The organism is Acaryochloris sp. CCMEE 5410 (assembly GCF_000238775.2).
Classification (GTDB): Bacteria; Cyanobacteriota; Cyanobacteriia; order Thermosynechococcales; family Thermosynechococcaceae; genus Acaryochloris.
On sequence record NZ_AFEJ02000001.1, the window covers coordinates 288,356 to 346,026 of the forward strand.

The following is a 57,671-nucleotide window of genomic DNA, read 5'->3' on the forward strand; positions in this document are numbered from 1 at the left end:
CAATTGAGAATAATGGCGGTCCAGCTAAGACTTATTGTTGCTAGGGCTAGGCAAATACCGCTAATCCAGGCCGTTAACCAATATCTCATAAACTGTCGCCCCAAAAACATAACAACAATTTGGACTAAAGCCAGAACTATGAGGCCATTCCCAGCAATGTTGTGCAGGCTGAGAATCAGATTGCCGTTGGTAATTTGATATGCGATCGCATACAACGATGCATGAGCACCAATCGCTGTCGGTTGATAATAGAACGCCAGCATGACACCCGTAAGCGCTGCTAGACCACATAGGGTTAATTCCGCCACGGCTAAAAGCGTCGCTATCCTTTGCAGAATAAAATAGGTGCTATTAATTTGTAGAGATTGGGTTGCGTTCTCGGTCTGGCCCAAGTCAAGAGCCTTATCCCTATCACCTTGCCGAGTCGATAGCTGGTTTCGGCTTTGAACCAAAGTCTTACATCCAGCCATAGCTACAATGTAGATGGCAAAATACAGCAATCGCCATCTGAATATCAGACTGGCAAGTCCCTTGGAATAGCGTTGTTGCAGTTGCTCCCGAGAAGAGACAATGGCTCTCAACCAGTCCTGATACTCTTGCCATACTTGAGGAAACTGACGAGCAAACCGTCCTGTTTTGCCTGCAAGCTCTAAGTCCTTCTCATTCATATCATGCCCCTTCTGTTTCAGGTATCCAGGCTGCTACCCCAGCTAATAGTTCTTGTTTAAGATCTAATGCTCTAATGCCTACATCAGTAATCCGGTAATACTTCCGTCTTGCCCTACTATGCTCTTCTGGAGACTCATCTCCCCATTCCGACTGGACGAGTCCTTTATGCTCTAATTTCTTCAAATTGGGATAGAGGGAATTAAAACCAATCTGCTTTCCCCCACTATTTTCAATAGCAGCTAGAATCTCAAGACCATAACGTCTATGTAATCGTAAGGCCGCTAAGATGACCTCCTGATTAGGTGTCAAACGTAAGTTGAGTTCTGACATATTGGACCTAAGTAGTCTGGGTTACTATATTCAAAAATAGCACTATATTCATAAAATAGATATAGTGCTATTCCATATCGGAAGCATGGCGATGATGGTTTCTATCTAAAGGATCCATCCATAATCCAGCTAACCCCAGGCCACAAAAACCCAGCCCTCCTAAGCCTGCTGCGATCCACACTATCTGCAGTAGGGAATAGCCTCGTTCCACCACAACGTCTGATGGGTTGTTGGGATTGTAATAGACCTGCACAGAATCTCCCTTTTTTAATTGGTTTACAATCCCAGCCATATCTCCATCTCCTGCTTTATAAGAGTTGCGATGGGACGTATAAGACTTTCCATTGACCCAATATCGATATTTAAATTTGTAGTTGAGATGAGTTTTAGAATCTCCACTCGGTGTCCGAATTGTTTCCGATTGTTCAACGAGAGCTGTTGTGAATGTCCAGCTTTCTGACTGATGTCCTTTCTGAAGGTACATTCAGAGGGCTTATTCAGTAGAGTCTTGAGGGGGTTCAGTAGAGTCTTGGAGGAGCGGGGAAAGGAGAGGATGAGTCACCGCTAAAATTTCGTCATAACGAAACTCATGCACTAGATGCCTAAGGGCTTCTTGTAAGGGTTGATTGGTCTCATCAAGCTCATCCAGGAGAAGTTCAACCATGTGTTGGTCGAGGTTGTTGGTCGCTTGATGTAATTGAACTAGCCAAGAGCGAGGCATTTGAGCGAGCTGCTCCACATTGAGGGTGGGAATCGTTGATTTGAGCAGTTCCTTCTCTTGATACTGATACTGCACTTCTAAATGAAGGGCCATTTTCTCGAAAATACTGGCTTCTCGATAGGGTTTATGGACAAAGTCATCACACCCTGCTTGTAGTGCCAAGTCACGATCTTCATCAAAGGCATTAGCGGTTAAGGCAATGACCACTGGGGGTGTCTCCAGCTGCTTGATCAAACGAGTCGCGCTCAGACCATCTAAAACAGGTAACCGCAAATCCATCCAAACTAAATGGGGTTGCCATGATTGGCACAGTGCAATGGCTACTTCACCATTCTCGGCAGCCTTCACGGTAAAACCTACGGTTTCCAGTAAGGTTACCAACAGCTCACGACTATCGACATTGTCTTCTACCACTAAAATTCGATAGTGAGGTTGTCCCGGTAAGAGTTGCATGACCTGACGATGGGAACCAAGTTGCTTTTGCTGCAGGACAGTTTCAACCACGATATTAAACGTGAACGTTGTTCCCTGATTATGGATACTGTGGGCAGTAAGATTACCTCCCATGATCTGTACAAACTGCCGACTAATGGCTAAGCCTAAACCCGTCCCTTCTTGGGATTGACGCCCGGTTTCTGTCTGAGCAAACGGTTCAAATAACAACTTAAGTTCTTCTGGGGCAATGCCTGACCCGGTATCTGAAACCGTAAACCGGATGTCTAATAATGGAGGAACTCCAGAACCCTCTGGGGTATCTAAGGTATTAGACTCTAGGCATAACTGGACATGACCACTGGTCGTAAATTTAATGGCATTACTCAATAAGTTCATTAATACCTGACGGAGTTTGCCTGGATCAGTCCGAATGTAGTGAGGGGAGTTAGGTCCACGATCAAATATCAGTTTTAGACCTTTTTTCTCTGCTTTAAGGCCAAGCATATTTTCCACGGTATCTAGAAGCAACGGTAGATCTACAATTTGGGAACGTAGAGAAGACCGTCCTGCCTCAATTTTGGACATGGTGAGAACATCGTTGATTAAGGCCAGCAGATGTTCACCACTGCGATTAATAATTTCGAGCTGCTCTTGCTGATAGTTTGGGGTGCTGGGGTCGCGACTAATCAACTGGCTAAAACCAAGGATGGCATTTAAGGGTGTCCTCAGTTCATGGCTCATATTTGCCAGAAAAATACTTTTGGCTCGATTAGCCTGTTCTGCTTTCTTTTGAGCTGTTTCGGCTTCCTGTTTAGCCTTTGCTAATTGCTGATTATTGAAGGTCAATTCTTGACTTCGAACGGATAAAACATGACGTTGGTGTTGCTCTTTCAGCAAGAGTTCCGCTTGATAGAGGGCAATACCAAGCTGATTCGCAATCTTTTGCACAAATTCTATTTCATCAGGCTGCCAAGACCGTGGCCCTGAACATTGATGGATACAGAGTAATCCCCACAAATTATCTCCCTGAAGGAGAGGCAAAACCAAGTTGGCACGAATATGGAACAGGTCCAAAATCTCAATATGGCACTCACTGAGGCCAGCATCATAGATATCGGCAACAGCTTGAAAGCGACCGTTCTGATACTGAGTTGCATATTCATCACCAAAGCATTGGTCTCGAACTTGTGCTGTGAGGGCAGACGGAAACTCTGGGAGTACTTCTTCCGCAACCATCATGCCTTGAGAGTAGCCAGCATCCTCAATAAACCGATAGATGCAGACGCGATCTACAGCCAGTAATTTCCTTACCTGGGTCACAGCAGTGCGAAAAATTAACTGGGGTTCTAGACTTTGTCGAATTTGCCGAACAATTTGCTCTAATAGTTCAGCTTTTTCGAGTTGCTTGGCTAAAGCCCTTTCCGCCTGATTTCGATTAACGATCTCTTCTTGAAGACGATGATTCTGAAGATTCAAACTCTGACGCTGCTTCTGTTCATCCGCTAATAAATCAGCATGGGCAACGGCAATCCCTAGCTGAGCCGCAACTGCTCCCAATAGAGAGATTTCATCTTTGGTCCAATTCCGTCGGCGCTCGCATTGGTCGAGGAAAATAATGCCATTCGGATGATGTTTAAAAGCCGTTCTAACGCTGAGATAAGCCCCAATTCTAAGGGAAGTTGATAACAGTTCTTTCTCTGATGTTGAAAGGCTAGGCTCTTGCCAAATATCAGACACAGCATGTACTCGATCATTCGCAAGTAACTTTATGAGACGAGGATGATCTGAGGTGGGAAGAGGATCAGAAAGAGCGGCTTCCCATTCGGGGTGTGCATAGGCTTGGGCGGAGAGAATGAGTTGTGAATTAGGCTGGTCCGAGTAGGTAAAAAATGAACATCGGCTCACTTGGAATAGATCACGAAGCTGATTTACGGCTGACTTTAAAAGGACATCAAGATCGAGACTTCGACGAATTTGGTTGGTAATCTCCGATAAGACCTGTTCTCGTTGGAGCTGCTGTTGCAGCTCGGTTTCGACCTGAATTCGCTCTGTGATGTCTTCCGAGGTTCCCAAAAGACCCACGACTTGCCCTTTAAGGTTATGAAGGGGGACTTTATTGGTATCCAACCAAGTTTTGGTCCCGTCGGCCCGTAGGTGAGTTTCAAGCACATGGAATTGAGGTTGCTTGGAGTTCATGACCTCTAGATCAGAGAGCCGATGCCATTCAGCTTCTTCCGATGACCAAGGCATTTCTTGATCCGTTTTGCCAATAATATCTTCTGCAGTGTTAAAACCTGCTTCTTGGGCAAAAGCTTGATTACACCCTAAATAGCGAGAGGCCTTGTCCTTCCAAAAGATTGCCTGGGGAATAGAATCCATCACGAGTTTGAGAAGGGTCTGTGTTTGTTGCTTCTCTTCGATTTCAGTTTGCAGCTGTTGGTTCTTTTGGGAGAGTTGTGCTCGCTGTTGGAGTTCTTGGGCCAGTAAGTTGGCATGAGCTAGAGCAATGCCAACTTCTGTGGCGACTGCAGCAAGTAAGTCTACTTCCTCAGGAGTCCAATCCCGGCTGCGATCGCATTGGCTAATCGTAATCGCTCCATTCACATCACCTTGATAAGACGTACGAATACTAACCATGGATTGAATGGACAGTGCGTTAACCATTGGTAAGCAGTTGGCCAATAATGGATCAGATTGAACCTGGGGGCTGACAATGGCTTCTGATTGGCTTACCAGTCGTCGTGCATACTCATGGTCGGCCAAGCGGACAATCTCTGGACCACGGTCAGGATAATCCGCTTCATAGTCATGAAATATCAAAGAAAAATGAGGTTCATCCGTAGCACTATAGATATAAATGTTGCATCGACTCGCTTTGAGAGCACGACGAATTTCTACCACTGCCGTTTCAAAAACATGCAGGCTATCCAAACTTTCGTGAACCTTCTGAGCGATTTTTCCCAACAGTTGTGATCGCTGTAACTCTTGAGCTAAAGCCCGATCGCTTTGTTGACGTTCTACTAACTCTTGCTGCAACTGTATGGCTAAATCAGCTTGTTGAACTGCAACCGCAAATTGATTGGCCACTTGCTGCAGAAATAATGCTTCATCTGGCTGCCACACCCGATGGTATTCACAGGCATGAACAACCAACAGCCCCCACAATCGGCTGTGGCCATGATCTTGGGACTGTACAATAGGGGACACAATTTTAGATTTGACTTGAGCTGGCAGCCAGAATTGCTTTAGGCATTGACTCCAGTCATCTTGGTCCATATCCAAAACGATTCGAGGTTGTCTGTGGAGATAAAATTCATAATATTCAGGTGGGAAATCTTGATCTTCCCCGTCTAACTCTTCCATTGCAGGATAGTTCGGGAGAACAGATTCCTCGAGAATGATGCCGCCACCCCCTGGCATCAAGCGAAATAGCAAGGCTCGATCAGCACCAACAGCCTGACGGACTTGATGGACAACAATAGACTGTAGTTCCTTGAGATCTGTGGTGCGATGGATCTCTTGGGTGATGAGTCGGAGGAGTCGTTCCTTCTTAATTTGTTGGCTTAATTCTGCTTCCGCTTGCTCCTTATGCTTAAGTTCCTGTTGAAGTCGCTGATTCTGCTGTTTTAAGAGTTGAACTTGATCGTTGGCATGGTTAATATCTTCTAGCGACTGTTGGGTCTTTGTGCCATAACTTTGGCCCTGCAATAGGTCAACTTTTTCTAGCCTTAACTGCTTAACCTGCCCTTGCAGAGCTTCTGATAAAGCGTTCGTCGCCAATGGATCGAATAAATGGAGCAGATCATCTTGATTGACAATCCCCAAAATTTGATTTGAATCAACCACCACCATCCGGCGAATGTGGTGGTGACGCATTTGTTGATACACCGACCACAGACTATCTCTAGGATCGACAGAAAATAGTGGGCTACTCATCACTTGCTCAACGAAGGTGGTAGTCGTTGGAATCCCTAAGATTTGTAGTTGCAAGATATCTCGTTCAGTGATGATGCCAATGGGTTGTGTCATTTGCTGTTTCTGACAAGTAACCACTGCACAACTCGTATGGTGAGCATGCATTTGACAGGCAACTTCTAATACCAAATCCGACTCATTAACCCCCGAAATATCTTATCTGTCAAGCTGGCCACCAATGGTAGTGAGTGAGAGCTTGAATGTCTGATTGCATTGTCATTAAAGTTCGACAGCGCTGCTCGAGCACATCTTCCAACTCATCCAGGGTCTCAAAGCATCGATTGGCCAGTGGTTCATCCGCTAGCCGCCACAACCGTTCAGCGGGCTGTAGCTCTGGAGAATAGGGGGGTAAAACCTTCAGATGAATGCCTTTAGGTACCACCAGATTTTTACAGGTATGCCATCCGGCTCCATCGAGAACGAGAAGAATCTGTTTGTGCTTTCCCGCTCCAACTTGCTGAGCAAAGCTTTGTAGGGCTTGATTAAACCATTCTCCATTGACCCGAGGCAGAATGAACCATTCGGTATTGCCAGTTGCGGGATGAACGAATCCATACAGATAGGTCCATTCATAGCGATGGTCCACCTCAGCAATTGGACGCTGACCCACAGGCGCCCAAATCTTTCGAATAATGGGTTTAAGGCCTAAACGATGTTCATCCAAGGACCAAACTTCGACCTGAGCATTAGGGTAGCGTCGCTCCAATTCTGCTTTGTACTTAGGCAGTTTTTTTAAAAGCGGCTTGGGCCTCTGGTTCACCTTTACGGTGGTGAGGACGTGGGCATTGCAGGGACTGCTCCAATCGCTTGAGATAGTCCCAACCGCGTTGGGGCCAAACCTTATCGACTCCTGTCATCTGAGCGATGACCTGGGCTACTTTGGGGCCGTTCCATAGACCACCGTCGGCGGGTGGGGTTTGTAGACGAGTCAACAATTGTGCACATTGGTCTTGAGTCAGAAGACTGCGAGATTGATGAGGTCGCTTATCTTTGCGTCGGTTGCGTAACCCATGGGCGCCATTGTGGTTATACTCCCTGACGATTTCTCGAGCGTAATCGTAGTTGAGACCGACCACTTGGGCTGCTTGAGTTAGCGTTGTTTGCTCACTGACGAGCCACAGCAGATGCCAGCGGCGCGATTCTACTGGGTCTTGGCTGGCTCGATAATGAGACTTCAGCTCGTCAGGCGAAAAATGAGGTTCTAGATACAGTTTTCTTGGCATTCTTTAATTATGCATTATATCGGAGTTATATAAATCGGATTTGGTATAAGATTGACATGGAGGGGGCTGCACAAACCACCTCAGTAGACATCACTGCCTGCACAGACCATAGTTGCAAAAAGTTGGTTGCTTCAATTGCCTGACAAAGGCTGTCCAAAGTAACGATTCCCAACACTTTTTGCTGGGAAGTCACCACAGGTAAATGCTGTACCTTCGCCCTCCTCATTAAAAATAATGGGGCAGAAATATCTTGGCACTGTTCTGGAGAAATTGTGACTGGCAAGTCACGAAGGACATCCCCAATGTAGGCATGGGCAAGATCTTGTCCCTCCACCATCAATTGAACTAGATCTCGTTCAGTAAAAACCCCTGCCAGCCGTCCTGATGAATGGGTAACGATGGCACAGCTCGCTTGAAGCAAGGATTCCTTTGGGTCTATGGGAAATGCACAGGCTGCCCCATAAAGCTGGCTCATCTGCTTCAAGACCGACATCACAGGAGTATCGACAGTCACGGTTAGTGGCTGGGGGTTAATGATGCTGGTGGATACGGGTTGCCAAGTTACAGGCCAGCGCGATCCCATAGTCAGCTTCTTCCTGAAGGGGGCGTCAAGGTTGATCGTAAGAGTCCATCACCCATGGTAGTGATGCACTGTCCCTAGCATTCCCCAGACTGAATAAAAACATCAGAAAAAAGAACTTGATTTTAGACAAGAAGAAAATGTATTCGACCAAATGAGAAAGGAACAGAAGCACCATGGAGAACAGGGCTGTTTTAAGTTAGCAGCGAAAAAATAATATCGACCCGATTAGCAAGCTTAGTCATCGCGGTTTTGAGGGATTGATAGTCGTTTAGCCGCAGGATATTAATCCCAATAGTTCTAAGCACTGACCAATTGAGCAGTGCTTGTTCATCTTCGAGTCGATAATCATCTTCGCCAAAAACAACATCCTTCGGCCAATGCAACCGATTTTCAATGCCCCAATGTTCTCGGACCAGAGATTGCCAATGCTGGGGTGAGGTGGCAGCTGAACTGATGTAATAGGCCGTATTGTGATACTCCTTTCCTTTGCGAGTACCCCATCGTTGGACACAAAGTACAGAGCGAATTGCTGTCCATTCTTGTAGGGCTATGCCGACAGGCTCATAAACCTGTATACACCGATGTTCATCTCGTCCTCTACTTTGGGCGGAGTGGATGTGCTCAGCCATGGGTTTAAGACACTCAAAGTAAGTCTGGAGGTGGTCGTAAAGTCTTCCCTGGTTGGATTTGACCGCCACGAGATAGTCATTACCCGAGGCCACAATCTTCTCAAGTGTTTTTTGGGCGTGTAAGGCATCCATGGTAATCAGTAAGCCATCGAGTTGAAGGGTTTCCAACAGTGCCTGCACGACTTTGATTTCGCTATTATCCTCCTGAGTGAGGGCTTCGAGCTTGAGGGTGATGCCTGCTTCCACCGCAAATAAACTCACCAAGCCCACAAAACGCTGCTTCCCCTTGGCATCTGTCAGCCCCTGACGAATCCGTTTGCCATCAATGGAGGCTGCATAATTATCGGGAGAGTGAGTCTGGGCTTTCGAGAGCATCCATGCTTCAAATTGGTGGCTCAACGCGTGGAAGTCAAGCCCCTTCATCACTCGACGAAAGGTACAGTGAGACGGAACTTCGAGGCTCTCAAGCCCCAATAGCTCACTTAAAGGCTGGCGATAATCGCTCACAAAGGTTTCTAACGGACGGTACCCTTGATATCCAGCAAGCATGCCCATCACCATCAATAGCAACAGCAGCCATAACGGATGAATACGGCCATGGGCACTGCGGAAATCCGGGACTTGCTTCAAAGTATCGATTAGATGGCTCATCGGTCTCTCTACTGTTGGTCAGTAGAACCATCCTATTTTTTCTAGGAGTAACGTAAAACAACCCTGCCATGGAGAAATAGAAAATTAATTCACTGTTGAAGCTCAGCCACCAACATTGCTCTGAGCAGACAAGAAGGCTGCTGAACGAGATATACTGCCAACGGCTGAGGGCTTAACATTTCAGATTGAGCTATAACTCTCTCTACCAAGGAATTTGAAGCTCATCTAAAAAGTAAACTTTCAACTCGTTCGGAGTATAAGAGGATGTTGACTTATAATTTATTTAACTATACTCACTATCAACTCATTTTGAGTTTTTAACCAGCTAACCTAAAATATTGACTTTTAAATCTAATATGAACAACTGAGAAAGTAGAAACTAGCAATTGAATCGCTTTACTTTGAGAATTCTCCCTATTATTCCATTTTATAGGCATGAAAAAATCGGTCACTGTATTAGAGACCTCTGGAATGATTAGATTTCAAATCGATCCTAACCTTGGCAAAAATGCCGAAGATTGATCATCGTATATGCCAAGCTTTTCAAGGCATAGTGCAGTTTGCTGATCCGTTTGAATCACAGCAACAAGCGCTTGAATTTATCCTCCCAGGCAAAGACTCGCTCAATGGTATTGAATCTTTCTTGGAAGATGGATGAATCGAACAGCCTTTTTGGACCTGGCTTTGGCGTCTTTCTCCCACGTAGATTTTTATTGATATTCGGCACCATACCCCGATTAAAAATGGCCTTGCGATTCTCACGACTATCGTACACGCCATCCAAGCTGACGACAGTCCCAATCAAGTCTATGCCTACTGTTCGGGCCGTACTCATCACTTGCGTCAGTGCCGTTTTGAATAGAGGTGACTCGTTCCGGTTACCTGGGGCACTCACAAATGGAGAGATGATATTGCAGTTGCGATGACCGAAGGTCGGTCTTCGACCATCACAGAAAGCAACCACTTTGTCACCCTTCATGTGCTTGTGTCCACTAAATCCCAGATTGTCGCCCCCTTTTTTGGCTGCAGTGGTCGTCCCATCCCCATGAATAACGCTGGCATCCAACTTCCCTTTTCATTAAGCATTGAGACTGACGCTTTGAAAATGTCTTCAAAACACCCATGGGTTTCATAGCGTCGAAAGGCTCGATAAACACTGGAGTGGTGAATTTCCGGTCGCCCATTTTTGTCCTTTTCAATGGGTAACTCACTCCACTGACATCCCAAGTGCAGCAACTTCAAAATGTAGTTGAAGATGGCATGCAAAGAGAGCTTTGGTTGAGGTCCCCGAGTGCCGATGTGCAAATGGGGTAAGACAAATGTCTCAAACTGCTCAAGGGTTAAGAATGTTGGAATCCATTTATGGGACTTAGTTTGAGGCATCTGCACTCCTCACGAACGGTAAACTAAATGACTGGCGTCATTTTAGTCTGTAACGATGAAAGGCTATGCAGGGAATGGGGGTTAGCTGATCTGAACCATGGAATAAAACCCGAAATGAGTTGTAAATATTGGTAAGCCCCCGGCAGAGCCGGGGGCTTACCAATATTTAGTTAGTATGAATAAAATATTTTACCATCTAAACCAAATAATTCCGCTGTTGAAACCTCTACATAACTATCACTTACTCTAAAGTTGCTATCGAGTAAGTGAACCGTTTGAGTATGCTGTTGTTTGCAAGTTTTAAAAGAACAAATGTTCGATGATTTTTGTGCCATTTCAACTAAACCAAGTTGATTGTTTAATGATCTAATTCTAATGATATTTTATTCATTCTTTTTGTATTTTAATGTTAGATATAATGGCTAAATATTTATATTTAAAAGTCTAGTCTTTTCTTAGGTCATTGAGCTGTAAGAGTTCTTGTAAGGTTTTCCCATCATGATAGATGTTGAATCTTCGCTAGAAAGAAGTAGTTGATAATTGAGCTAAAGACGATGGTTGTGAACTCTTTCAGGAGTGATATCTATAAGATAACTCAAAATATCATCATTATTTATATAGGTGAAAATCATCACTCTGCCAAATGACAATCTTTCGATTATTAAAAAAGCCTATATGTTGCAGGTTGACCATTAACCCTTACTCCATTTCAACTTCGATCACCATCACAGGTTCCATCAATTATACTCCGAACGAGTTGAAAGTTTACTTTTTAGATGAGCTTCAAATTCCTTGGTAGAGAGAGTTATAGCTCAATCTGAAATGTTAATCCCTCAGCCGTTGGCAGTATAGTTTGTATTTCTTATTATCACTATTCTGAACCTGGACTAGCTGGGTGTGGTCCTTAGATATTGTATATGAAAGTAGATAAATATCGATGTCAGGTTTCCTGTTAATAGAGTAAAACGCTGTATAAAGAAGGACTATACGGTACTTTTATGTCTCAGCGCTAAGAAATGCTTAGCATGTTCCATTAATATGTAAAACTCATTAGTGATGAATAATATTTTTCTCATATCTAATAGTAAATCTAAAAACTATCAATACAATCAGTGATATTACTTATTTTGCAACTTAATGTGATGTGCAACAAAACAAAATATTTCCGAATTATGGAATAATATATCCTTGTTGATAATTGCAATTATATCAATATTTTATGAAATTTAATTTCTATTTTATAGAATTAATAAGTGAAGTTGAAAATGTGACTTCTCAATAAATTTAATTGCTGAATGAGCCTGTGACGCTTTTTATTTATAATATTCAGCGATCTTTAGTATTTTGAATATTAGTATATTTTTGTTGTACTTATCAGTAGTTTTTCTATGTAAAAATCACTCTATATAGAAATAAATAGCTTATACATAAAATAAGTTTTTGGAGGCGATCCGTGTTTATACTGACAGCTGAGATGATTGACACGGGTAAGTTAGTAATACTACTAAGATTTTTCAAAAATTATATTCATATATAACCTTTAATTCTAGATGAATTGCATCTCAAGAATTGAGAAAGTGCATGTATTTTGAAATTCCCGATTTTTAAAAGCCTACAAAAAAGTAGATATAAATAATAATTTTACCTCTGAGTGCTTGACATGATGAATCAACAATTTCTACGCTATTTACTCAATTATAAGAATCGCAATAGTAATCGAGGTTTTACGCTTTTAGAATTATTGGTAACAATAGTGATAATGGCAGTGCTTTCTGGCATAGCCTTACCATCTGTTCTAAATCAAACCCTTAAAGCAAAACAAGCAGCTGCTCATAACCATATTGGTTCAGTCAATCGAGCACAGCAAGTATATCGTCTTGAGCGCGCAACATTTGCTAACTCAATTACTCAGTTGAGTATTGATCTACCTATGACGACAAATGAATACACTTATTCATTTGGTGCAGCAAACGCCACTGTTGCTGAGTTTAGAGCTACTCCTCAAGATAATTCCCTGAGTGCTTTGACGGGATGTACACGTGCCAATATTGTAATAGGGACTTTAGCCACAACAGATTTTTCGATTGTTGAGCAGTCAGCTCCCGGTGGAGGTATTCCTGCTACTCCTCCCAGTTGCTAGCATGATTTAATAATAAGCAGTCACAAATGCGATGAGTGAGTTGGTGAAGTTTGAGATATTGACCCTCCTCCAACATGACTTTCAGGTAAACCTTCGTTTGGTTGAGTTCGCTTAAGCCTAACATCATCTCTATCTCTTCCCGACTCAGTAGACCTTATCGGAAATAGCTGAAAGCCTTACTGGGAAAGCGTTTTATTTTTGGAGAAAAATCGGCCTCAAAGACTTACGACATAGACGTTTGAAGTTATTCTCACCCATTTAATTTCCGATAAGGTCTAGTAGTGGAAATGTATAGACCACAACCGTTTCACTTAACTTCATTATCGCCACAAGTCTCTGATTGATCTGTACTTGAGGCTGGAACCTTGATAGCAAAGCTTGAGCTTGGGTGACGGTATCTTCTGAATCGGCCACAATCAACTGCATTAGACCCATGCCAAGAGAGGCAACGGGTTCATTCAAATCATCAAGGTAGATTCAGTGAACTTGATTGCTGTTTAAATTGGCTCGGAAGACTGGATATAATCAGGCTCAATGCTACATTTAGGGTAAATAACAACGGCTTGCCAGACCACGGTATCAGGTACAGATTGAGATACAGATAAATCTCAGAGAAGAACCGTTGATAAGACACCGGATCACGTTGAAACTATACTTCCACGAACCAAACCGTTTGATCTGAAGTCTCTGGGGTGGATAAGAAAACGGCATTGATACGGAAGGCAACCTGCTTGATTTCAACGGATATAAATTCATAGCCTTGAGCGACTTCTAAGGACTGTTCTCGTATCTCAAATAGGATGCCGGGGACAGTCTTGACATGACGTTTCTCCACTAAAAACTATCTTGAAAATTTTGCTTTTGGGTTTAGGATTGAAGGCATATAATTCGGTTTCAGATGGGGGACTGTTGATGAAGCGTACTCATGCTTATAAGCCAGATAAATCTAAGTCACGACCGATACCTCAATCAATATCACCAGACCAAGCTCAACCAACAACACCAGTTCCTCCCCCCCTTCAAGCTAAAACAAATGAAGAAGGTTTGGCTGAATGGAAAGCTCAACAGGAGAAATGGGAAAGGTTTGGAACCTGACTGCCTGACAGATCTTTGTATTCCATAGCTCATAAAGCTTTGCACTGTAGAGAGCGGATACGAGAGAACCAGATTTTGTTGTAGTGTTTCTTTTGAGCTTTTTTAGAGGCAAAACACGGTTGCGGATCCTTGGTGAATAAGGGGACTGGCATCAACAACTCCCGTCCTTTATGGACCACCCCCTTGAGCCACCGCAATCCAATCTTGAGATAGCTAATGCCTCTGTGCCAATGGGGATCAACCTGTTGGCGTAGCCCTTTAATATGAACAGCCATCCCCTGAGCCGTGCTGTATAGCAGTGCCACAGCAGCAATCAGGTACAGCCTCTCCAGAGCATCAGCACAGCGAATTTTCGACTCTTCAAGCTCAAACACACCAGATTTACTATCGAGGAATAATTCTTCCACCCGAAACCTCAAGGCGTATTGCCACAAGGTTTGTAACGAGGGTGATTCATCTGTAATCACTGCCCATGGTTCTTTTACGCCTCGGATATTCGCCAGTACCAAATTGCACCGATAGAGGCCATCATCCCAAAGCCCGACATTACGGTAGAGGAGAGCTTCTCCTTTGGATGGCCATAACCTACGGACTTCTCTTGGACATTGACGGGGGCCATGGAGAAGGACATCACATGGGATACGCAGACAGTAATGCCAACGGCTCTGCTGTAACCAGCTCATCAGTTGATGGTTCGCGAACCCACGATCTGCTAACAACATGACATCTGGATGCTGCCGTAATAACCAACGGGCCTGACGCAATAGCGGTTGATATTCCTCAAAAGCAACCGCCGCACTCTTGTGCTCTAATACTTTCCATAACAACGGTACTGCTCTGCCACAGCAGACAACGGATACATGAATCATGCAGTATTCATTCCATAAAACCGTGGTATCCATCGCTAGGTAAAGGCGATGGGTTCGCCAGTTCTTAAGCGCTAGAAGGACCAAAGGGACATACAGTTTGTGGACATCAATGAGCGGATTGCACAGAAAGCGTTGCCAGCGACGCTCGACACTTTGGGCTTTTTTTGCTCGGCAGGGGACATAGGATTCCCAAGCAGATAAGCATAATCGTTCACTGCAGATTAAGGCGCTCACCATCCATCCCAGGGTCATGAGATGACGCAAATCTCGATAATGGCTGTGTTGACGTAAAAAGGAGAACAGTTGACGATAAATTTGGGTGGAGCCTGACATTTGAGTAACGCTGATTTGTGCTTAAATCTAGCTTCACATGTCGCTCCACTCTTTTCTCAAAGACTATGAAAATAAAGGCTTTGAGATACTTCTGTCAGGCAGTCAGGTTTGGAACACCTTGGCAAGATAAGGTTCCTAATCCTTCAGGGGAATTGGCACAACCTTGGATTCAGCGGAAACTAACCCTTGGACAACCAGGAGATAAGTATGAACAGGAAGCGGATCGGGTTGCTTCTCAGGTAGTACAGCAAATTCATGCCCCTACTTTATCTCAATTCAATCAAGGGCAATCCGTAAAACGAGAGAAAGAATTGGAAGAGGAAGTCTTAGCGCAAAGTATTCGTCCTGCCATTCAGCGTCAGCAAGAAAAGACAGATGAAAAAATATCATCAGAGTTAGAGTCTTCTATTAATACTGCTAGAGGTAGCGGACAGCCATTGGATACAGGATTGCAACAGTCAATGGGTCAAGTTATGGGGGCAGATTTTAGTGGTGTGAGGGTGCATACGGATGCCCAATCAGACCAATTGAATCAATCAATTCAGGCGAGGGCATTTACAACCGGGCAGGATGTATTTTTCCGAGAGGGAGCATATCAGCCGGGGAACCGTAGAGGGCAAGAGTTGATTGCCCATGAGTTAACTCATGTAGTGCAACAGAATAGTGCAATTCAGGCTAAGAGAAGTAGTGTGACCTTCGATCGACTGCCTTCAAGGGATCGGGCTGAGAAAAGTGCAATTGCTTTTGGTCAGCCACGCCAGATAGTCAACCAATCTCCAGCAGGTCGAATACATCGCTGTTGTGGTACAAGTGGTCCGACTGAGCTTAAGGATGAGTTGGTTGGGACAGGCAGTAAGCCAGGAGTGATCGTTGAAGCAATCCTCAATAAATCTGAAGAGTTTGCTAGTCTTAAAGCTAAGGCAGGAGTGACATACAAAACGGCTAAGAAGGGAACATCAGGCTCGTATGATCCTGAAAGTCATGAGGTCCGCCTGGCAAAAGGACAGAACACAACAACAGCCTTGAACGCAATTTTTGAGACTGCAAATGCCATACAGCATTCGCGATTTGCAAAAGTTAAAAATGCTTATGACAAAGGTGAATTTGAAAATGGAGCAAAACTGTCTGATTGGGAAGTAGACTCTCTAGACCCACTAAATCCAAGTACTCCCGAAGAGTGGCGTGCTGCAATTCAAGAGTACTATGAGTGGGATAGCTTTCAGCTTGCGAGAAAAACCTTCGAAGAAGTAGAACCTTTCTTCAAAGAAGCGGGTAAGAGCGATGAGTTTGAAGCATTTGGAAAGTTTTTCCCTTGTGAAAATTTTTCAGACTATATCGGAGTCGCTAAAACGAACCACTACCGAGATCAGGTCACTCGCCTAAACGCAGCAAAAGACCCAAAGCGCATTGAGTTAAACTTCTAATCATATATTTATGATCCCCGGAGATATTCTTAAGGCTATTCGCCTCAGCGTTATTACCCTTGCGAGTGATGCAGATATTGCTTTGGGGGAACTAATGTCTACTACTCTTCCAGACCCACTCCCACCTGTAGCGATCTTGCCTGTGGCCACAGGTTTAGCGTGCGGTGGTTCAATAGAGCAACTTATCCCTGTCACCTCAGCAATAGTTGTGGTTGCCTTTGCACTTCGTACTCTCGATGATATAGCTGATCAAGATAACTCTAATGCGCTGCATCAAAAAATAGGTATTGGACGTGCAGCAAATTTCTCTGCTGCGCTCATTGCCTTAGCTTCGCGTGAGATAGGAGTTCTCTCTAAAGCATCACCAGATAGCATCCTCATGACAGGAGACTACTTTGATGCTCTGCTACGGATATTTGTTGGACAGGATAAAGACATTCAAAGAGAAGTTCGTTCATTGGCAGCATACGAAGAAGTCGTTGAATTGAAGACTGTTGCTGCTTATGAGCTAGCAGCAGTTGTGGGTGCCAATGCTGTTACTGCCGATGGAAATTTCACAAAGAAGTGTCGAGTCTGTGGTCGTCATATTGGTTGGGCGCAGCAAATACTTGATGATATTGAGGCGTTCTGGTTTCTGGACAATGCAGAAGAATCTGGTCATGAACTGTATACGTACCCTGTACTTCTAGGGATAGAGAATGGTGGTAGTACAGGTGAAGCAGTGTCAAGGCTTTGTAATCAGAAAGACCGAAAGGATGATGCTATTCGTGACCTACTGGATAGTCTTGATGTCCGAGGTCAATTAATGATACGAGCATTAGATCATCGTGACCAGGCCCTGTTAGTTTTTGGTCCACCACTTCGGCCAGAGGGACATCAGCTAATCAAATTGTGGTTTGATTGGCTCTTTCGTGACGGAGAGCGCTTGTTGAAATTGCCATCATCAAGAAGTTTAACAAGTGAGTCATCCTTGAGCTGATCAAGATGGTTAATCAGGATGGAGAACGGCAATATGCGATTCGCTATGCGGGTATACAAATCTTCTCAGAAGAAGTGGAATCGGAGATTGAAATAAAAAGCTGCAAGGGCGACATGGCGACTATAACCCAGCACAGACAAGCTCCATCGCTCTCATCCCCCGTTGATATTCAGGTAGCTTATTGGGAGAGAGTTTCATCAGCTCATCCACCAATCGAGCCAGAACTCCATCCCCTGTTATCGCCCACAGATGAGCAGAGAGTCCGACTCGGAATGCACTATGACGCTTGTTCGGTGAGGTGGGAGATTCGGGTCTAGTAATGTAGCGCTGGAGTCCTTTTTGCTTAAGACTTTGCCCTTGCAGGGCTGCACTGGTATAGGCAATGGCAATCAGAATGACAATCGCAACCAAACGCTCTTCCATCGCTTGAGAGCCTTCGAGGCAATAGCCTCCCTGTTTGAAGTCGCGGAACATTTCTTCGATACAGAAGCGTTTTTGATAGCTGACGATAGCGCTGTTGAGGTCACAGAAGTTCGTGAGGATAAACCAGGCTTCATCAGGCGCAAAGCCGTGATAGCGTCGTTTCCATTTGGCGGCCACATTGAAGTGTCCAAAGCCTTTAGCCTGAGTGACGCGTACATCATTGAGAAACAGCTTTTGACCAGGGGCAAGGCCAAACTGTTGAAGTTGTTGAGTAAACTGCTGGTCCATAGACTCTCAGATGTCAATTACGTAGGCCAAAATTTTTTAGTTTTACCTGCTACTTTTGATTATGGTTTGCGGGTCGATTTGAGTCTTGGCAATACCATCTTGAGATCTAGAAATGGTGATCTTTTCCGCAGGTGATCGCGCCAGTGAGCAAATGACAATTATCAATAAAGCCACCCTAAATAGAGCTTCTTACAAGTAAGAAGCTCTATTTAGGGTGGGGTACAGGGGTTTTATTCTAGCTAGGGATCAGCTGGCAGCCTTTTGAGACTTGGCTGTGTGTTTGGCAGCTTCTTGCTTACGGAAACTTTCTGCTTGCATCTCGAAAATGGTGGCGTGGTGAATTAAGCGATCAATGGCAGCCACGGTCATCATTGAGTTAGGAAAGATTTTGTCCCATTGACTGAAAGGTTGATTGGCCGTGATGAGTAGGCTCTTTCGCTCATACCGGTGAGCAATCAACTCAAACAGGACCGAGGTTTCAACATCGGACTTTTGGACATAACCGAGATCATCAATGATAAGTAGATCATAGCGGTCAAGTTTGGACAAGAGACTCTGCAATTCCAATTGAAGTTTGGCCAGCTGTAGTTGTTGCACCAGGGTTGTGGCTGTGACAAATTTTACTCGCTTACCCAACTCAATAATAGAAGCTCCTAATGCAGAGCTGACGTGTGTTTTCCCTGTTCCGCTCGGCCCAAAATTAGAATGTTGCTGCCGGACTCTAGCCAGTGAGTCGTTTGGGCAAACTCCATGAGAGCAGCTGGATTAAGGGTGGGAACATGGGCAAACTCAAATTGGTCCAGGACTTTCCGTAGGGCAGCTGCGCTTCGGTTAGAGCGCGTGAAATCCGATTCTGCTCCCGACGGCTGGCTTCGCCTTGAGCTAAAGCCAACAGAAACTGGGCGTAGGACCAGTTCTCCTGAGTCGCTTGATGCTCGATGCTCTGCCACTCGTCGAGGAAATGCCTCAACCGCAACTGTTTTAGGGTTGTCATCAGCAACTGGTATGGGTTGTCCGGGTCTGCTGTGGAGGAGTTGATCATAGTCAGATAAATCGTGCTGTTGTGAGGTGACGTCAGGATATTGCTCAGTCGAGAGCTTGAATTCAAAGGCTTGTTTTAATCTGCTCAAGGTCAGGGTGGACTGGTCCAGTTGAGTTTGTAGGTAGTCGGCCACCTGGGATTCTTGATCTTGGGTCGCGGCGATGTAGAGGGCTTCGGTGATTAATCGTGCCGCCTGGTCCCGCTCAAATTAGCTTTGAGTGATTCCCACAGCTGATGCCACTGAAGATTGGGCAGTAGCTCTGATTGCCATTGGCAGTAGAGAAATGCGTTTGGCTTTCTCCTGAGACTTTCTGCCACATGCTTGTAATCGATGCTGCGAGCGCGTCTCTTCTTCCCAGAGCCATGGACATGGACCCGCGCCAATTCCATTACGGGAGTGGTTCCTAAGAAGCCAACGATGCGGTCATGGTATAGATGCAGTTTTAAGCGGTGGCCAATCAAACGAGAGGGAACAGTGTATAGGACACAGCGGACGGCAATCGTGCTATTGCAGCTGACTTTGGCACTGCGCACTTCATAATCAGGAGTGCGATATCTGGGCAAAGGTTGTAATGTCGGCAGCTCCAGTGCAAACTTTTTTGGCACTTGGCATTGAGCTTGGCGATGACTTGCTCGATGAACTGCTGATAGGCTGCTACGGATGCAAAGTCAAAGCTGCCTCGACGATACAGGGCTTGGCATAATCGTCGCTTGAAATAGCCATGGGAACCCTCTATGCCCCCATTTTCATGAGAGACGCCCAGGTTGTTGCGGGTAGGCTCCATCCGGTAATGGTCACACAGGGTCGAATACAACTGAGTCAGCTGGGGTTACGACCGCCGGTATTGCGATAGGCCGCACTCAGACTATCGGTACGGTGGGTCTTAGGCACACCACCACAGGCAGATAAGGCATTTTGTAGTCCTTGAGATAAGCCGATAAAACTCTCTCCCCCTTGAATCACCTGCACGTACTGCCAGCCGCTATAACTCAGTCGATAGTGATACAAGATATGGTGAAAGGCTTCACCCTGAACCGTCACACTGAAACCTTTGAGCTGAGTGAAGTCTGACTGTCCCATCTCCCCAGGATGATGTTGAATTTTGAACATCACTTCTTTGGGCTTGCCATGAGCTGCCTTCCATTTAGCGGTTCGGCGTTGCACGGTTCTGATCTTGTCATCATATTGCCCAGGATGGTTCTCTTGTAAGGTCTCAAATAGAGTAGTCGCTTCTAATCGAGGCTCACGCTCTAACATCGGCTCAAGTTCTAATTCCCATAATCCATCCAGCGGATCTTCACGGGTTTTCCAGTCATGAGGGCGGCCGCGCTGGGGGCGATGAGTACCACTATCAATGCGGTGGGCTGTGCGGGTAGAAATGCCGGCTTTAGCAGCTGCTGTTTCTTGAGAAGAGCCGGATTGTTTTGTCTGCATATAAAGATGAACCTGTTGAGGTTTAATAGGAGCTGGCACTAGAGGTTCCTAATTGCGTAGGAGTACAAACCCTAGTGTCTTTCCTGTATGGGGATATAAAAAATCGAAAGTGACTGATGCTCTCTCTGCAGATGTGATCTCTGGATTGAACTAGATTCTGATTCCTAGAGAAGACTATGCAATTGACAACCTCTGTCTACGTAATTGTCACTCAACTATAGACACTTCGGTATTCCGCTTGAGGCGCAGACAAAAGTGGACCTTCTGTTGAGCTAACCACTGTCCGAGCTTGACAGAACAAAACTCTCGGTCACCGAGGATAACCAGACGATAGGCGGATAAATGGCGAATGACGTTGCTCAAAATAGCCGTTTGCTCGTCATAGTTGCTGCTGCCCTTTTTAGCGAGCGCTTCACACCATATGGGAATAGCGCGATGTTGCCAGACCACGCTCACCATCAATAGATTAATCACACCCCAACTGGTACGGTCGATGACGACATAAAGCTGGGAGCCTTGAGGGTACTGCTTGCTCAGCCACAGTTCAACCAGCGGTAGCCAAAGCGTTTCAAGTTCAAGGGTCGGTAAGGAGAAGAACCGTTGTATTTTTTCGGCGACTCTCAAATAGAATCGGCAGTGGCAGTCCTTCTGCTAGGGTCTCGATTTTGACACAGCGAAGCGTTTGTAAAAGATGAACCAGAATCTCAAGGAGAAGATACTGGGCAGGAGACAGTTGACGGCGTAAATGGGGTTGGTATAGTGGCAATATCATTGTCAATAAGGTGAGCTGGAGATACATCATTTTCAGCCCATCTTTTTTCTTGTCTACCTGATTATTAGCCAAAGAAGCAAGGTGTCCACAGGGCATGTCGCCCCTCCAGAATAAAAAGACAAAGTTGTGAAATCTGAAAGGACGATAGAGTGCTTATTATAGAAATTATCGCTCTTTCATAACTCTTGACAGATATAAACGGAGTTTTCACCCCAGGGTTGTTTTACGTTCCTCCTAGAAAAAATAGGATGGTTCTACTGACCAACAGTAGAGAGACCGATGAGCCATCTAATCGATACTTTGAAGCAAGTCCCGGATTTCCGCAGTGCCCATGGCCGTATTCATCCGTTATGGCTGCTGTTGCTATTGATGGTGATGGGCATGCTTGCTGGATATCAAGGGTACCGTCCGTTAGAAACCTTTGTGAGCGATTATCGCCAGCCTTTAAGTGAGCTATTGGGGCTTGAGAGCCTCGAAGTTCCGTCTCACTGTACCTTTCGTCGAGTGATGAAGGGGCTTGACTTCCAAGCGTTGAGCCACCAATTTGAAGCATGGATGCTCTCGAAAGCCCAGACTCACTCTCCCGATAATTATGCAGCCTCCATTGATGGCAAACGGATTCGTCAGGGGCTGACAGATGCCAAGGGGAAGCAGCGTTTTGTAGGGTTGGTGAGTTTATTTGCGGTGGAAGCAGGCATCACCCTCAAGCTCGAAGCCCTCACTCAGGAGGATAATAGCGAAATCAAAGTCGTCCAGGCACTGTTGGAAACCCTTCAACTCGATGGCTTGCTGATTACCATGGATGCCTTACACGCCCAAAAAACACTTGAGAAGATTGTGGCCTCGGGTAACGACTATCTTGTGGCGGTCAAATCCAATCAGGGAAGACTTTACGACCACCTCCAGACTTACTTTGAGTGTCTTAAACCCATGGCTGAGCACATCCACTCCGCCCAAAGTAGAGGACGAGATGAACATCGGTGTATACAGGTTTATGAGCCTGTCGGCATAGCCCTACAAGAATGGGAGGCAATTCGCTCTGTGCTTTGTGTCCAACGATGGGGCACTCGCAAAGGAAAGGAGTATCACAATACGGCCTATTACATCAGTTCAGCTGCCACCTCACCCCAGCATTGGCAATCTCTGGTCCGAGAACATTGGGGCATTGAAAATCGGTTGCATTGGCCGAAGGATGTTGTTTTTGGCGAAGATGATTATCGACTCGAAGATGAACAAGCACTGCTCAATTGGTCAGTGCTTAGAACTATTGGGATTAATATCCTGCGGCTAAACGACTATCAATCCCTCAAAACCGCGATGACTAAGCTTGCTAATCGGGTCGATATTATTTTTTCGCTGCTAACTTAAAACAGCCCTGGTGACAGGCCAATTAAAAAAATTAATTTATTGACCATGGAAAACTATCTGTAAGTAGAAAATTCTATATTTTTTTGTCTCTCTATACTTCAAGCTTAACTCAGTTTTAAGTCAGCTATTCTCAGTTCTAAAGTCAGATACACATCTTCTTGAATATAGATAGATGCAGTTTAGATGGCTCTTATATGAGAGTTGCATGCTTCTTTGCACCCTAAAAGCACAGCTTTGAATTAGTCATTGCAAGATGCAAGTTATTTCTGATGTGGTTTTTCTTAGAAAAACCAGATAATGCTTTTTTCCTTTGACCATAGAGATAAAGTTTCTTCTAGTAACAGATGAAGTCATGAGAATTACCCATATCCTGAATAAAGTTGATCGATTTCTCCACCCTTCTAATATCTATGCTCTTCAACCTGATCATGATCTTCTTAGGAAAAATCGATCACTTATAAAATTGAATGATATTGTTCTACTATCTTATCCAAGATCTGGAAATACTTGGTTGAGAAGACTCTTAGCAAACTCAATATTAGAGTCTCAGAAAAGTCTACTCTCAATACAGTCAGATATTCCTTTTGAAACCGTAATCCCATCAATTTATACTCAAAGCTTAGAACCCAGTTGTTTACATAATTATCAAGACATCAGTCAACGTATCATTAAAAGTCATGAGCATCGGGATGCCAAAGGACATCGAACCATTTATTTAATGCGTAACCCAGTTGATACTTTAGTATCTTGGTATCATTTTGTTTGTGGATCTCCAAAACTTTTAAATCAATTTCCTTGGATACAAGATCTATCTATTGATGAGTTTTGCTTGAATGCTGTAGAAGGCTGGGTCAAACATATCCAACAGACCCGCAAGTATGAAAATATCTTACTAGTTGAATATGAAAACTTATTTCAATACCCAAACCAAGTCCTTGGAGAAATCTTATCTTATTGCGGTATCCCCCAACACAATATTGATCTAGATCGGGTAATTGAAAATCAGTCTATCCGTAAACTTAAGCCTGTCACACAATCACTAGAGTTAAGAAAAGGTGGGGTTGGACATGGCAATGTTGAGTTACAAGCAGATACTGTGGCAGAACTACAGAAATATCAGAACTTGATCGATACCAAATGGAAACCTGCAATTGAACTTATTACTCAGTCATAGTAATTTCGACAGGCTAGATTGAGGATAGAGTCTGGTGAGTTTAGTGTGCAACTAATTACGGGTTTTATTTCGTGGGTAAGATTGACTAAAACCCGTAATTAGTTGGACCTTAATCGCTCTCATGAGCTTGGGTGATTTTCCCCCTAAAGACCACATAGTTATAAATGTTGTAGAACAACATAATCGGGATTAAGAAACCAATAAAGATGATCATAAAAACCAGGGCACTTGGCGAAGCAGCAGCCTGATAGATTGTAACTTGAGGGGGGATGATGTACGGAAAGATGATTAACCCCAGACCTAAAAAAGAGAGTAAGAAAATCAGCACTGTCCAAACAAAGGGCATCCGCTCTTGCTCCTTGCCGAGACTTTGCAATAACAGAGCTACAAATAAGCTGCCTAATAGGGGAATAGCGGCAAAAAAATAAAATAGAGGTGGATCAAACATGCGATCGCGCATCTGTTCGTATAACACCGGCGTACTCACCGTAATAAATACTGCCCCCAGAAACGTCGTTACAGCCGCTAATTTAGCCGTTTTATAGTGGGTTTGTTGCAGCGCGCCCGTCGTCTTCATTACCAAATAGGTGGAACCAATCAGGACATACCCTTGAATCAGCGTTAGAGCGACCAGAACTGATTTCCAGCTCAACCAATCCCATACACCCCCCACAAAATGGCCAGCAGTATCTACCGTAATTCCCTCAAATACGGTTCCTACGGCAAAACCTTGACCTAAGGCTGCCATAAAACTCCCTGCGCCAAAGGCAATATTCCACAGCTGCTTGCTGCGAACCGAATTTTCCCGAAACTCAAATGCGATCGCCCGCAAGATCAGTCCGCCCACCATCAGACTGACGGGAATATACAGGGCGTGTAATACCGTGGCATAGGCTAACGGGAAAGCGCCAAACAATGTTCCCCCCACCAGCACCAGCCAGGTTTCATTGGCATCCCAAATATTGCCCAAACTGGTCATTAAAATGCTGCGACTTTCCTCATTTGAGGCTGTTAGGGACAAAATCCCCACCCCTAAATCAAATCCATCCAGGGTGACATAGAGGAAAAGAAACAACCCTAGAATCACAAACCAGACCTGGGGCAGAAAATGTTCTAATGCTTCCATAAACGAACCTCTACTGTTGGGTTTCTATGGGACGCTGATCCGGCTGATGCTGCATGGGTTCAACCTCAAGGCTGTCTTTACCAATCACCTGAGGTAGGGGCAGCTCCAAATTAGGACCCTTACGAATAATCCGGCTGCCAAAATACAGTGCTCCCACAAATAACAGACTGTACATACCCGCAAACCCCACCAGAGAGGTTAGAACTTCAGGAGCTGGCAGAGGCGTGGCCATATCTGCGGTGCGTAACTCACCATAAACCGTCCAGGGTTGGCGGCCAACACAGCGGACAATCCAGCCACATTCCACTGCGACATAGCCCATGGGAGCTGCGAGCAGCCATCCCCACAGCATCAGTTTTTGATCAACGATCGTCTCCGCAGTCAGTTTGCCCCGGAGCCATCGCCATAAGCTAAAACCCATCAACCCTGCTAAGAAAACGCCAATCCCACTCATGATTCGAAAGGAATAGTAAATTAATCCCACCATATGGGGCCGATCCTGGGGTTCCCACTCGTTTAAACCTTGTACGGGCTCCGATAGGGTGGGCTTCAACTCCAATAAATAGCTGAGCATTCCTGGGACTTTGACTTCCCATTCATTGCGCTCCTTCTGATCATTGGGCAAGGCGACCAAGCTCCAGGCCGGAGACGAGCCAGCAGGAATGGTGTCCCACTGGGCTTCCATGGCCGCCAATTTAGAAGGCTGGTAGTGATAGACCTGCTCAGCGCTGAGATGACCGATAAAAATCTGGAGTGGGGCAACGACGAAGGCAACAGCCAGAACCACCTTCAGAGATCGTCCAAAAAAGTCTGGATGACGGTGATTGAGGATATACCAGGCACTAATGCCCCCAATCACAAACAAAGACGTTTCTAGGGTGGCGAAAAACATATGCAGAAAGCTATTCAGCATAAAGGGGTTTAGAATCGCCTGGAAGTAATCGCTGACGATAAACTTACCCCCAATAAATTCTCCCCCCGCTGGCGTTTGTAACCAGGAATTCGCAGTCAAAATCCAGAAGGTGGAAAGGTTTGCACCAAAAGCAACCATGATCGTCGCTAGCCAGTGCACCAACGGGGGGACTCGGTCCCAACCAAACAGCATAATCCCCAAAAAGCCCGCTTCGAGCATAAAGGCCATTGCCCCTTCAAAGCCCAGAATACTGCCAAAAAAATCTCCGACAGCTTCCGAGAACGGTGCCCAGTTGGTACCGAACTGAAACTCCATGGGTAAGCCAGAAGCCACACCAATCCCAAAATTCAAGACATAGAGCTTGGCCCAGAATCGGGCATGGAGATAATAATCACGATTTCGGGTTTTTAGCCATAACCCTTCAACTACGACTAAATAAATGGCCATCCCAGTCGATAAGACGGGCCAAAGCATATGAAAAATAGCTGTCAAGGCAAACTGCATCCTTGACAGCACAACCGTATCAGACAAAAAATCCATAGGGGCAACCTATTGACGGAGCGGAATGAAAGATCCATAGTTCATCCCTCCCCCTTGTAACAAATCTGGCCAAAGCTTTGCCAAAGACGGTTTGTAGAACTTATCAGTTCATGAATGAAGTTGATGACCCAGGACTTATCCCGTCACCCACTCCCGCATTACATAGCGAATCAGTAAAATCAAACGATCCCCTGATGTGGGCTGTGCGCCTTTGTGAAAGACTTGGGGTTCTTCCGCAAAACCAAACCCCGCCTCTCCTTCTAGGCTGACTAAGGAGTCTTGGCCGTAATGGTTGATCAGATCTTCATCCGAACGAAAGCGCGATAGGGTGATTTTATCTGTCAAACGTTTGTGATCGTGGGTGCCCCGCACAATCATATGAGGGCCACAGGCAGAATCCACTTTGGTGAGATAAAAGAAAAATCTTAAGGCCCCAAAATCATCCACATCATAGTGAAACCGCTGGCCTGCATGGTCGATATCATAGGGAGGAACATTGGCATAACTCCACCACAACCTTGAGCCGTTATGAATCGGCCGTACACCCAAATAGCCCTGAGCAATCTTCAATAGCTTGGGATCGTGGATAATGCGCTGAATTGCCGGGCAATCGAGAAAGGTTTCTGGATATCGCCCCCTAGAGTAGAGCTTATTGTACTGAGGTGCTGTGGAGTCATTATTTGCCTCAGTTTGGGGAGGGATATAAGCTGGCCCGTCATGGTCAGGGTAATAGTCAATGGTTTCTAGAAATTGAAAAATTTCCTGAACTGTAGCTGATGGGAGAGTTATGTCTGGGTAAAATCCATCTTTTTTGATGCCATTGACAACGGTATTAACCTGTAAGTCTGAGAATAAAGAATCTCTATTTTCTATGCCAAAAAAGAGAGAATTATTCGTTTTATTGCTTTGAGTACTGCCATAAAGGCGAGTTATCAGCTTCCGCATTGTGCTAAAGCGACTTAAAGCATACATGAGAAACCAATCTGGTTTGCGTAGCTTGAACAAAACGTGTTGAAGTCGTCCAAGAACAGCAGTATTCATAAGCAGACTCAACTTAGTAGGTAACCCTAAAAACTCTCTCGTAAAAGTATTTTCAACCCACTGAGCTGAATTTTGCGGAAGCCCTAGTGTAACTTATATTAATTGTTTGTGATGTGATTTAAATCCCAATCCAAAATAATAGAAAAGAATTGAGTTAATGAACGGTTAACTATAGATGTCGCCAAAAAAAAAGGAAATCTTATTCTAGGTGAAGATTTCCTTTCTATAAAGTTCCGAGCGAACAAAAATATGATTTGGGAAAAAATCTAAAAAGTGATCGTTAAGTACCCACCTTGAAATTTTGCAGCTTTCACAGGCTTGCCACGAAGCTCAGATGGGAGAAAAATATTTCTTCGTTGGTCTCCTGCTTCAATGGTCACTTCTGGACCATATTGGGTTAATTTAACCTGGGATTTTTCAAATTTGGGCAGAAATAACTTCACCTGACCCTGGATAATGTCAATTTCAATCGGTTTAGGAGCTTTTGCAGCTTGTTTTAAATCCGGTAGGGCTGCGATTAAGGGCTGCCAATCTCCGGTGTGCTCGGGCAGGGTGACTACAGAGAGTGGATCAAATGCAGTTTGCAAAGCTGAGGGATTGAGGGGCGTTCTAGCAGGATTGGCAATTACACCCCCTACGCTTAACCCCACTTGCTGGGCGCTGCCCCAATAGTACTGGGCAGTTGCGATCGCAACCTCGTCTCCCGTGGTAACCAAGTAAGCCGCCACCCGATTCGGATCGGAGATTGCCCGCTTGGCATCATCTAAAACAGCATTGGCGCGTTCCGTCGGTTCAGCGAAATTATCCCCAGCCAAATTAACCGTAAATACGGCTGCCGTAACGGGCTGAACAAAGGGAGATAGGGCTTTACCTAAATCGGAATCAGCAATGACTTGGCGAAATCGGCGGGCATACCAACTGAGAATTTCCGGTGTGCCTACCATCCGCAGGGTAGACAGATCGCCCGGCCCGTCGTAAATAATGACGTCATAACTGCCGCTACCCTCATACTCCCGTAGAGCATTGAGGGCGAGGGCACTATCCATTCCGGGCAAAATGCCGAGTTCTTGACCAAAGACCGTCTTAAAAAAAGGCGTGCGAACATATTCTGCTTCGAGTTTCTTGAGGTCTTCCCAAGCTTTCTCTAGCAAAACCGTGCTGCGGAGCTGCACTGCTTTTAAGTTGACGCCGAGTTCTTGAGGTTCCGTGCCAATTGGGGCACCCATCATTAAATCAAAACCGGGACCCGGGTTCTGACTGGCTAATAAGACCCGATATCCCTGTTCAGCGAATTGTTTTGCCGCTGCGATCGCAACCGTCGTCCGCCCAGTACCACCTTTTCCTAAGAAGGTCAGAAGAAATGCCATTCAGGATTACCGTCGTCCAGTCTCTAGCTCTTCTTCGAAAAACCAGCTACTGGTTTTGTCACTAAAGGCAACAACGACGCCAATACCACTACCATCGGTCATTTTGAACTCTTGAATCGTACCCATTTCACCAACTTTATCGTTGAGGGCACTCGAAAATCGATCGCGAATTTGGCAAACGCGAACTTTCTGACCTAACTTCATCACTTGATACCTCTGCAAGAAAACGGACCAATCCATAGTCTAGCAGGCTTGAGGTCTTTATACCGTAAGGATTTAAGCCTATTGTTAAGAAAAAATGTGGTAAACCCCTGTCATTTTGGGGGTTATTTTACGAGTCGTTGAACTTCGATCCAGTGAATTGCTTCGTTTAAGGTTTGAGCGTAAAAGGATTTCCCCGAACAGGGATCGGCAACCTGCCACCAGACTTCACCCTTGTAATTACTCTTTTTCTCAAGGCTCAATTGAGATCGATGAGACAGTTTTTGAGAAGCCTGCTGAAGCACACTCAACAAACCCGAACTATGGTGTTGATGCGTAGATGCTGTGGTTGCACCCCTTGGTGCAGCAAGGGAAGATCGATATTGCTGATCCACCGATAGAGAAGGCAATTGACTAAACATCCTAAAAACCCCGCTGTCAAAAATGTATTCAATCTTACTCTTTATAAGACCTGTCAGCTCACGTCTAGAAAGATACGCAAGATACCAAAAACCATATTCCGATCCCTCTCAACAAAACAGCATTTCAATCACCCTGCTCGATAGACTGAGATCACTGCAGTTTCTAGATTTCATCAGTAGCTCACTTTTCAACCTCCCATCACAGCTGAGCCGTTTCCACAAGGCATTTAAACCCTCAACCTTTGTCAGAGAGACCGTATATGGATAATCAACCCCTTAAGCAATCCGTCCAAATGGCAGTCGTTATGGGCATTTTCCTACCCCTTGCCGAAACCGTCCGACGCTCCAACCATATTTTGGATATCTCGCGCTTTCTGAACTGGTTTGATGATTACATTCTGGGAGGCGTGCTGTTGCTGGCAGCATACTTAGTCCTTCGCCAGGTCGCCAATGGCATTACCTATCTCGTCGCAGCTTGGTCTTTTGCCGCAGGAGCGCTCGCTCTGAGCTTTTTAGGACAACTCGATTACTTCAGGACCCACACAGCTGATCCAGGCATCTTTAACACAGCCTTTATCGTCTTTGCCAAGGGGATGATCTTTATCTACCTGATGGTTGGCCTAGGGCTAGCCATCAAAGCCAACGCGATCCGAGAAAAACAACTACTGCAGAAATAGCCCCAACTACCAAAGAATAGATCCAAGACAAACTGTTCGATTATTGAAGCGGGAAAGATCAACCGATTGAATTCTAACACCTTGATGGGAAGCGAACTAGTCGGTACCCTCATAGATATCTGCTCTGAGGATCTAGATCGTGACTTTTAATATTCGCCAGCTCGACGGCCTGGATTATGACGAAGCTGAACCCTTATTTGACGATTACATCAATGGTTTGATCCACGAATTCATCCAATCAGACGTGGGAATTGCCCATACCCAAACTTACCCAGAGGGGGGATTCTGGATCGGCACGTTTATTGAAATGGCCTTTACCTACGGTGAATTTACCCTATCGAAGATGACCAAAGGGGACGCCCAGCTGGTGATGGAGAATATCCTGCCTCGCAAGCTCACTTTGCGTGATCGCAGTGACGCAGAGGATGCGATTCCCGAATTGGTGGCCTTTTGGACCTTTCTAAAACAAGTGTATAAATTGCGCAGCGGGGGTGCGATCGCAAAATATCTCACCTCTATCCAAGACAAATTTGCCGACTGGATGTTTGATGCATCTCGAGGCGGCATTGCCAAAAACTTTATGCTGCAGGGGATGCAGGCGGGCTTTGATATGTCGAGCCAAGCTGATATAGAGGCCTTCCAAGCTGAATACAATCAGCGCATCAAAGCTGATCCTCAAAATAATCCCCTTATCCCTGTTGAACCAACAGTTCCCATGACAGCTCCTCCGCCAGATATCCAGAAGTTTCTGGATTTAATGGGAGTCGAATTACCGGAAGTGGGCGAACAGGTCAACCCGGTAGAGTTGCTCAACACAATCATGAATGCGGCCGATCAGATGGCAGACATGCTAGATGCCGCTGCCCCAGACCCTAAAGAGGGACCAGGAGATGCTCTACGCTCCCTCAGAACCGAATTGATGTCCGCGTCCTTAGAGAAAGACTTTTCCCTGACAGAGCAAGAGATTACGCAGCTTAAAGCACTTAACATTAGTGAAACTCAACCTGGTTCCATCCTTAAAGACTTCCAAACCCTATTGGCATTTATTGGTCCCGAAGGTCGAGCTGTCAGTGGCAAACGGCAGCAAATCTCCATGAAGGACCTCGCTGAACTGAACCAGCAATTGAGCACTCCCATAGACATTGACCTAAAACGTCCAGCTCAAAAATCCTATCCGCCAATACATGGACTGTATCTGCTGTTGAGGGCAACAGGCATTGCGACAACAGTGACTAAAGGGAAAAAGCAATTTCTGGTTCTGAATCCGCCAGTGTATGACCAATGGCAGCAGCTCAATTCAACAGAACGTTATTGCACGCTACTGGAAGCGTGGCTGATTCGTGGTCATGCAGAAATGTTAGGTGAAGAGAGAATGGGGTCCCTCACAGAGGGAAATCGCTGCCTACAAAGCTGGGAAAGGATTGTTCACAAGAAAAAGCATACCTTTACCCAGAAAAGAACCGTTCAGGATTTTTTCAGATTCTATCCTGGCATCCATAATTTAGCGTTAATGGAGATGTTTGGCTTACTGAAAATCACGACCGGCAAACCTACGGCCGGGAATGGATGGCGGATTAAGAGCTTGGAAGCACAACCTTTGGGAACGCCCCTCTTAAACTTGGTTAAAAATGCTTTTTATGAAAATGATATGACTTGGCCTTCTGAGGTCGATCCATCTGTCCCCTACGATGAATTACAAGACACCTTACAACCCTATTTCCCAAAATGGCAGAAAACGCTTGTATTGCCAAGTTCAGGCTTTCGCCCCGATCGCCATATCTTTAAGGTCAGTTTAGGAAAAATATGGCGACGGATTGCCATCTCAGGAGAGGCCACCTTAGAGAATCTCAGTGCTTATATTCTCTCCTCCGTAGAGTTTGACTCCGATCATCTGGATTCATTTACCTATACCAATGCAATGGGGCGAAAAGTGGAAGTACTACATCCCTATGCTGATGGTGGCTTCTTCTCTGCTGGAGAAACTATCCACACGGATGAAGTCAAAATTGGCAGCCTACCCCTGTCAGAAGGCAGCGTGATGGAATATCTGTTTGATTTTGGAGATTGCTGGACTTTTGAAGTTCAACTCGAAACCATCGAGCCAGACCCCAATCAAATTCCCAGTTCACAAACTAAAAAGGAAAAGAAGAAAAAAACACCTGTGGGTGAAATCTTGGAGGTACATGGGGAATCCCCTGAACAATACCCAGGTTATGAAGGGGATTGGTAGCTTCTGCTCAGTCCTTAGAGATTTATGACTCAAGGACTCTTCCTCAAACCTTTAAGTAAAAAAGGGGGACTATTAATCGTGATCTTTCTGTATCCATATCCATGGAACATTTTCAGCAGGGATCATCCTCACACTGCTTGAGTACCTGGATCACAAATTATTCTGCTCAGGATGATTAAGATCACCCTACGGAATGGTTTGAGATCAATTATGTCCGCTGAAATAGCAGTACGCACCCAGGGATTGACGAAGCGATTTGGTCGTCACGTTGCCGTCAACGACTTAGATTTAGAAATTAACTTAGGGGAAGTTTTTGGGCTTATTGGTCCTAATGGTGCCGGTAAGACCACCATGATTCGGATGTTGGCGACGGCAGAACAGCCCACCCTTGGCCATATCTATATTCGGGGCCAGTTGTTAGAGCGCAATCAAACCAATGCCCATCTCAAGCGCCTGATCGGTTATCTCCCCGATGATTTTCCCCTCTACGAAGATCTGACGGTGTGGGAATATCTCAATTACTTTGCTCGTTTGTATGAGTTACGCCAGCCTCGCCGCCGTCAACGCCTATTTGATGTTTTGGAGCTGGTGCAGTTGACCCACAAGCGACGGAGTTCCGTTGCCAGTCTATCGCGGGGCATGAAGCAGCGACTGGGACTCGCTCGGACAATTATCCATGAACCTGTTTTGCTGCTGTTAGACGAACCCGTCTCTGGCTTAGATCCCCTTGCTAGAGTTCAGTTTCGGGAATTGATTAATGTGCTGCGAGAAGCAGGGATGACTATCATTATTTCCTCCCATATCCTTAGCGACCTCGCCGAACTTTGCACCTCAGTTGGGATTATGGAATTGGGCTATCTGGTGGAAAAGACTTCACTCCAGCAGCTTTACCAAGCCTTAAGCCAAAAGCAAATTCAGATTGCTACCCTAGGTGACTTGCAGCCTGTGGAACAACTGTTGGGGCAATGCCCTCATATAGACAGTTGGCGTGTGGATTCAGCGACCCAACAAATCAAAGCCCAATTTCAAGGGAATCAAGCAGATGCTGCTGCCTTATTGCGATCGCTTCTGGCGGCCGATATTCCCATCTATAACTTTCAGTGCATTCAAGAAGATTTAGAAACCATCTTTCTCGACAAACTAGACCATAAGCAGGTGTCATAAATGGGCAAGGCTCAATTTTCCCTTGTAAATAGAGGGATCGAAACCCTGGGCGACTGGAACCCTCAGTTGATGCGGGAGATCCAAGGCCGATTGAAATTACGCAGTGTGCTTTTGACAGTATTTTTGTCTTTGATTGCTCAAGGACTGTTTCTATTCTGGCAATATCGGACGTTAGATTATCGGTGGGGGAATTGCCAAACAGCTGAATATCGAAAAACAGGCTTGGACTGTTTCCAAGTCAGCAAAGAACAATATCTGTTAGTGAACTGGCAAGGGTGGTGGCTGCAGGTCTTTTCCTGGAGCTGTATATTTTTGATGTTTGGCCTGATTGTAGGCGGTACCTTTTTGCTAATTAGTGATCTTTCGAAAGAAGATCGCCAGGGAACCCTGACATTTATTAGTCTTAGCCCCCAAACGGCCCGCACCATCCTGCTGGGTAAGATGTTGGGTGCTCCCTTCCTAATTTATTTGGCTGTTCTGCTTGCTTTACCGCTCCATTATCTGACGGGTTTAGCCGCAGAAATTCCGGCTACCAGAATATTCGGTTTCGATGTTTTGCTGTTGGCTAGCTGTTGTTTCTACTACAGTCTGGCTTTATTGCTGGGGCTGGTTAGCAACTGGCTTAATGGCTTTCAAGCTTGGATCAGTAGTGCAGGGATTTTGTTGCTCCTACTTTTACTGACTCAAAACTCGATGACCTACAGTTCGGTTGACTGGCTATATACCCTATCGCCATCAGCACTTTTCCCTTTCATTTATGAGGATATCTTTCCCTCCTTAGTGGGTGCAGACATCCCTTTCAATTCCCGAGGAATATCAGGCTTTCAATGGTTTCACATGCCGATTGGTAATCACGGTACCTGGGTATGGTTATTTGGACTAACTCATTTTGGATTATGGACTTGGTGGTTATGGCGTCCTCTACAGCGTCGCTTCCGCAACCCTACAATTTCCCTCCTTAGCAAAAAGCAAAGCTATTGGGCAACCGCCTGCTTCTTTGCCTGCTTTTTGGGATTTTCATTCACGTCCAAAAGCACCTCTCCATCTAATATGACTTCAGTGGTTCTCCTCACCCATTTATTGTGGTTTCTGTTGATGATTGTATTGCTACTACCACACCACCAGGATCTAGAGGATTGGGCTCGGTTTCGGGGGAATTATCCTTCTACAAAGGGTAAAATACAGCGCTTTAGAGATTTATTGTGGGCCGATAACAGTCCGACTTGGATTGCGATCACAATCAATCTAGGCATTGCCGATCTTCCGATTATGCTTTGGCTGCTGTTCTTACCGGAAGATGACTCTGGAGTTGGCCTTGCCGCACTCTTGTTCAATTCCACCTTGATCTTGATTTTCACTCTATTCAATCAGGTTATGTTGTTGCGGCCTATTTCCAATCGCAACTTGTGGGTAATGGCAACGTTATTGGGACCCACCATTCTTCCAACTTTTATACTCGCTATATTGGGCGTTGAACATGGACAAGCCTGGGGCGGTTTGATTTTATTAACCCCTTTCGCCATAGCTGGTATCGAAAAAATTCCAACCTTCAGTATTCTGCTAATGTTTGGAATTCACGTGGGTTTGGTCGCAGGTCTAAGCTGGTTGCAGAACCGCAAGCTGACCCAACTGGGGGAGTCAACGTCCCATCAACTCCTTCGAGGCGATGCCTATGTTGAACAAGGCTAATAGGTCAATGTTCATCTCTTACTGGCTTGGAAGTTAATTGCCCGTCTTAGTTTGTAAATCTTGTTGCTCGGCCAAAGCTAATAAGGTGACCTCCCACACTAATCGGGGTTGGGCATACTGACGCAGTTGATCCTTCGCTTTCTCAAACTGACGGAGCAAGACAGAATTGCCATAGGTGCGCCAATAGAGCTGCTGATAGTAGTCTAGGAGCCACAGCTGAGAAGGGAGATCCAGGGCTTGATCAATTTTTTGAGCCAACTCAAGACAGGCAAGGGGCGTATTTAGATCATCCAAATTGGCCTGCAAGAGATCAGGCGAAATGGAGTCTTGTTGCTGCCAATGTGCGATCGCACATCCAGGACTCCCCTGAGCCATCTCGATTAATTGAGGGTGCGCCAAAACTTCTCCATATCCCGCCTGTTCCAACACCTGAGCCATTTGAGCAGCGTTCAGTCGACTAAATGGGATACGCTGACATCGCGATACCAACGTCGGTATCAAAGCGTCAATATTGGGTGCCAGTAAAATTAACGTGGCATTTCCAGGCTCTTCTAAACTTTTGAGGAGCGCATTGGCGGCAGCTTCATTCATGGTTTCCGCCCCCTCGATCACCACAGCCAATCGGGATGCCTCCAAGGGGGATTGGCTGAGGAACTGGGTCATATCTCGAATTTGGGCCAAGCGGATTTGGGGATGGCTTCTCGGCAGAGCAATCTCCTGCTCCTGCATTTGAGCCACCGTCATCAGTTTGTTCTTATGTTTATAGGTCGGGGCAATCCATAGGCTATCGGGATGGTTTCTAAGACTACGCTGCTCAGTTTGCCCTAGATTTAGAAGCTGCGAGAGAAACTTTTCAGCAACCCGACTTCGCCCAATTCCTTCAGGGCCAGCAAAGAGATAGGCAGGAGCGATGCGTTGGGTTGAGATGGCCCGCTGCAAATACTCAATCGCTGCCGATTGACCAATAATCCCCTTAAACATTAGGGATACCATTCCTGAAGTCGTGATTCTAGAATGCTTTGAATCTGCTGGGCTACTACATCATCCGATTGATAAGCATCTATGCGAACAATCCGCTCTGGATATTGACGAGCTAAATCTGCGAACCCTTGCCGTAACCTCTGATGAAAGGCAATTTCGTTGGCCTCCATGCGATCGGTCTCAATCTCTGGATCCTGCTCCCGATCGTGGGTCCGGGCCAGGCCAAATTCAGGATCGATATCTAACCAGAAGGTGAGGTCACTGGCTAATCCTTGGGTCGCGATCTGATTGAGCTGATGGATTAAGGTTAGGTCTAACTCCCGACCATATCCCTGATAAGCGATAGTGGAATCCGTATAGCGATCGCATAAAACTAAAGACCCCTGCTGTAGATGTGGTAGCAGGCAACTCGAAACATGTTGAGCCCGATCGGCAGCAAACAGCAATAACTCCGCCCGTTCATCGATCGATTCATTCCCCGTTGCAGTCACATCCAACAACAACTTACGAATGCTTTTTCCTAAAGCCGTTCCACCGGGTTCTCGGGTTGTCAGGACTGAGGGATAATCACCCTGTATATATCCCTTAATTCGGCTTATCCAGCCGCTCCCTGTCAACCATTCAAATACCAAGTTGAGTTGAGTGGTTTTACCCGCTCCTTCGCCACCTTCAAAAACAATAAATTTGCCAAGCATGAATCAGCCATGAAAGTCATGCTCTCTATCTTGCCCTGTAAGTAGACGTTTAATCATCCAATTCTGGGCGACGATGCTGAAAATAGAGCTGACGAGTTAGGTCTTGTCTCGCTTGATAATACTCTGGGGAACGAGCGATTCTGCTACCACTCTGTTCTCCGATACAGGCATCTAGCTCATCATTGAGTTTATCTATCAGACTTAAGGCCACTTCATCTTCTAAATAGGTTTGCAAATACAGCACAGCAATGATGTTGTTAATATCTCGATTGGTCAAATTGACCCTGCAATCCATGTAGCCTCTCCTACGATGCGGTTAATTCCCCCCACACCATTAGGTCAACACTCAAATTTGAAAAGACATGGAAATCCCAGTCAATCCTCATTCCAGACTGAAAAACAATCAGAGAATGACCTATGTATCCGTTGAAGTTTGTATTGAGTGACAGCAGCCTACGCCTCTCTAAGGTTAGCTATGATTAATGGCTAAATATAGAGATAATTGACGATAAGATGCATTTCCCCGCGACAGCTCAAAACAATGGATAAATATATTCGTTCATCCAAGATAGCTCATTAAATCTCTACCGTCACTATTTAATAAATGGAAGATGCAGTGATGTCTCGTACCATCGCTAGCACAGTCTTCTTCCGTTCATTGAAGGGTTAACCCTAGGAGATTGAGTGGGACAGTATGCACCCGCAGGTTATTACCGAATTCGGATAAACAACTCTTAGGGTGGACACTCGTTTAATAATTTTTTAAATGGAATGTTTTAAAGACCGTTTTTAAAGAACGGTGTTGGGCATGGGACAAGGAATGGCATTTGATTGGCTCAATCTCCAGAAACCAAGGCTTCTCGATTTTGTCGGTTGCCTAGCTTGCTGAATGAAGAGCAAGAACATCGATCACATCTAAGAGTGTCACAATAAGTGAGTACACTCAACTCGAACGCCCCAATGGCCATCAATAAAGCCCAAATACGGCGGCTACATGCTCGAATTGCACCGATATGGTTTTTGCCGCTTATCCTGACCTCCCTTTCAGGCTCCCTTTATCAAGTCGCCAGTCTTATGAAAGCCAATAGTGATTTCTTCTGGCTGCTTGACATCCATAAAGGTAACTTTGGTCCCCTCAAGCTAGAAGTCATTTATCCTTTTATCAATTCCTTTGCCCTGCTGATGCTGGCGATAACTGGCATTACGATGTGGCTGCAAACTCCTCGCAGAAAACGTTCATAGATGCTACCTACTGTCATATTGCCGGGGTATCTGGCTCCGGCGAAAGACTATCTAGACCTCCAACAACAACTGAATGCCTTAGGCATAGAAACGACCATCGTTCCCCTCCAGCGTAAAGACTGGTTTGTCACCCTAGGGGGACGTCCCATTACCCCTATTCTCGAACAGCTCGATCACACCGTTCAGCAGGTTTTAGAACGCACCCAAGCCCCTCAAGTCAACATTGTCGGCCATTCTGCTGGTGGATGGATCTCCCGGATTTATATGGGGGCAGAGCCCTACTGTGATCAGATTTGGCAAGCTCAGCCCAAAATTCACACGTTGGTTAGCCTAGGGACCCCCCACACCAGTAAAGAAGCATGGACCCAGCGCAATCTCAATTTCGTCAACGATAATTATCCCGGAGCGTTCCATCCTGAAGTCAAATATGTATGTGTTGCCGGGAAAGCCCTCTATGGACAGCGCAGTTGGCGATTGGGACAGTGGTTTACCTACAGCAGTTATAAGGTCACTTGTGGTGAAGGCGAATGCTGGGGCGATGGTGTTACTCCGGTAAAGTCTGCCCATCTGTCTGGTGCGCTCAATCTCACCATTGATCAGGTTTGGCATTCCCCCCATCCCACCCAAGCCGTTCCTAAAAATACGGATTATCTGTGGTATGGCTCCCCAGCAGTGATTAAACAGTGGAGCACTTATTTGGCATAACGGGTAGCTGAGGGATTCCTCCTGCCCAGGCTGTCATTAAGAAATCTGGGGTCTTCCCTCAGCCAATCTGTCAATATCCTAGATCTTCCAAAAGAAAAGAGGTAAGTTTTTACGTCTTACCTCTTTTGTAGATAGCAGCTTTTTGCCGTTACAACGCATTTCCTCTAGGTAGCACCTCTTCAGGGAAGACAAAATTCTCGTGAATTTGATCCTGAGGAGCCATCCATGCTCTGAGTCCCTCATTGAGTAGGATGTTTTTGGTATAGAACGTTTCATATTCTGGATCTTCTGCTGCACGGATCTCTTGGCTGACAAAATCATAGGCTCGCATGTTGAGGGCAATGCCGACTAGCCCAATCGCCGAAGCCCACAACCCAGTCACGGGAACAAATAACATAAAGAAGTGCAGCCAGCGCTTGTTCGAAAAGGCTATTCCAAAGATCTGAGACCAGAAGCGATTGGCTGTCACCATCGAATAAGTTTCTTCTGACTGGGTGGGGCTAAAACCACTAAAGGTGTTGGCATCTTTAGTGTCCTCAAATAAGGTGTTTTCTACCGTTGCTCCATGGATGGCACAGAGCAGTGCCCCACCTAAGATACCCGCCACCCCCATCATATGAAAGGGATTGAGGGTCAGGTTATGAAACCCTTGAACAAATAGTAAAAAGCGGAAAATACTGGCTACCCCCCAACTGGGAGCAAAGAACCAACTGGATTGCCCTAAGGGATACATTAAAAAAACAGAAACAAAAACAGCGATGGGACCACTAAAAGCAACTGCGTTATAAGGTCGCACATTTACTAGCCGAGCAATTTCAAATTGACGCAGCATAAAACCAATCAGACCAAAGGCACCATGTAAAGTCACAAAGTTCCACATGCCCCCAAGTTGGCACCATCGAGTAAAATCTCCTCTAGCCTCTGGCCCCCACAGCAAGAGTAAGGAATGTCCCATACTATCCGCAGGGGTAGAGACGGCTGCAGTTAGAAAATTGCACCCTTCGAGATAAGAACTCGCGAGGCCGTGGGTATACCACGAGGTGACAAAAGTCGTTCCCGTAAACCATCCGCCAATGGACAAGAACGCACAGGGAAAGAGTAATAACCCTGACCAGCCTATAAAGACAAAGCGATCGCGTTTCAACCAATCGTCGAGGACATCGAACCAGCCTCGCTCTCGGACGCGTCCAAGTGCAATTGTCATAGAATAACCTCCAGACAAGTGTTAGTAATTCTGATTTGTAGATGTAGTTTTTAATTCAGTTCCTAACTGCATGAACAGCCCACAAGGAATCACCACGGATGAAGGTCCGGTGTTGTGCTGTGTCTCTCAGTGTGGCTGTAGGCGAATTCAGAACATTCCACCCATCTCTTACGGATTGCTGCTTCAGCAATCAGATAGGTTAACGGAATGATCTGCCAGTGAAGCTATATCTGACAAAAAACAGAAGGCTGAGTACTTAAAATGCGTCCCTAAAATTTCGCAAAAAGACTTAGCTAGTAAAACTCAATCTTTTAGGGCTACGCAAATGGTGCTTTGACAACGTCACAGGCCGATAAAATATTCGTTGTTTAGGGTGCTTTTTGGATGCCTGATAAGTGTCTGATAGCTGAGAAGGGACTTCTATCCAGCAATGAGGACAAAACCAGCTCACTCTCTCAAAGCGGATTTGTCGTAGCAATGGATTCGAGCAGCAAGGACAGTCAGTCATAAGCTTTATAGAAACGATTGCCGGGGAAAATGATTCTGTTCGGTATTAACCTTAGTTTGCAATCATGAGGAAGTTGTGAGGATAGACTTAAAACTATCCAGTTGAGCCGAAAGGGAAGCGTCACTATCCCTCTCTTTGCAAAGGTTTTATACCTTATGGAAGATGGGCCAATAGGTATGTAATAATCATCGCAATCTGAAACCTTCAAGTCTATGCGTCGCTGGCTAAAAAAACTATACGACCACCCATTTTTGCCTGCGGTAGCTTCTCTGGGAAATACCCCACAAGATCGGCAGGTTGCTGAGCAATGGTCAACCTGGATGAAACAGCAGTGGTATGACCATGGCCTCAAGGAGCTGAAGCAGCAGCGCAATTTAATGACTGAGGTACGACAGGCGTTGAAGAAGCAGTTGGGTGAGGAACATGTGGTCGTAGAGACCATGAATTTTTCACGGGATGAGTGGATTCAAGTTAATTTGTCGATTAATGATCGAGTCGCAGCCCGTAATGAACAGCAAGGGCTGATAGAGCAACCCGATGCCATTGTTGATCGCGCCAAGATGCTCCTGGATAGCCGAGACTGGTCAGAGGTTGCCGCTGGGTTAGCAGTGGTCACTGGACGTCGCTGTACAGAGCTATTGCAAACGGCTGAATTTATTTATTCCTCTCCCTATAGTGTCTGGTTTACTGGGGCCTTGAAGCGTCGGAAAGAAGCGATGGAGCTGCGCTTTGAAATTCCCACCCTTGCCCCAGCCAAACATGCGATCGCAGCCCTAGATCTGCTCAGACAACAAGTCAATACCGTGGGATTGGATCTGGAAACCATTAATCGGAAATACAGTCCTCCCGTGGCTAAAGCATGCGATCTCTATTTTGCTGAACTAATTCCCCAGCGAGCTGGGCGTGGCAATCTCTATACTCATTTATTTCGGACGATCTATGCTCGGATCGCTACCCATTGGTATGCGCCACCCACCGTGGCGGATGTTGAATATATGGCAGCGATCCAAGGCCATTTTTTAATCCAGAATGAGCAAGATACGGCACTCCGCCGGTCCCTTGCCTCCACTCGACACTACAATGACTACAAAATTGGGGACGGCCAGGGAAATATAGATGGTCGCCAAGGGATACGACTACGGGATCCAGGGGTGCAGGTCCTGCAAGTGTTCCAAAGTGCTGCCCCTCAACTTGAACCAGAAACCCTCACTGAATGGGAAGAACAACCAATGATCCGACCTGTTAAACGCCAACGCCAACGCCCCAAGCGGGAAATTTCAACCCTAAGACTTTACCAAGATGAACGGGATCGTTGGATCCAGGTACTCGACCAGTTTGAACCTCGTGGCACCCAACAAGAAAAGATGTCCGTTCTGCTGGAATGGCTGGAGCAATCCTTAAAAGACGGTACCTCAAACAAGGAGTCTGCGGATGATTTAGAGCAGCTAGCTTACCTATTTATTGAGCCACTACAGCCCCTTAGAGACCCAGAAGCCATCCGAACCCTATGTCAGCAGGAAATTGCTGATTTGGAACAGGATTACTATCCAGAAGATTACTTGCCGCTGTATAAACAGGCGATCGCAGAAGCCATTCGCTCGGGACAGCTGCCTTTAATAGACGGAAAAACAGCAGAACGAACCAGCTATACCAAAGAAGGTGTCAACTACGAGCAACGCACCCATTATGCTCTGTTATTTCTAGATGATTTGGATCATGAACTGGAAGCTTCTCAATCGGATCCGTCGCAGCGAGTTACACCTATTAAATCGGACATTACACCTAAAATTGATTCAACGCTTGATCAAACAACCCCACCATCCGCAACCGATCAAAAGTTAGATACCCTGACCACGGTGCTGACCCAGCTTATCCAAGTGATGCAGGGGGAGCAGGCCGCTCCACACCCCACTCCAGAGCTGGAAACTGCCCAGAATGAAAACGCCCAAAATAATGGTCATGCCCATCCGGCTGAATCTCCTGAACTTTCTACTGCAGATCCAGACCCTTCTTCTCCTAAAAAGAGAGGAAGGCGGGCAGGGAAGACGTCTGCCGCTGCAGAGGCCAAAATCTCCCAGGCCATTAATGCAATCATGGACTACAACAATGTTCCCACCCGGACTTTTGATGAAAAATGGATGATTAGCTCATCGATTCTCAAACGGCTCACCAAGTCCTACCAAGGCGTGATTCAGCGGGTCCTAGATGCTCGCAAAGATGAAATTCAACTTCACCATCAGGCCCATGGATTGAAAGGTCGTCATAATACTCGTCACGGTCGAGCTGGGGTCACCATTGATCAAGTGATTCAACTGGACTTTGATTAAGTGTTTGACAATGGCAGATGGAGAAATTCTACCCTTTGTTCAGGAATCCATATGTTTAGCCAAGAGTTTTTTCGCCATGGGTTTGTATAGCAGGTAGAAGATGGTCTCGATATACCGGAGCATATCTTCCCTTTTTTCCTTAGAAGTGTAGTTCCAAAAACCATATATTTTAGCGAGGGAAAGTAATCGACTGGTGTGAATTTTCCAAGTGTAGGTAGTGTAGACCCGCTCTATCGCTTGTTCTGAAATTTGTTGCCAATAGTCTGGATTGGTTGAGCATTCTTTGGCAAACTCTAGCAATTTAGTCGCAATTTCTTCATTATGGGTTGGGTTGATATAAAAGCCATCAATGCCATCTCGAATGATTTCTAGTGGTCCCCCAAACCGAGTTGCAAAGGTGGGAAGCCCAGAAATCATGGCTTCTAAAACCGTTAACCCAAAGGCTTCAAAGAGGGCGGGTTGAACAAAAATACCTTTGTGATCGGCAACCACTCGATAGATTTCCCCCGAGTCTTGCTTGGGAAAACGAACCCCTAACCACCGGATTTTGCCGTGCAGGTTGTATTGATCAATAATTCGGTATAGTCGCTCAATTTCGTTAATTTCTTCATGATCCACAGAATCACTGGTTCTCAGCTTGCCAGCTACCAGAATGAGATTGTAGTGGTCCTGGAGTTGGGGATGTTGGCCGAAGCATTCTGCCAAACCCGTTAAATTTTTAATCCGATCCAAACGAGCCATAGAAAACAGTGGCGGTTTTTCTGGATCCTCTAAATGGCCAAAGACGTGTTCAGGGTCTTCGAGGGTAAACAATAACTCTTCCAGTCGGTCTATATCCCCTGGTGTTCTCTCCTGGTGCCGGGTGAAGGGAAAATAGACACTTTCGTTGACGCCAGGTGGGACAACATTAAATTTAGGGCTGAACAATTCGGCTCCATAAACAACATGGTAAAGATCGGGCATTGTAAAGGAACGATAGCTTTCATACTGACCAATGGTATCGGGGCGACCCGCGATTTCTTGATAGGTACTAGTGACAATAAAATTCGCCGCATTCATGGCAATTAAATCGGCGGTAAACTGCATGGAGAAGTGATACTGCTCCTCTAAATCCTGCCAATACAGATTACTGAACAGATACTTCGACTTTTCCAGAGCATGGGCAACGTTGCACTGGGTTACTCCTAACCGACGGGAGAGGAGAAAGGCGACTAAGTTACCGTCTGTATAGTTGCCCACGATCAAATCCGGTAAGCCCCGAAACTCCGCCAGTAGTTCCCGCTCAGCATCGATGGCATAGGTTTCTAAGTAAGGCCAAATTTCAAACCGGGAAATCCAGTTTTGGGTGTATTTGGGATTCAGCTCTCGGAAGGGAACGCGCAAAATCCATACGTTGTCGGTGGCATGAACTTTTTCTAGCCGCTGATTGCAGAGGGTTCCTTCACTATTGGGAATCAATCGAGACAAAATAATAAGCTTTGGCTGCACTTCTAAGGTATCTAGCCCTGCGAACTGAAGATCTTCTTGCAGCTGCTTCTCTAGGCTTTTTGCTTGATCAAGGACATAAACGACCTGCCCGCCAGTATCGGGTCTGCCCAAAACCCCTTCTTGACCAAAGTAGCCATGAATCGAAACCAGCACGATCTTAAAGATCATGGGGATGCGAGAGATAAAGGCTTCCAATACCTGATCGTCAGGAGAATCGATTAGCTCATCCAGCATTTCTAAAGTTTCTAGAACTCTGGCAGCGGTATTCCCCCAACCTGGTTCAAAACCCAGCTCTTGGAAGTTAAACCTAAATTCAGGATAGGGCTGTTCTGGGGGGAGCCCCCCCACTAAGCTAATGGCTTGCTTCACGCACTCAGATAGCTGTTCAGGGTTTTGGATCCTTTGATTAATTAGGAGTTGAGTGCCGTTATAGGAATGAAGTTTGAGGAATGAAAAGAGAGAGAAGAGCCATTGTTGAGAGCCCTCAAACATCTTGCTCGATAAGTATCGGTTGAGATATTGAACGCCTCGACCAATATTCTTTGGATCTCGGATGACGGGAGAATAGTCGTAGAAAGGACGGAAATCAATTTCGAGGATGTCGCCCTCTTGAGGATGATAGTGTCCTACAAATCGATCGCGCAGGTCCAGTAGCTCATCAATCTGGATTCGCTCATAGACTAATTCTCGAGGATCTAAGCGATAAGCTTCTTCAGATGCGATTTTGGGACGAATAATTAGATAGAGGTTCTCATCCTCGACAAGGATTTCTTGGGTGTAGTAAATCAGCTTCTGCAAACGGGATGAGAGTTGAAATGCAGGAGTCTTCCCATATTTCTCGCAGAAGGTGTCAAATACGCTCAGAATGTCATTGCGGAGTAAATAGCGCTCGGATTGATTGTGGACTTCACTAGCAAACTGTCGCAAATCCGTTTTTTCATCACTATTTAAGACCGATTGAATAAACTGAGACATAAAAGTGCTCCGGACATGGGACCTAGGAATATATTAAGTCTGATAGCAACAGACGTATCAATAGTGCTGTGAGGGGTTACGAATGTTAAACATTCTAGGCATAAAAAAAGCTGACCCTAAGGTCAGCCAATAGGATATTTGGGAACGCGCAGAGAAATTAGCGATGGAGAACCAACTTGACGTTGGCATTTTGGAGTTCAGGTCGCTTAATTTCTGACAATGTTTTGTTGACGGCGTACTTTTGATTAATGGAGTTAATGAGTTCAGTCTGATTATGCTTTTTGGCAACGCCCCATAGATCAGCAATCAGATCAAAGGAGCCATCAGTATTATGGGACCAACCCAAATCATATTCACCGTCTAAAACTGCAACGATATCTGCCCGAACACGCTGGCCGTTATAGCCCCGCACGTCGGCATTTGTCTTAACTTCAATACCGAGATCCTTCAGGGAAGACTTAAGAATTTCAGCTTCCGTGATCTTGGTGCGGAGAGTGCTAAAGTGTGACATTGGATGTTCCTCCAGGAATTGAGATAACAACGTTTGGTTGGGATAAACCGCAACGCTGACGGAATTGCGGTTGGATGAACTAGCGTATAGCTAGCGGTTCCTCCTGCTGGGAACAGGAGAAAGCTTTTAGAACTCAAGTCGCTGATATTCTGCGACTGAGGCTGCTGCAGGGCGGGCTCTTTGGCGAGCCCAGTCCCGTAAGGCCATTACCTGCTCGGTCATTGTCTTGGAGAGGGGTAAGGTGGAGCGGCTGGCGGCAATAATATCGAGTTGCGTGAATTCACGATTTTGGGCAAAGGCTTCGTACATGGCGGCGATGACGACCTGTTCAATTTCAGCCCCCGAAAAGCCTTCGCAAACGTTTGCGAGTTCAGCGAGGTTAAATCGGGAAATATCTCGACGGCGCTGGGAGAGATGGATATTGAAAATTTGCTGACGCTCTTGGGGGTTGGGCAGATCGACAAAGAAAATTTCGTCAAATCGGCCTTTGCGTAGAAATTCTCCAGGTAAGCGCTCAACCCGATTAGCGGTAGCCATAACAAAGACGGGAGAAGTCTTTTCCTGCATCCAGGTTAAGAAAGACCCGAAAATCCGACTGGAGGTGCCACCATCTGAATCTGCTGATCCGGCACCACCGGCAAATGCCTTGTCCATTTCATCAATAAATAAGATGGCTGGAGAAATAGACTCAGCGGTTTTAAGAGCGCTTCGTAAATTGGCTTCTGAACGTCCTACGGTGGAACCGTCATAGACACGTCCCATATCCAAACGGAGGAGAGGTAAACCCCATAACCGTGAAGTGGTTTTGGCGATCAGGGATTTCCCACATCCTGGAACCCCCAAAATTAACATGCCTTTGGGTTGGGGTAAGCCATATTCCCGTGCCCGTTCGGTAAAGGCTTCCGATCGCTGGGTTAGCCAATGCTTCAATTCTTCTAAACCACCAACAGCATCAATGGTGTGATCACTTTCGATGTAGTCTAAAATTCCATTGCGGCGAATAAGCTGCTTCTTCTCGGAAAGAACAACTTCAACTTCGGCTTCTGTGAGTTGACCCGCCGTTACTTTGGCTTTACGATAAACTTTTTCAGCTTCATCTTTGGTCAACCCGAGGGCGGCTTTAAGCAGTTTTTCCCGTGCTGGAGTGCCTAGGGACCGCCCAGTAAACTGCAACTGCTGATCTAGAACGTCTTGGAGTTCAGCAAGGTTAGGGAAGGGATAGTCGAGAACGACCATTTCCGTCTCCAGCTCATGGGGAACCTGATGGACGGGAGACATCAAGATGATGGTTTTGCGGGTGTTTTTAAAGCTTGCGATCGCATCTCGTAACCACCGCATCACTTCGGCATTATCCAGAAACGGATGCAGATCCTTAAAAATAAAGATGGCGTCTTGACGTTCCCCGATTGCTGATTGAATCGCCATCTGGGGAGAAACAGTACTATGTTGGGTGGAACTGCGGGGCTGTCCATGCTCAACGGTTCCCCGAGTCAACGTCCAAACAAAAACCTTTCGTTCCTGCCTTTGAGCAATGGCAGCAATCGCTTCCTCTGCCCGTTCTTCCTCGGGGGTAACGAGGTAGATCAAAGGATATTGAGCTTGAATAAGAATACTTAGCTCTTCTTTCATGACCTTTGTCTCCCAATGCAGGGTTGACTACAGAGGATGCATGAAGTTGGACAGACAGCTAAAGCATGGGCCGAAAAATCAGACGCCCGCTCCCACGAGTTCTTCAGCTGCAGGTTGAACCTTCAGTCCATCATCACTTAACATGGCAGGCTGCTCTTTCATTGAAACCAACTCACCCGCACGCAAAACGACAGTCGTCGTACATTCGGGACAGGCATAAACTTGATGGGTCGCCCCATAAGCAGATGCTTCTGTTTGCTCCACCACCTCAGGATGACCCAGGTAGAAATCAATGGCCCGTTCAGCAATGGCTGACATGGGCTCTGCATCGACGGCAGCTCGAATTTTGAGTTGACGATGCAGGTCGGGTGGCAGGTAAAGAGTAACCTTTTGTTTATCTTGCATATGGCTTAGTAAATGGATACCCGGGTATTAAGGAACAGCTTAAAGATTAGACACATTGCTGTCAAGCTGTCAAACCGTTATGACGTCAATTTCTTAATATAAGTACATAAAAAATGAGATCAGACTTGAATCTGAGTGACGGCAATATTGCCCTGAAAACAAATGTCCACATCACTACCCGGTTCGCGATCGCGACCATGGTAATTGCCTTCATACACTAAACCTGCTTCCGCTTGGCGATAGGCAACGGGTAAAGGTTGTCTGGACAGTGGACATTGAATAATTTCAGGATCGGGGGCCTCTGGAGGTAGATGGGGGAAGTTTACATTCCAGAATGTTTGTGAAGGTAGGGGCTGGTCCTGTAAGTGCTGGATGACCCGTTTGGCCCAGCGAGTTGAGCGGGACCAGTCGATGGGGCGGTCTCGGCGATGATATTGAGAAAGGGCTATACCGGGAATGCGATGCAACGCAGCTTCTCGGACGGCGGCAACCGTTCCCGAAACATAGATATCAGAGCCTAAGTTACCGCCCATATTGATGCCGGAAAAAACCCAAGTCAGTGTGGGACAGAGATGCTGGAGGGCGACGCGCACGCAATCGACTGGCGTTCCGCCAATCCCATAGCTGGCGAGCAGGTTAGACTCCACCGGTAGGGTTCGCTGGTCAATGGTAATGGGGCCTGAAGTGGTCACTTGATGTCCACAGCCGGAATGGTGGGTTTGGGGGGCTATTAACAAAGCGGGCTGTTCAATCGCTTGTGCTAATGCTGCAATGCCTGGGGCATCAATGCCGTCATCATTGGTAAGAATCCAAGTCATGCCAAAAGGCACATCATAGTATTTCCTCAGACGATGTGGGAAAGTCCGAGACGATAGAGATTAAAGATTGGCGTGGTGGGTTGAGCAATTGCGGCCGGATTGTTTGGAATGGTATAAGGCCCGATCGGCTTCATTGATGAGTTCTTTTGCAGTTTTGTAGGTAGAGTCTTGATTTGCGATCGCAGTTGCAACTCCCACACTGATCGTAATTTCTTGAATGGGCCAGCCATAATTATCCACCGCCTGCCGTAACGACTCGGCTACAGTAAATGAACCCTGCTGGTCACTGTCTGGCAAACACACCACAAATTCTTCCCCACCATAGCGACCAGCCAAGTCACTTCTGCGTAAGTTGGTTTTGAGGATACCTGAAATTAAGACAAGGGCTTGGTCCCCAGCTGAGTGACCATAGGAATCATTAAAGGTTTTGAAGTAATCTACATCCAGCAATAGGATTGACAAAGGGCGTTGAGTGCGGGCCGCAAAAGACTGATATTGCTGGAGTTGAGTTAAAAACCCCCTCCGATTCATCAACTCCGTTAAAGAATCGGTATAGGCCAGTTCGGTGAGTCGAAAATTCTCTTGCAGAATCCCCTCTTGAAATCGTTTGAGGGCCTCACTCTCTCGGGCAATACCCAAGATAGAGTTTGAGCTGGAGTCAAAGCTAAAGGACCAAGTTAAATAGGCCTGATTCCCGTCTGCTTTGCAGTGTAAGGTTTCAAAGTTAGGAATACTTTGGTTGATTGTCGATTGGAGCACCTGCTGAGTTTGCTGTATCCATTCAGCATGGACAAAATCAAGAAATGATCGCCCGTGGACTCGGCTCGTATCCCAGCCAAATAGCTGAGTAAATGAGGTGTTCACTCGGTGAATGGTGTAATTGGGCTTCAATATGCAGATAATCTCTGGGCAAATATTGAAGAGTTGGTCCAGATTCGGTTCCAAGGTAAGTTTCGACTGAAGAGGGACTTGTTGTTCGGCTAAGTGATTAATCTTGATATTCCTGAATAAACGGTTTTTTAGGGCCGAATTACGAGATCAATATAGTATCAGTGACTCTTTTGGCTAGCGACGGAAGTGACTTAAATAGAGAAATGCTATAGATTCTATTCTGTCTTAAGATACCCGAAAAGAACTGGCTCGATACCTGAGAACTTTTGATGTGTTGAGAGTAAAATTGAGCCGTATTTGCATCTATTTTTTTAGACACTCGCTGAGTTAATACCCTAACGCAGTCCCTTCGCCTCGGGGGTCAGCTGCACCAAACAATTTATCTTGGGGCGTCACTTCAATTAAGTTGGCATTGCCCCATTGAGTTCTCATCTGAATGTCATGTCCGCGCTGTTTTAGTGCTTCCACAGTGGTTGGGGGAAATTTCACCCGTTCTTCAATGCGTAAGGGCAGGGGCCGCCACTGGTGGTGAACTTTAGGGGCATGAATGGCGGTGGCGACGTCCTGTTCAAACACCAACACATTCATCACTAACTGCAATACGGTGGTGATAATCGTGCTGCCCCCAGCGGCACCCACGACAAGTCTTAATTTTCCTGCCTCGGTGACAATGGTTGGCGTCATGCTGGAGAGGGGCTTTTTGGCGGGTGCGATCGCATTTTGAGTATTGCCAACTAATCCAAAGGCATTGGGAATCCCCGGTGCAGTCGCAAAGTCATCCATCTCATTATTGAGAAGGATGCCAGTTCCGGGGACGACGACCCCGGCCCCAAAGCCTAAATTGAGGGTAAATGTGAGGCTAACGGCATTGCGATCGCGATCCACTACATTTAAGTGACTGGTATCATTCGATTCTTTTTGTAGCCACTTCAAGGTTCGAGCATCCATGGCCTTGACCTGGTCTGCTGGACGAGCTTGATTGGGATCAATCTCCTGAAAGCGACGTTGGGCATATTGGGGACTGATCAGTTCCTGGACGGGAACCTCAACAAAATCAGTATCCCCAAGATATTCGGCACGATCGGCGTAGGCAATTTTCATCGCCTCTACCAGGGCATGTAAATAGTCGGGATGATCGGACTTGGCTGGAAATGGCTGGCCGAGGGTAAGTAGATTGAGGATTTGGTTGAGATGAACTCCCCCCGAAGAAGGCGGAGGCATGGAGCAGACCTGCATTTGTTGGAACTCGCCACATAGGGGCTCTCGCCAAGTAGGGGCATAGGTCCTTAAATCCCAAAGGGAAACAAGGCCATCGTTATTGCGCATATCCTTGGCAATGGCTAGGGCAATAGAGCCAGAGTAAAAGTCTTGCGGATCCTGAGCGAGGCGTTTTAGGGTTTTAGCTAAGTCGGTTTGGATCAGGCGACTGCCCACCGCCAAGGGTTGCCCCTTAGTCAGAAAAATCTCCCGAGCAGCGGGATTTGCTGCCAGGGCCTTTTGACGCAGGCGGATGATACGGTGGGTGCGATCGCTGACCACAAATCCCTCTTCAGCCAGTTTGATCGCAGGATTCAGTAACCTTTTCCAAGGCAATCGACCATGTTTTTGGTGAATAGCTTGCAACCCCGCAATAGTACCCGGTACGGCGACGGCTCGATGGCCGTCAATACTCGCTCGGGGAATCACCTGCCCCTCTGCATCAAGGTAGAGTCGAGAATCTGCTTTGAAGGGAGCCCGCTCGCGAAAATCCAGAGCGATCATCTGATCGGTCTCCTCCAGTCGCAGAAGCAAGAATCCCCCTCCTCCAATCCCTGCTGAGAAGGGTTCCGCTACTGAGATGGCCATCGCTGTGGCCACGGCAGCATCCACCGCATTACCCCCTTGTTTGAGGATCTCTAAGCCAACCCTCGTTGCATCGGGATGAGTAGAGGTGACGAGGCCAGTTCGGCCTTGAACGAGAGGTGGAGCGGCTATACCAGGTCCCACTAAGGTGCCGATTGTCAAACATATACTAGAGCAAGCAGCCCAAAATTTTAGTAGCACCATAGTTGTTTATTGATAGCCGAACGAGGAGACTTTATAAATGCAAAATCCAATCAGCAATCAGCTTAGCGTGGAATAGGGGGACTAATTGGGCTCACTGCAATCAATTTTGAGCTTTCTACCCGCCCTTATGCATCAGCAACTAATATTTGGGATTCAATATTGTCCCAAACTGATTGTGAGTATGATAATGCAGACTTCTGACAGTGAATGATAACAATCATGGCTTTGAGATAATGATTGAGGGAATCCAATTCTTCCAAGGAAAAGCTGACCAAATCGAACTTGACTTTAAACGCATTAATCCAGATCTGCTGGGCTCGCTTAGCGAACACTAAATTCTCCTCAAAAGGCGCTGAGCCACTGGGGATATCACCTTTTAGTGATTCAAGATCGTTCACTAATTTATTGAAGTCGACAGAGTTGAATATTTTCGCTTCTTTGAACTTTTTGGCGCTAATGATTGAAATTTTAATAGCACGTAAAAATGCATTTTTATGGGTGCTTTCTATGCCGCAATACATCACTGTATCGGTTGTTCTATTGCGATCTAAAGCCAGAGTTAGTAGTCGTTTGTGTGTTAGGGTGCCTGTAAGCTCACGAGCTAAATCATAGGTATAGTACAGTTTCTGTTTGAGATTGGCATCCTCTGGATTTGCGAAACGGGTAATAGCATAGAGAGGATGTACACCAGGGAAAAAGAGTCCAATCGCAGTCGCTCTTTTGGCTGCTACCTTGAAATCACCTTCCGTATTTTGAGTCATTAGATCCGCACATCGCAGTAACTTCTGGAGTGCTGAAGAATTTTCCACATAGCTACGGGCATGCTTTGCCATGATTTGTAAAATTCTGTCTGCCTTACTCATACCTGATAGCAATAAGAAAATTTCTTGCCACCGATCATCTGTTAGATATTCTCCAATCAACTCCTGTAAAAGTGAGTCATCATGTTTAGACTGAGCAAAAATGTACTGAGCAGCTAGAAATTCTTGTATGGTTAAGTGTGAGAAGGAGTACACCGCCTCGACCCGCTCAACCAATAGTCCATGCTGTAATTCAATTGATTTCAAGACTTTTTTGCCATCAATTAACGCAACATCCGGCAGCATTTCACTCAATAGATCTTCAAGCTGCTGGGTTAGAGTTCGTCTTGTGATAAATAGTTCATCTCTTTGAAAGGCATCAAACGCAATTTTTGAAAGAATAATCTCTTTGCGTTTGATGGCCAGTCCTTTATAAATACTTTCTCTGGGCACATCTTTTTCAGCATCCCACTCTTCTAAAAGCACCCACAGAGACTTTTCATACAAGGTTGCTCTATGTTTCGGGAACTGTCCTTCCTTTTGGAAAACAAGACAAAGCATGGTGAGCAGCAATGGTGTTCGAGTCAGCTCTTTGGCGGCCGTATTACTGTCAGTATTCAGTTGCTCCCAACATTTTCGACCCTGTTGGGGTTGCTGATGAAACCATTTTTCTATAAATTGCCTAATCTGATGGTCATCAAATTCAGCAATGACAACATCTGTAAAGTTGCGGAGATTATATTTATAGGCCGCAGGTCTACAGGTAATGATGAACCGATTTTGGTGAAATCGATTGGCAAAATCTTGGATTTTTGATATTGCCTCGCTCATTTGTTCTATCGGTACTTCATCTAGCCCATCTAGCAATAACAGCAAATTCCCTTGAACCAGAGCCTTCTCCAAAAAATGCTGAGGTTTAGGAAATCCACAAATTTTGAATTCTTCAATAATTGCGGATTCCAGATCAACTTCTGTAAAACTAAATTTTTTAAGCTCAATAAAGACGGGAATGCAGTTATGCTGATAGCCACCTTGATCCCTATGATTTAGAGTTTCTAGGCCTATTTTCCGTAAGAAGGTGGATTTGCCTGTACCAGGACCGCCTAATACCATTAGATATTGATATGTATTGGCTATCTCTAAGCCAGACTGTCGTTTAGCCCGCTTTTCTTCTCGCAAAAAAACTTTTCGCTGCCGGTAGTTCTCTTCCAGCCAATTAATGGACTCAGAGCTAAGGACGGAATCTTCGTTGAGTAAGTGCATCGTGGTATAGAGGGAGTCCAGCTGGGCTGGCCCTCTCATCCCCAATACCTTCAAAATGCCATGACGTTCCGAATACCGTTTTAAATACTCTTCCGTAGAAAAATAGCATTGCTGATGGCTATGGGGACCAGATTGATAGTTGAGTGAAGCGTTTAGTGTTCTATTTCTTTCGGCAACGCTATAAGTAACCCCTTGTAAAGTGGGAATTGATTGGCTTGTGTTATAACCATAGTCAGTGACTTGTTTAGATTTAGAGGGTCTAAGACGCTCCCATTCGTCGTGAAACTTTCCTAAATTCTCTGCAGTACTGTACCGATTAAACCAAAGCTTAATTGTAAAATTCCACTTGTGCGATCCTCTTGGCTGAGACCGATTATCTACAAGGATATTTAGGAACTTTTCTAATAATTTGAGTGAATTTTTGACTTGATTGTTATTAAGGTGACCATGATAGGTATCAGCTTGGGTTAGGGCCACTAAAGCCTGAACCGTTGTCTCGACCACTAGTTGATAGTCTGTCTGCCAATTGACCCTGATTTTTGATCGGAGTTGCTCACTAATTTCGAATTCATCATTGGCATAGGCAATTAATCCTTCAAGCAGACGCTTTGTCCTTCGTCTAGGGACTGGACCATAGGTTAAGTGATTTCTCCCATTCTCATGATCGGGATATTGGCCAGAGTCAAACATGGGCCGAGGTCGAATGTATTACAGGATATGTACAGTAGATACAACATGCAAACCTAATCATAGATCTAGATGCTGTCGGTTCTGGTTATTACACCGAGAATAAAGTTAATAGCAATTGATAGGTTGGGCAACTGTTCTTAACTCTAGAATCTTTTATTGGTATAGCTTCTTGCGATTATAAAGTACCTGTTGCTTGTTGTTACTAGCATCAAGTTATCAGTGGTTATATGGACTAGTCGCAACGTCGTTGTTTGGTCTGGTGAGACTTTGTTGTTGTTTGAGGGGTAAGTCTCCGCATTAGCTCAAAGGGTTTCAGTGTGTTTGACAAAGATGGATTTTTTACGGGGGATTAAGTTGTAAAAAACGAATGGTTTTCGACTTTGCTATTCTCTAGACGATGCAAGACATATGAATATCACTGATCGAGATTCAAATCCAATAGATGCAGAAGTTCTTCCATTATTGCTGGAGGCACGTCAATATCCCCCAGGTCATCACAAGCGGAAGCAATGTTTATCGAAAATAATTAGGATTATCCAAAAATCGAAAAAGCTTTGGTATGAACATACCCCATACTATGAAGATGCTCTACAGCTGACCTGGCTTTATTTTTGCCAGAATATTTGTGAAGAAGGTACCGGTAAGCAATTTGACCCAGATCGTAGTAGCATCATCACTTGGTTAAATCAGTATCTCAAATGGCGTTTGCGAGACTTCCAGATCAGCAAGGCTCAGTATCATGCCAGATTTTGTTTTCCTATCTCTTCAACTGGGGCAAATCAAGCTTGTGATGCCATGGCAAACCTTGCCGCTCCACCAGATATCCCTCCAATTTTAGAAGTGACCCGTCATTGGGTAGAAACAGATCCCACTGGAGAATTGCGTGGGTTGCATATCCTCAATCGTCCTGATGTTAATTGCCAAGTCTTGTTATTGAAGCGCATCTTCTCAGATATGCAATGGGATCAAATTTCTCAGGAGTTCGATTTGCCTATTTCTACACTGAGTAGTTTTTTTCAGCGACGATGTATGCCGGTGGTCAAGAAGTTTGGCGAACAGCAGGGCTTTCTTGATCATAAACACCCTTGAGACGTTATACCTGCATGGATTGGTAACAGTTCCTACACCCAAAAGGTAGGGCTTGATCAAAGTGTCTCTATCAAGGTGCTGATTCAATTCAGGGTAGCACTGGGATGTTATCTAGCTCTTCCAGCCGACGTCTAGCACCTCTGATGGGATGCAGAAGTAAACTGCTAGGGGGAGTGAGTGGCATGGTTACTGTGATTTGTGATGTCCTAAATTCACGATATACTGCCCCCTTTGCACGATTATTCCGTCGAGCTTAATAGGACTGGTGACTCGATCCAATCTAATAGGGGAAGGCTATATTTGGTGTATAACGCTCCCATGAATAGGGGTTAGGATCTGGGTTGACAATAAAGATCCTCGGTTCTGTGATGGGTGTTGAATGGGGAACATCTATGAAATCACAATGGCTATCCAAGTATTCGTTATCCTCTGCAGATGCAGAGCGATTAGACCAATTTTTTGATGATATTCAGAAAGAATCGAAGCTGTTTTTAGGGTATCCCTGTAACGGCATTTTTGATTACTCCCCTCTGTATCGATTTCTGCAATATCCCTTCAACAATGTGGGGGATCCTTTTCTCGCCAGTAACTATCACCTCAATACCCACGTTTTTGAATGTGAACTACTGGAAATTTTTCAAGACCTAACCCAAGCTCCCCCGGGAAGTACTTGGGGCTATATTACTAATGGTGGAACTGAGGGGAACCATTATGGTTTATTTCTTGCGCGGGAGTTAATGCCAGGGGGCATCGTTTATTATTCTCAAGATGCCCATTACTCCATCGACAAAGTTTTGCGCTGTCTGAATTTAGATAGCATTATGATTCGGAGTCAGCCGGATGGCTCGATGGATTTAGACGATCTGCGAGAGACCTTACGGATTCACCGGGATGTGCCAGCGATTGTGTGTGCCGCGATTGGAACCACTATGAAAGGGGCCGTCGATGATATTGCTGGAATTCAAGGGATTTTTCAGGATCTGGCTTTGAAGCGTCATTATCTCCATGCCGATGCAGCTTTGGGGGGGATGGTTCTTCCGTTTATTGATACTGCGCCTCCATGGAACTTTGAGGATGGCATTGATAGTATTGCCATTAGTGGCCATAAAATGATTGGTTCGCCGATTCCCTGTGGTGTGGTCTTGGCGAAAAAAGGTAATGTTGATCGAATTGCTCAAAGTGTGGAATATATCGGCACCTTGGATACCACTCTCAGTGGATCTCGGAATGGCTTTACGCCGTTGTTTCTTTGGTATGCCTTTCACACGATTGGTGTGGATGGGTTTAAGCAGATCGTACCGAACTGTTTAAAGATGGCAGACTATGCCATTACCCAGCTGAATCAACTTGACCGCAATGCTTGGCGACATCCCTATTCCAATATTGTGGTCTTTGATCGCCCTTCCCCTGTGGTGACTCAGCGATGGCAGTTGGCCTGTAATGGTTCTTTGACCCACCTGATTGCTATGCCCCATGTGGTGAAAGAACAGGTTGATCAATTGGTGGCTGATATTCAATCCTTGGAATCACCACCAGAACCTTCTTTAACTGATCTACCGGTCTGTGAAACGACTTTAGGGGAAACCAACGAAGAAATTACCCTGGTCGGTTCATCTGAAGAATATTTGCTGACTCAGATATCTGTGGCTTTGGCGTCAGCGGGAATTTCCATTGAAGATATTACGGCGGTTCAGGCCGCAGGGGGAAGCATCATCCAGCTGAAGGTGAGTGACCGGGCTCGGGCATTACAGATTTTGAATGAGCATCTAGATATTGGTCGTTGTCATGGTCAGTATCGACCCTTTAATACAGAAGCTGCGACTCAAATGCTGACTCAGGCAGATTATCAGACCGTTAGTCAAGATGCCCTGCTCGTGAAGCTGAATGATAAGCCTGGGGCCTTAGCGGAGTTGATGAAGAAATGTCGAGAACATGCGATCGCAATCCGTAGTGTTCGTCTTGTATGGCGAGGCCAAGGCAGTGCCCTAGTCGAAATCGCCTCGGATCAACATCAAATCTTGCAGAGGCTACTCGAGGAACAGGTGGTTATGCAATAGCATTGGGCAACACACAATCATCAATATCTCAGAGAT

Annotated in this window: 49 protein-coding genes and 2 pseudogenes (1 of these 51 cut by a window edge); 14 read left to right on the forward strand and 37 right to left on the reverse strand. The window is 45.7% G+C overall.

What is annotated here, in order from left to right; translation table 11 throughout:
* The 10 genes from ON05_RS01205 to ON05_RS01250 form a co-directional block, all read right to left on the reverse strand.
* Positions 1–668 carry the 5' portion of a cytochrome b N-terminal domain-containing protein gene (locus ON05_RS01205; protein ID WP_010473157.1) on the reverse strand. 271 nt of this gene lie to the left of the window's left edge, so only the first 668 of its 939 coding nucleotides appear in the window; the start codon lies at positions 666–668; its stop codon lies beyond the left edge, outside the window.
* Between the two features lies 1 nt (position 669).
* Positions 670–999, reverse strand: coding sequence for a PadR family transcriptional regulator (locus ON05_RS01210; protein ID WP_010473158.1), 330 nt, complete (start codon positions 997–999; stop codon positions 670–672).
* A gap of 67 nt (positions 1,000–1,066) precedes the next feature.
* Positions 1,067–1,483: a DUF3592 domain-containing protein gene (locus tag ON05_RS01215; protein WP_010473159.1), complete on the reverse strand. Its 417-nt coding sequence runs from the start codon at positions 1,481–1,483 to the stop codon at positions 1,067–1,069.
* A 9-nt stretch (positions 1,484–1,492) separates the two neighbouring features.
* The gene (locus ON05_RS01220) at positions 1,493–6,283 is read right to left on the reverse strand and encodes a GAF domain-containing protein (protein ID WP_262562128.1); all 4,791 of its coding nucleotides are present in this window, start codon (positions 6,281–6,283) and stop codon (positions 1,493–1,495) included.
* A 10-nt stretch (positions 6,284–6,293) separates the two neighbouring features.
* Complete coding sequence (locus tag ON05_RS01225; protein WP_262560991.1) at positions 6,294–6,836, reverse strand: IS630 family transposase; 543 nt, start codon at positions 6,834–6,836, stop codon at positions 6,294–6,296.
* A gap of 13 nt (positions 6,837–6,849) precedes the next feature.
* On the reverse strand, positions 6,850–7,353 hold the full coding sequence (locus ON05_RS01230; protein ID WP_010482719.1) for a winged helix-turn-helix domain-containing protein: 504 nt from the start codon (positions 7,351–7,353) through the stop codon (positions 6,850–6,852).
* Positions 7,354–7,378: 25 nt separating this feature from the next.
* Complete coding sequence (locus ON05_RS01235; RefSeq protein ID WP_010472987.1) at positions 7,379–7,936, reverse strand: CBS domain-containing protein; 558 nt, start codon at positions 7,934–7,936, stop codon at positions 7,379–7,381.
* Between the two features lie 191 nt (positions 7,937–8,127).
* A complete protein-coding gene (locus tag ON05_RS01240) occupies positions 8,128–9,216 on the reverse strand; it encodes an ISAs1 family transposase (protein WP_262561034.1) in 1,089 nt (362 codons plus the stop codon).
* 577 nt (positions 9,217–9,793) lie between these two features.
* Positions 9,794–10,195 carry a hypothetical protein gene (locus tag ON05_RS01245; protein ID WP_262561035.1) on the reverse strand — a complete coding sequence of 134 codons (402 nt, stop codon included), beginning with the start codon at positions 10,193–10,195 and terminating at the stop codon, positions 9,794–9,796.
* Entirely contained in the window at positions 10,192–10,599 is a 408-nt protein-coding gene (locus ON05_RS01250; protein WP_262561036.1) for a transposase, read from the reverse strand. The genes ON05_RS01245 and ON05_RS01250 overlap by 4 nt, the downstream gene beginning before the upstream one ends.
* Positions 10,600–12,259: 1,660 nt before the next feature.
* Here ON05_RS01250 and ON05_RS01255 point away from each other — a divergent pair.
* Positions 12,260–12,739: a type IV pilin protein gene (locus tag ON05_RS01255; protein ID WP_039782462.1), complete on the forward strand. Its 480-nt coding sequence runs from the start codon at positions 12,260–12,262 to the stop codon at positions 12,737–12,739.
* A gap of 258 nt (positions 12,740–12,997) precedes the next feature.
* Here the strand turns inward: ON05_RS01255 and ON05_RS01260 are convergent, their stop codons facing one another.
* From ON05_RS01260 to ON05_RS01270, 3 genes are all read right to left on the reverse strand, one after another.
* The gene (locus ON05_RS01260; RefSeq protein WP_316964583.1) at positions 12,998–13,174 is read right to left on the reverse strand and encodes a DUF2887 domain-containing protein; all 177 of its coding nucleotides are present in this window, start codon (positions 13,172–13,174) and stop codon (positions 12,998–13,000) included.
* Positions 13,175–13,388: 214 nt separating this feature from the next.
* The gene (locus ON05_RS01265; protein ID WP_050857553.1) at positions 13,389–13,574 is read right to left on the reverse strand and encodes a DUF2887 domain-containing protein; all 186 of its coding nucleotides are present in this window, start codon (positions 13,572–13,574) and stop codon (positions 13,389–13,391) included.
* 289 nt (positions 13,575–13,863) lie between these two features.
* Positions 13,864–15,036 carry a transposase gene (locus ON05_RS01270; RefSeq protein WP_010474356.1) on the reverse strand — a complete coding sequence of 391 codons (1,173 nt, stop codon included), beginning with the start codon at positions 15,034–15,036 and terminating at the stop codon, positions 13,864–13,866.
* A gap of 158 nt (positions 15,037–15,194) precedes the next feature.
* Between ON05_RS01270 and ON05_RS01275 the strand changes: the two are divergent.
* Positions 15,195–16,460, forward strand: a pseudogene (locus ON05_RS01275) (DUF4157 domain-containing protein); the annotation flags it as partial.
* Positions 16,461–16,470: 10 nt separating this feature from the next.
* Positions 16,471–17,439, forward strand: coding sequence for a polyprenyl synthetase family protein (locus ON05_RS01280; protein WP_010482414.1), 969 nt, complete (start codon positions 16,471–16,473; stop codon positions 17,437–17,439).
* 120 nt (positions 17,440–17,559) lie between these two features.
* Here ON05_RS01280 and ON05_RS01285 read toward each other — a convergent pair whose 3' ends face one another.
* The 6 genes and pseudogenes from ON05_RS01285 to ON05_RS01305 all read right to left on the reverse strand — a co-directional run bounded on the left by ON05_RS01285 (position 17,560) and on the right by ON05_RS01305 (position 21,495).
* A complete protein-coding gene (locus tag ON05_RS01285) occupies positions 17,560–18,150 on the reverse strand; it encodes a hypothetical protein (protein WP_262561037.1) in 591 nt (196 codons plus the stop codon).
* 246 nt (positions 18,151–18,396) lie between these two features.
* Positions 18,397–19,144, reverse strand: a pseudogene (gene istB, locus ON05_RS01290) (IS21-like element helper ATPase IstB).
* 228 nt (positions 19,145–19,372) lie between these two features.
* The gene (locus ON05_RS38320) at positions 19,373–19,798 is read right to left on the reverse strand and encodes a Mu transposase domain-containing protein (protein ID WP_396148473.1); all 426 of its coding nucleotides are present in this window, start codon (positions 19,796–19,798) and stop codon (positions 19,373–19,375) included.
* Positions 19,799–20,012: 214 nt separating this feature from the next.
* Positions 20,013–20,666: a hypothetical protein gene (locus ON05_RS38325; protein ID WP_396148476.1), complete on the reverse strand. Its 654-nt coding sequence runs from the start codon at positions 20,664–20,666 to the stop codon at positions 20,013–20,015.
* Positions 20,667–20,834: 168 nt separating this feature from the next.
* Positions 20,835–21,251, reverse strand: coding sequence for a transposase (locus tag ON05_RS01300; RefSeq protein WP_010482390.1), 417 nt, complete (start codon positions 21,249–21,251; stop codon positions 20,835–20,837).
* Positions 21,202–21,495: a transposase gene (locus tag ON05_RS01305; protein WP_262561038.1), complete on the reverse strand. Its 294-nt coding sequence runs from the start codon at positions 21,493–21,495 to the stop codon at positions 21,202–21,204. The genes ON05_RS01300 and ON05_RS01305 overlap by 50 nt, the downstream gene beginning before the upstream one ends.
* 183 nt (positions 21,496–21,678) lie before the next feature.
* On the opposite strand from ON05_RS01305, the gene ON05_RS01310 reads away from it, so the two are divergent.
* Together ON05_RS01310 and ON05_RS01315 are read left to right on the forward strand one after the other, a co-directional pair.
* The gene (locus ON05_RS01310; RefSeq protein WP_262561039.1) at positions 21,679–22,767 is read left to right on the forward strand and encodes an ISAs1 family transposase; all 1,089 of its coding nucleotides are present in this window, start codon (positions 21,679–21,681) and stop codon (positions 22,765–22,767) included.
* 352 nt (positions 22,768–23,119) lie between these two features.
* A complete protein-coding gene (locus ON05_RS01315; RefSeq protein WP_010473013.1) occupies positions 23,120–23,941 on the forward strand; it encodes a sulfotransferase domain-containing protein in 822 nt (273 codons plus the stop codon).
* A gap of 109 nt (positions 23,942–24,050) precedes the next feature.
* Here the strand turns inward: ON05_RS01315 and cydB are convergent, their stop codons facing one another.
* The 6 genes from cydB to ON05_RS01345 form a co-directional block, all read right to left on the reverse strand.
* Positions 24,051–25,067, reverse strand: a complete 1,017-nt coding sequence (gene cydB / locus ON05_RS01320) for a cytochrome d ubiquinol oxidase subunit II (RefSeq protein WP_010473014.1) — start codon at positions 25,065–25,067, stop codon at positions 24,051–24,053.
* A 10-nt stretch (positions 25,068–25,077) separates the two neighbouring features.
* The gene (locus ON05_RS01325; RefSeq protein WP_010473016.1) at positions 25,078–26,520 is read right to left on the reverse strand and encodes a cytochrome ubiquinol oxidase subunit I; all 1,443 of its coding nucleotides are present in this window, start codon (positions 26,518–26,520) and stop codon (positions 25,078–25,080) included.
* Between the two features lie 135 nt (positions 26,521–26,655).
* Positions 26,656–27,561, reverse strand: a complete 906-nt coding sequence (locus tag ON05_RS01330; protein WP_010473019.1) for a hypothetical protein — start codon at positions 27,559–27,561, stop codon at positions 26,656–26,658.
* Positions 27,562–27,827: 266 nt separating this feature from the next.
* Positions 27,828–28,928, reverse strand: coding sequence for an ArsA family ATPase (locus tag ON05_RS01335; RefSeq protein ID WP_010473021.1), 1,101 nt, complete (start codon positions 28,926–28,928; stop codon positions 27,828–27,830).
* Positions 28,929–28,934: 6 nt separating this feature from the next.
* The gene (locus ON05_RS01340) at positions 28,935–29,132 is read right to left on the reverse strand and encodes a DUF2862 domain-containing protein (protein WP_010473025.1); all 198 of its coding nucleotides are present in this window, start codon (positions 29,130–29,132) and stop codon (positions 28,935–28,937) included.
* A 122-nt stretch (positions 29,133–29,254) separates the two neighbouring features.
* Positions 29,255–29,551, reverse strand: coding sequence for a hypothetical protein (locus ON05_RS01345; protein WP_010473026.1), 297 nt, complete (start codon positions 29,549–29,551; stop codon positions 29,255–29,257).
* 260 nt (positions 29,552–29,811) lie between these two features.
* On the opposite strand from ON05_RS01345, the gene ON05_RS01350 reads away from it, so the two are divergent.
* From ON05_RS01350 to ON05_RS01365, 4 genes are all read left to right on the forward strand, one after another.
* Complete coding sequence (locus ON05_RS01350; protein ID WP_010473029.1) at positions 29,812–30,228, forward strand: hypothetical protein; 417 nt, start codon at positions 29,812–29,814, stop codon at positions 30,226–30,228.
* 139 nt (positions 30,229–30,367) lie between these two features.
* Positions 30,368–32,458, forward strand: coding sequence for a plasmid pRiA4b ORF-3 family protein (locus ON05_RS01355; protein WP_262561040.1), 2,091 nt, complete (start codon positions 30,368–30,370; stop codon positions 32,456–32,458).
* A 210-nt stretch (positions 32,459–32,668) separates the two neighbouring features.
* Positions 32,669–33,622: an ABC transporter ATP-binding protein gene (locus ON05_RS01360; protein WP_010473033.1), complete on the forward strand. Its 954-nt coding sequence runs from the start codon at positions 32,669–32,671 to the stop codon at positions 33,620–33,622.
* Positions 33,623–35,311: a hypothetical protein gene (locus tag ON05_RS01365; RefSeq protein ID WP_010473035.1), complete on the forward strand. Its 1,689-nt coding sequence runs from the start codon at positions 33,623–33,625 to the stop codon at positions 35,309–35,311.
* Positions 35,312–35,344: 33 nt separating this feature from the next.
* On the opposite strand, the gene ON05_RS01370 is transcribed toward ON05_RS01365, so the two are convergent.
* From ON05_RS01370 to ON05_RS01380, 3 genes are read right to left on the reverse strand one after another with little or no spacing between them, the layout of a single operon-like run.
* Entirely contained in the window at positions 35,345–36,292 is a 948-nt protein-coding gene (locus ON05_RS01370; RefSeq protein WP_010473037.1) for a DNA polymerase III subunit delta', read from the reverse strand.
* On the reverse strand, positions 36,292–36,987 hold the full coding sequence (gene tmk, locus ON05_RS01375) for a dTMP kinase (RefSeq protein ID WP_010473039.1): 696 nt from the start codon (positions 36,985–36,987) through the stop codon (positions 36,292–36,294). Before tmk ends, ON05_RS01370 begins: the two co-directional genes overlap by 1 nt.
* A 49-nt stretch (positions 36,988–37,036) precedes the next feature.
* Positions 37,037–37,282 carry a hypothetical protein gene (locus ON05_RS01380; protein WP_010473041.1) on the reverse strand — a complete coding sequence of 82 codons (246 nt, stop codon included), beginning with the start codon at positions 37,280–37,282 and terminating at the stop codon, positions 37,037–37,039.
* A gap of 665 nt (positions 37,283–37,947) precedes the next feature.
* On the opposite strand from ON05_RS01380, the gene ON05_RS01385 reads away from it, so the two are divergent.
* Positions 37,948–38,229 carry a hypothetical protein gene (locus ON05_RS01385; protein ID WP_010473043.1) on the forward strand — a complete coding sequence of 94 codons (282 nt, stop codon included), beginning with the start codon at positions 37,948–37,950 and terminating at the stop codon, positions 38,227–38,229.
* Positions 38,230–38,934 carry a triacylglycerol lipase gene (locus tag ON05_RS01390; RefSeq protein ID WP_010473045.1) on the forward strand — a complete coding sequence of 235 codons (705 nt, stop codon included), beginning with the start codon at positions 38,230–38,232 and terminating at the stop codon, positions 38,932–38,934.
* A 148-nt stretch (positions 38,935–39,082) separates the two neighbouring features.
* Here the strand turns inward: ON05_RS01390 and psbD are convergent, their stop codons facing one another.
* Complete coding sequence (gene psbD, locus ON05_RS01395) at positions 39,083–40,138, reverse strand: photosystem II D2 protein (photosystem q(a) protein) (RefSeq protein ID WP_010473047.1); 1,056 nt, start codon at positions 40,136–40,138, stop codon at positions 39,083–39,085.
* 720 nt (positions 40,139–40,858) lie between these two features.
* Here psbD and ON05_RS01400 point away from each other — a divergent pair.
* A complete protein-coding gene (locus ON05_RS01400; RefSeq protein ID WP_010473051.1) occupies positions 40,859–42,973 on the forward strand; it encodes a protelomerase family protein in 2,115 nt (704 codons plus the stop codon).
* Between the two features lie 39 nt (positions 42,974–43,012).
* Here ON05_RS01400 and ON05_RS01405 read toward each other — a convergent pair whose 3' ends face one another.
* From ON05_RS01405 to ON05_RS01440, 8 genes are all read right to left on the reverse strand, one after another.
* Positions 43,013–45,436 carry a sucrose synthase gene (locus ON05_RS01405; protein ID WP_010473054.1) on the reverse strand — a complete coding sequence of 808 codons (2,424 nt, stop codon included), beginning with the start codon at positions 45,434–45,436 and terminating at the stop codon, positions 43,013–43,015.
* 157 nt (positions 45,437–45,593) lie between these two features.
* Entirely contained in the window at positions 45,594–45,947 is a 354-nt protein-coding gene (locus ON05_RS01410; protein ID WP_010473055.1) for a DUF1257 domain-containing protein, read from the reverse strand.
* Positions 45,948–46,073: 126 nt separating this feature from the next.
* Positions 46,074–47,576 (reverse strand): AAA family ATPase, encoded by a 1,503-nt coding sequence (locus ON05_RS01415; protein ID WP_010473056.1) that lies wholly within the window; start codon positions 47,574–47,576, stop codon positions 46,074–46,076.
* A 78-nt stretch (positions 47,577–47,654) separates the two neighbouring features.
* On the reverse strand, positions 47,655–47,981 hold the full coding sequence (locus tag ON05_RS01420) for a hypothetical protein (protein WP_010473057.1): 327 nt from the start codon (positions 47,979–47,981) through the stop codon (positions 47,655–47,657).
* Between the two features lie 119 nt (positions 47,982–48,100).
* On the reverse strand, positions 48,101–48,799 hold the full coding sequence (gene surE / locus ON05_RS01425) for a 5'/3'-nucleotidase SurE (RefSeq protein WP_010473058.1): 699 nt from the start codon (positions 48,797–48,799) through the stop codon (positions 48,101–48,103).
* A gap of 60 nt (positions 48,800–48,859) precedes the next feature.
* Positions 48,860–49,744: a sensor domain-containing diguanylate cyclase gene (locus tag ON05_RS01430; RefSeq protein WP_010473059.1), complete on the reverse strand. Its 885-nt coding sequence runs from the start codon at positions 49,742–49,744 to the stop codon at positions 48,860–48,862.
* 273 nt (positions 49,745–50,017) lie between these two features.
* The gene (ggt, locus tag ON05_RS01435; protein ID WP_010473060.1) at positions 50,018–51,736 is read right to left on the reverse strand and encodes a gamma-glutamyltransferase; all 1,719 of its coding nucleotides are present in this window, start codon (positions 51,734–51,736) and stop codon (positions 50,018–50,020) included.
* A 125-nt stretch (positions 51,737–51,861) separates the two neighbouring features.
* A complete protein-coding gene (locus ON05_RS01440; protein WP_010473061.1) occupies positions 51,862–54,489 on the reverse strand; it encodes an NACHT domain-containing protein in 2,628 nt (875 codons plus the stop codon).
* Between the two features lie 408 nt (positions 54,490–54,897).
* On the opposite strand from ON05_RS01440, the gene ON05_RS01445 reads away from it, so the two are divergent.
* A complete protein-coding gene (locus ON05_RS01445; protein WP_010473062.1) occupies positions 54,898–55,578 on the forward strand; it encodes a hypothetical protein in 681 nt (226 codons plus the stop codon).
* Between the two features lie 392 nt (positions 55,579–55,970).
* Positions 55,971–57,635, forward strand: coding sequence for a histidine decarboxylase (locus ON05_RS01450; protein ID WP_010473064.1), 1,665 nt, complete (start codon positions 55,971–55,973; stop codon positions 57,633–57,635).
* Positions 57,636–57,671: the final 36 nt, after the last annotated feature.

Excerpts from the sequence above, each read along its gene's own strand:
- ON05_RS01305 (WP_262561038.1), bottom strand. The coding sequence starts at position 21,495 with ATGCCCTGTGGACACCTTGCTTCTTTGGCTAATAATCAGGTAGACAAG.
- ON05_RS01365 (WP_010473035.1), top strand. The coding sequence starts at position 33,623 with ATGGGCAAGGCTCAATTTTCCCTTGTAAATAGAGGGATCGAAACCCTG.
- ON05_RS01370 (WP_010473037.1), bottom strand. The coding sequence starts at position 36,292 with ATGTTTAAGGGGATTATTGGTCAATCGGCAGCGATTGAGTATTTGCAG.
- ON05_RS01440 (WP_010473061.1), bottom strand. The coding sequence starts at position 54,489 with ATGTTTGACTCTGGCCAATATCCCGATCATGAGAATGGGAGAAATCAC.
- ON05_RS01390 (WP_010473045.1), top strand. The coding sequence starts at position 38,230 with ATGCTACCTACTGTCATATTGCCGGGGTATCTGGCTCCGGCGAAAGAC.
- ON05_RS01280 (WP_010482414.1), top strand. The coding sequence starts at position 16,471 with ATGATCCCCGGAGATATTCTTAAGGCTATTCGCCTCAGCGTTATTACC.
- ON05_RS01335 (WP_010473021.1), bottom strand. The coding sequence starts at position 28,928 with ATGGCATTTCTTCTGACCTTCTTAGGAAAAGGTGGTACTGGGCGGACG.
- ON05_RS01255 (WP_039782462.1), top strand. The coding sequence starts at position 12,260 with ATGATGAATCAACAATTTCTACGCTATTTACTCAATTATAAGAATCGC.
- psbD (WP_010473047.1), bottom strand. The coding sequence starts at position 40,138 with ATGACAATTGCACTTGGACGCGTCCGAGAGCGAGGCTGGTTCGATGTC.
- ON05_RS01285 (WP_262561037.1), bottom strand. The coding sequence starts at position 18,150 with ATGGACCAGCAGTTTACTCAACAACTTCAACAGTTTGGCCTTGCCCCT.
- ON05_RS01385 (WP_010473043.1), top strand. The coding sequence starts at position 37,948 with ATGGCCATCAATAAAGCCCAAATACGGCGGCTACATGCTCGAATTGCA.
- ON05_RS01315 (WP_010473013.1), top strand. The coding sequence starts at position 23,120 with ATGAGAATTACCCATATCCTGAATAAAGTTGATCGATTTCTCCACCCT.
- ON05_RS01420 (WP_010473057.1), bottom strand. The coding sequence starts at position 47,981 with ATGCAAGATAAACAAAAGGTTACTCTTTACCTGCCACCCGACCTGCAT.
- ON05_RS01330 (WP_010473019.1), bottom strand. The coding sequence starts at position 27,561 with ATGAATACTGCTGTTCTTGGACGACTTCAACACGTTTTGTTCAAGCTA.
- ON05_RS01270 (WP_010474356.1), bottom strand. The coding sequence starts at position 15,036 with ATGTCAGGCTCCACCCAAATTTATCGTCAACTGTTCTCCTTTTTACGT.
- cydB (WP_010473014.1), bottom strand. The coding sequence starts at position 25,067 with ATGGAAGCATTAGAACATTTTCTGCCCCAGGTCTGGTTTGTGATTCTA.
- ON05_RS01240 (WP_262561034.1), bottom strand. The coding sequence starts at position 9,216 with ATGAGCCATCTAATCGATACTTTGAAGCAAGTCCCGGATTTCCGCAGT.
- ON05_RS01260 (WP_316964583.1), bottom strand. The coding sequence starts at position 13,174 with ATGGGTCTAATGCAGTTGATTGTGGCCGATTCAGAAGATACCGTCACC.
- ON05_RS01360 (WP_010473033.1), top strand. The coding sequence starts at position 32,669 with ATGTCCGCTGAAATAGCAGTACGCACCCAGGGATTGACGAAGCGATTT.
- ON05_RS01345 (WP_010473026.1), bottom strand. The coding sequence starts at position 29,551 with ATGTTTAGTCAATTGCCTTCTCTATCGGTGGATCAGCAATATCGATCT.
- tmk (WP_010473039.1), bottom strand. The coding sequence starts at position 36,987 with ATGCTTGGCAAATTTATTGTTTTTGAAGGTGGCGAAGGAGCGGGTAAA.
- ON05_RS01310 (WP_262561039.1), top strand. The coding sequence starts at position 21,679 with ATGAGCCATCTAATCGATACTTTGAAGCAAGTCCCGGATTTCCGCAGT.
- ON05_RS01445 (WP_010473062.1), top strand. The coding sequence starts at position 54,898 with ATGAATATCACTGATCGAGATTCAAATCCAATAGATGCAGAAGTTCTT.
- ON05_RS01415 (WP_010473056.1), bottom strand. The coding sequence starts at position 47,576 with ATGAAAGAAGAGCTAAGTATTCTTATTCAAGCTCAATATCCTTTGATC.
- ON05_RS01325 (WP_010473016.1), bottom strand. The coding sequence starts at position 26,520 with ATGGATTTTTTGTCTGATACGGTTGTGCTGTCAAGGATGCAGTTTGCC.
- ON05_RS01350 (WP_010473029.1), top strand. The coding sequence starts at position 29,812 with ATGGATAATCAACCCCTTAAGCAATCCGTCCAAATGGCAGTCGTTATG.
- ON05_RS01235 (WP_010472987.1), bottom strand. The coding sequence starts at position 7,936 with ATGGGATCGCGCTGGCCTGTAACTTGGCAACCCGTATCCACCAGCATC.
- ON05_RS01230 (WP_010482719.1), bottom strand. The coding sequence starts at position 7,353 with ATGCCAAGAAAACTGTATCTAGAACCTCATTTTTCGCCTGACGAGCTG.
- ON05_RS01410 (WP_010473055.1), bottom strand. The coding sequence starts at position 45,947 with ATGTCACACTTTAGCACTCTCCGCACCAAGATCACGGAAGCTGAAATT.
- surE (WP_010473058.1), bottom strand. The coding sequence starts at position 48,799 with ATGACTTGGATTCTTACCAATGATGACGGCATTGATGCCCCAGGCATT.
- ON05_RS01400 (WP_010473051.1), top strand. The coding sequence starts at position 40,859 with ATGCGTCGCTGGCTAAAAAAACTATACGACCACCCATTTTTGCCTGCG.
- ON05_RS01340 (WP_010473025.1), bottom strand. The coding sequence starts at position 29,132 with ATGAAGTTAGGTCAGAAAGTTCGCGTTTGCCAAATTCGCGATCGATTT.
- ON05_RS01450 (WP_010473064.1), top strand. The coding sequence starts at position 55,971 with ATGAAATCACAATGGCTATCCAAGTATTCGTTATCCTCTGCAGATGCA.
- ON05_RS01250 (WP_262561036.1), bottom strand. The coding sequence starts at position 10,599 with ATGCCTCAAACTAAGTCCCATAAATGGATTCCAACATTCTTAACCCTT.
- ON05_RS01215 (WP_010473159.1), bottom strand. The coding sequence starts at position 1,483 with ATGTACCTTCAGAAAGGACATCAGTCAGAAAGCTGGACATTCACAACA.
- ON05_RS01380 (WP_010473041.1), bottom strand. The coding sequence starts at position 37,282 with ATGGATTGCAGGGTCAATTTGACCAATCGAGATATTAACAACATCATT.
- ON05_RS01210 (WP_010473158.1), bottom strand. The coding sequence starts at position 999 with ATGTCAGAACTCAACTTACGTTTGACACCTAATCAGGAGGTCATCTTA.
- ON05_RS01405 (WP_010473054.1), bottom strand. The coding sequence starts at position 45,436 with ATGTCTCAGTTTATTCAATCGGTCTTAAATAGTGATGAAAAAACGGAT.
- ON05_RS01245 (WP_262561035.1), bottom strand. The coding sequence starts at position 10,195 with ATGAAGGGTGACAAAGTGGTTGCTTTCTGTGATGGTCGAAGACCGACC.
- ggt (WP_010473060.1), bottom strand. The coding sequence starts at position 51,736 with ATGGTGCTACTAAAATTTTGGGCTGCTTGCTCTAGTATATGTTTGACA.